The organism is Saccharothrix espanaensis DSM 44229, assembly GCF_000328705.1.
Taxonomy (GTDB): Bacteria; Actinomycetota; Actinomycetes; order Mycobacteriales; family Pseudonocardiaceae; genus Actinosynnema; species Actinosynnema espanaense.
Window position 1 is genome coordinate 7,901,073 of sequence record NC_019673.1, and the last position, 56,736, is coordinate 7,957,808.

Sequence of the window (56,736 nt, forward strand, 5' to 3'; positions counted from 1 at the left end):
CCGGTGACCTCGCGGGCCTCGGCGAGCTCCTGCGCGACGACCTCGGCCCGCTCCGCCGCCTCGGCCAGCGCGACCGACATCCGCTCGATCTCCTCGGCGGTCGCGGAGGTCTTCGAGCGCAGCGCCTCCACCTGGCCGGACAACCGGGCCAGGCCCTCGCGCCGGTCGGCGATCGCGCGCACGGCCGCGACGTGCGCCTTCTCCGCGGCCTGCACCACGCGTTCCAGCTCGGCGCGGGTCTCGACGGCCTCGGCCAGCCCGATCCGGGCCTCCGTGACGGCGTCCTGGAGTTCCTGCTCCAGCTCCGCGGTCTGCTCGGCCTCGGCGTCCAGCTCGTCCGGGTCACGCCCGCCGCGCGGTGCCTCGACCGACGCCGACAGGTGCCGCTCGCGCTCCACGGCCAGCCGGACCGTGCCGCGCAGCCGTTCTTCCAGGGCGGAGAGCCGGTACCAGGTGTCCTGCGCCTGCTGGAGCTTCGGCGCGTCGGCGCTGACCTGGTCTTCGAGTTCGTTCTGCTGGAACTGCGCCTGCTGGAGGGACTGCTCGACCTCGGTGCGCCGGGCGCGCGCGGTGGCCTCGTCCTGCTCCTCGCGGGCCAGCGCGGCGCGCCGGGTCACCAGGTCGTCGGCCAGCAGGCGCATCCGGGCGTCGCGCAGCTCGGACTGCACGGCCTGGGCGCGGCGGGCGATCTCGGCCTGCTTGCCCAGCGGCTTGAGCTGGCGGCGCAGCTCGGCGGTGAGGTCGGTGAGGCGGGCCAGGTTCGCCTGCATCGCCTCCAGCTTCCGCAGCGCCTTCTCCTTGCGCTTGCGGTGCTTGAGGACGCCCGCGGCCTCCTCGACGAACGCGCGGCGCTCCTCGGGCTTGGACTCCAGGATCGCGGCGAGCTGGCCCTGACCGACGATGACGTGCATCTCGCGGCCGATGCCGGAGTCCGACAGCAGTTCCTGGATGTCCATCAGCCGGCACGAGCTGCCGTTGATCTCGTACTCGGTCGCGCCCTCGCGGAACATCCGGCGGGTGATCGAGACCTCGGTGTACTCGATCGGCAGCACGCCGTCGGAGTTGTCGATGGTCAGCGTCACCTCGGCGCGGCCCAGCGGGGCGCGGCCGGACGTGCCGGCGAAGATGACGTCCTCCATCTTGCCGCCGCGCAGGTCCTTCGCGCCCTGCGTGCCCATCACCCAGCGCAGCGCGTCCAGCACGTTGGACTTGCCGGACCCGTTCGGGCCGACGACGCACGTGATGCCCGGCTCGAAGCGCAGCGTGGTAGCCGAGGCGAAGGACTTGAAGCCCTTCAGCGTCAGGCTCTTGAGGTGCACCGGGGCAGCGTACCCAAGCACCACCGGATCCCGACGCCGGCGCGCCGCGCCCCAGTTCAGGCCCGGTTCGGGGGGCGTAGGACCTAGGGCCGCACCGAGACCAGCACGTCCATGTCCACCACGAGGTCGAGCCGCTCGATCTGGTCGAGCCGGAACGAGGTCGAGCCGGGGATCCGCTCGTCCTCGGCGTGGTCGCTGCTCCACCAGCCGCCGATCTCGGCCTTGCCCGCGCGGTCGTGCACCACGAGCTTGCACCGCCGGCCGGGCGGGACGTGCCGGATCGACAGCCACAGCTCGGTGCCCCAGGACTTGGCGACCAGGTCGGCCCGCGCCGCCACGCCGGTGCCGCCGTCGACCGCCGCCCAGGTCACCGGGTCGCCGCCGGCGGGCCGGAACACCAGCACGCCCACCGCGACCAGGACCGCCACCAGCACGCCGACCCCGGCGAACAGCGGCCACCGGCGACGGGCCGCAGCGGGTTCACCGGCCGGTTCGGGCTCGGGCAGCGGGTAGAGGTCCGGGTCGGGCGCGGGGTCCTCGAACGGGAGTTCCAGGTCCTCCAACCGGACCTGGCTCAGCAGCCCCGGCAGCGGGGCCAGCCGCAGCATCTCCCGGCGGCACGCGGCGCAGGTGCGCAGGTGGCGCTCGAACGCCGAGCGCTCCGCCGGGTCCAGCGAGCCGAGCAGGTACACGCCCAGGGCGACGGTCCGGTCGCAGCTCAAGACTCCGTCACCCCCCGCTCCTCCAAGGCGTCGCGCAGCGCGCGCAGGGCGTAGAAGCAGCGCGACTTGACCGTGCCGGGCGGGACGCCCAGGACCGCCGCCGCCTCGGTGACGGTACGGCGGCGGTAGTAGAGCTCGACCACCACGGCCCGGTGGTCGGGGCTGAGCGCACGCAGCGCTTCGGCCACCTGCCAGCTCTGCAGGACGTGCTCGACCTCGTCGGCGACCGGTGGCAGGTCTTTCGGCTCGATGGGCACCTCGCTGTTGCGCCCGCCGCGCCGCCGGAAGCCGGAGATGACCAGGTTCCGCGCCACTGTGTAGAGCCACGGCCCGGCGTCGTCCGGGGTCAGTTCGTCAACGTGCTTCCACGCACGTAACAACGTCTCTTGGACGACGTCCTCCGCGTACTGGTGGTCGCCGCCGACCAGGCGCAGCACGTAGCCGTGCAGCGGACCGCGCCAGCGGCCGTAGAGCTGCCTGACCACTTCTTCGCCACGGTCCACACCGGTTTACTACGCCACCGGACCCTTACGCGTTCAACGCTCCACGAAACCCGTGCGGCCGCCGCGGGCGTCCGACCAGCGCTCCACGACCGAGTCCACCCGACCGGGTGTACCGCCGGAGCGCAAAGCGTCCAACAAAGTACGACAAGCGGCCTCGGGACCTTCCGCGTCGACCTCGACCCGGCCGTCGTCCAGGTTCGACGCGCTGCCGACCAGCCCCAGCTCAAGGGCCCTGGCGCGGGTCCACCACCGGAAGCCGACCCCTTGGACTTGCCCCCGCACCCAGGCGGTGAGGCGCACGGTCCGCTCTGCTCCAGTCACAACTGCCATCCTGACATTTCACCCGTTAGTGGTACGGTGCGCGACCGTGACTGCGCGGCGCGGTAACCGATCCGTGATGGGCGTTCTGGTCGGGCTGCTGCTCGGGGCCGCCGGTGCGACCGGTGTGGCCGTGGCCGGCCCGGAGCGACTCGCCCCGTTCGTCGCCGCGCCCACCACAACACAGGACGACCAGGGCGACAACACGGGCGTCGGCGGAGTGGGCGGTATCGGCCTGCCCGCCCGCACCACCCAGCCCACCGCTCCCGCGCCGACCACCACCGAGTCGTCGACCACCACCGCTCCCACCACGACGACCACCACCACCACCGAGCAGACGACGACCACCACAACCGTCGCGCCCACGACCGCGCCTCCGACCACCACCACGGTCCCCGCACCCGTGTCGGAGCCGCAGCGGGTCGTGGACCTGGTCAACGAGGCGCGCTCCGCCGCCGGGTGCGGCCCGGTGAAGGTGGACGACCGCGCGGTGAAGTCGGCCCAGGGCCACAGCGACGACATGTCGGCGCGCGACTACTTCTCGCACGACACCCCGGAGGGCGTCGACTTCGCGCAGCGGATGCGCGCGGCCGGCTACCCGAGCCCCGGCGGCGAGAACATCGCGAAGGGCCAGCGCACGCCGGAATCGGTGATGAAGGCGTGGATGAACTCCGACGGCCACCGGCGCAACATCCTGAACTGCGGGTTCACCGCGATCGGGGTGGGCCTGGCCGTCGACGGCTGGTACTGGACCCAGAATTTCGGCTGGTGACGAGGAGTGCGAGTGACCGACGGGCTGTACGAGACCCCGGAACCCGACCGCCGCCGGCCGCGCGTGTCGCCCAACGTCCTGCTGGCCGCGGCCGGCGTGCTGGTGGCGACGATCTTCGCGTCCGTCGCCTCGATCGCGGGCGCGGCGCAGGAGGCGGGCCCCGCCAAGCCGACGCCGCGCGAGGACGTCGTGCTGCGCAGCACGCTGGTCACCGCACCGACCACGACGGCGTCGTCCGCGCCGATCGCCACGACCACCGAGACGACGACCGCGCCCAGCGAGACGACGACCACCACCACCACGACGGCCAAGCGCACCCGCGTGACCACGGTGACCAACCCGGACGGCACCACCACGACCACCACGGTCGAGGACACCCCGACGGACAACCCGAACCCCACGACCACTTCCGACCCGACGCCTCCCACGTCGGACCCGGCGACATCGGACACCACCACCACGACGACGACCACGACGACCACCACCGCGCCGTCGTCCGGGAGATAGCCCCGCCAAACGAGGGTGTTGTCCGAGGGTGACGGTCCGCCACACGAAGGTGTGGAGGACCGCCCGAACGATTCGCCCGCCGGCCCGATCCGCCGATAACCCGGACACCTGACCATCCGACCGGGTTCCCCACAGGGAGATGGCGTGTTCGAGCAAGATCCTCAGCCGGCACCGAAGAGGAAGGCCTCCTCGGTGGCGCTGCTGGCGGGCGGCGGCGCGGTCGTCGCCACCGTGATGGCCACCCTCGCGTCCATGCTGGCCCTGGGCGGCGAGCCGGATCCGGCGCCGCCCGAGCCGCGCGCCGACGTGCAGCCGACGGTCGAGACGTCGGTGCGGGTCGCCGCCGACGGCAGCACGTCCACCGTGGTGGTCACCGTGTCCGCGCGGGCCCCGAAGTCGTCGACGGCGTCCGCGGAGCCGGCGAAGAAGGAGCCGGAGGCGGCCGGGCCACGACCGGAGGAGCCGAAGGTCGAGCAGACCACGACCACCGCGCCGGTGGTGCCGACGTCGCAGTCGCAGAGCAACCCGCCGACGTCCTACAGCCCGACGTCGGCCTCCTCGTCCAGCGCGACGACGACGCCGACCCTCACGACGACCTCCGCGCCGTAGCGGGAAAACCGCGGGCGACCGGCGGGCGCGGTCACTAGGGTCCGGTCGAATGAGCGACTTCACCGCACCGCCGGTCGACCCGTCGAACACCGGCCAGCTCGACGCCTGGGACGGCGACCAGGGCGACCTGTGGATCGACCAGGCAGACCGCCTCGAACGGGGACTCGCCCGCTACCACCCGGGCTTCCTGGCCGCCGCCGCGCCCACCCCGGTCTCGGACGTGCTCGACGTCGGCTGCGGCGGCGGCCGGACCACGCTGGACGCGGCCCGCCGGGCGCGCTCGGCGCTGGGCGTCGACCTGTCGTCGCGGATGATCGACCGGGCCCGCGCGCAGGCGGCCCGGGAGGGGCTGGCGAACGCGGCGTTCGAGCAGGCCGACGCGCAGATCCACCCGTTCCCGGACGCCGCGTTCGACGTGGTGATCAGCCGGTTCGGCGCGATGTTCTTCGGCGACCCGGTGGCCGCGTTCGGCAACCTCGCCCGCGCGCTGCGGCCCGGCGGCCGGGTGGTGCTGCTGACCTGGCAGGACTTCCGGCGCAACGAGTTCTTCGACGGGTTCCGCACGCTGCTGGCCGGCGGCCGGGACCTGCCCGACCCGCCGACCGACACGCCGAGCCCGTTCGCGCTCAGCGAGCCGGACCGGGTCCGCCGGGTGCTGACCGAGGCCGGTCTGGCGGACGTGCGGCTCACCTCGCTGACCGAGCAGATGTACCTCGGCCGGGACGTCGAGGACGCCTTCGGGTACGTCACGCTGCGCCACGAGTCGCAGATCCGGGACCTCCCGCCGGAGGCCGTGCCGGGCGCGCTGGAGGCGGTGCGGGCGAGCCTGGCGGAGCACGTGACCCCGGAGGGCGTCCGCTACGGCTCGGCGGTCTGGCTGGTCGAGGCGCGCAAGCCCTGACCTACCAGACGTCGCCCTCGCGCCAGTCGCAGGCCAGCGGCCCGTCCACGTCCGGCACGACCTCGACGGGCAGCACGAAGATGCCGCCGTCGTCGTCCTCGGTGCGCTGCGGCCCGGCCGGGCCCAGCACCGAGGTCGGCCCGCGCCACAACCGCCAGCCGCGCCCCGCGTAGAAGTCCAGCGCGGTCTCGGCCGACGCCAGCGCGCCCGCCTGGTAGGCCCGCCGCACCACGTCCTCCAGCGCGCCCATCACCGCCGCGCCGTGCCCGCGCCCCCGCCGGTCCGCCCGGACGGCGACGGCCTCGACGTACCCGGTCCGCCACGCGCGCCCGTCGTGCAGCAGCCGGCGCTGCACGACGGCCCCGTGGCCGACGAGTTCGTCGTCCTCCCAGACGAACGCGTGCACGCCGCCCAGCGCGTGCTCCCAGTCCTCGTCGCTGAAACCGCCGTCGAACGCGTCGTCGCACAACGCGCGTGCCGCCGCGAGGACCGCCGGGTCCACTTCGGACGTGTGGGCCGTGGTCACTACCGTCATCGAGCCGCCAATCCGTTGTCCACCAACGACACCACGGCCTCCGGCGAGCACAGGCCGCGCAGTGCGCACGTACTGCCAACGATCATCTCGGCCGCGAAGTGCCCGAACCGCCGCGAACCGGCCACGACGTCCGGTGACACGAGTCACAGCGGGCCGCTGTCACGAACCGCCGCCCCGTCCCGCTCCACTGCCGACGAGAGGACGGGGACAATGACAGAGCACATCGTGGTCGTCGGCGCGGGCTACACGGGGTTGGCGGCGGCCAAGCTGGCGGCGAAGTGGACCGATGCCGAGGTCACCCTGGTCAACGACCGCGACCGGTTCGTGGAGCGGGTCCGACTGCACCAGCTCGCCGCCGGGCAGACCTTGCGCGACCTGCCGCTGGCCGACCTGCTGCGAGGAACCCGGGTCCGGCTCGTCGTCGACCGGGTCACCGCGATCGACTCGCAGATCCGCGAGGTCCAGCTCACCGACGGCACTCTCGCCTACGACAGGCTGATCTACGCGCTGGGCAGCCACGCCGACCTGGACTCGGTGCCCGGCGTCCGCGAGCACGCGCACACCGTGGCCACCCCGGGCGAGGCCGAGCGGCTGCGCGCCGACCTGGCCCACGCGCGGGTCGTGGCGGTGGTCGGCGGAGGACTGACCGGGATCGAGGCGGCGGCCGAACTCGCCGAGAGCCTGCCGCACCTCAAGGTCGTGCTGGTCGCCGCCGGCGGGCTCGGCGAGGCGCTGTCGGCCAAGGCCCGGCGGTACCTGCGCACCACGTTCGACCGACTGGGCGTCGAGGTGCGCGAGCACAGCCGCGTCACGGCCGTGGACGCCGACGGCCTGACTCTCGCCGACGGCACCCGGGCAGCCGCCGACACGGTCGTGTGGACGGCCGGCTTCCGCGTGCCGGACCTCGCCCGCGACGCCGGGTTCGCCGTGGACGGCAACGGCCGGATGGTCGTGGACCAGGCGCTCGCGTCGGTCTCGCACCCGGAGGTGCTCGGGGTCGGCGACGCCGCCGCCCTCCGCCGCCCCGACGGGCTGGAGCTGCGCATGGCGTGCGCGACCGGTCTGCCGACCACCCAGCGGGCCGTGCGGGCGCTGGCGGACCGGCTGAGGGGCAAGGAGCCCAAGCCCTTCCGGTTCGCCTACCTCAACCAGTGCGTGAGCCTCGGGCGCAAGCACGGCCTGGTCCAGTTCGTGCGCGGCGACGACAGCCCGCGCGAGGCCGTGCTCACCGGACGCCTCGCGGCCCGCTACAAGGAGGCCATCGTGCGCGGCACGGTCCTGTTCGAGCGCCACCCGACGATGCCCGCCGGCTGAGGCGTCCCCGCGGCTCGCGCCTCAGAGCTCGAAGCGGTACCCCATCCCCGGTTCGGTCACCAGGTGCCGGGGGTGGGACGGCTCGGGCTCCAGCTTGCGCCGCAGCTGCGCCAGGTACACCCGCAGGTAGTGGGTCTCCTTCGCGTACTGCGGCCCCCACACCTCCTGGAGCAGCTGCTTCTGCGCGACCAGCCGGCCCCGGTTGCGGGCCAGGATCTCCAGCAGGCCCCACTCGGTGGGCGTCAGGTGCACCTCCTCGCCCTCCCGGAGCACCTTCTTCGCGGCCAGGTCGACGGTGAACGACGCCGTCTCCACCACCGCGTCCTCGCCCTCGGCCACCGCCGACCGGCGCACCGCGGCGCGCAGCCGGGCCAGCAGCTCGTCCATGCCGAACGGCTTGGTCACGTAGTCGTCCGCGCCGGCGTCGAGCGCCTCGACCTTGTCCGACGAGTCGGTGCGCGCGGACAGCACGATGATCGGCACGGACGTCCAGCCGCGCAGGCCCGCGATCACCTCCGTGCCGTCGACGTCGGGCAGCCCGAGGTCGAGCACGACGACGTCCGGCTTGCCCTCGGCGGCGGCCTTGAGCGCGGTGGTGCCGTCGTGGGCGGTGAGGACCGAGTAGCCCCGCGCGGACAGGTTGATCCGCAGCGCGCGCACGATCTGCGGTTCGTCGTCGACCACGAGCACCTTCGTCACGGTCCGACACTACGTCGTGCCCGGTCCGGCGTGCCGCCCCCGCCTCGGGTTTACCGCTTTTCTGATGACGTCTTGATGCCCGTCACCACGGCTTTTATGCCGTTTTAACGGCGGGGGAACCGCACCGGTGCGGAAACAGTGAGTACATCCGGGTGCGAATGAATCGGTTCGCTGGACAGCGGTACACCAATAGTGCGAATGTCCTGTCCGAATTCGGACACTTGCTCACGGTCGGTGAGCCACGAGGAGGTCCTCGATGACCACCAGTGTGACCAACCAGGATGCGTTACAGCTCGTGGTCGCCGTACACCGGCTGATCCGGAGCCTGCGCCAGTCGGCACCCGTCCGACGGCTGCAGCCCACGCAGCTGCTCGTGCTCGCCGAACTCGCCGCGCAGGGACCCATGCGCATCGGCGAGATCGCGGTGCGCGCGCTGTGCTCCCAGCCCACGGCGACCACGGTGGTGACAGGCCTGGAATCCGGCGGGCTGGTGCGCCGGGAAGCGGACCCGGCGGACGGCCGCGCCACGATCGTGGAGCTGACCGGCGCGGGCCGCGAGACGATCCTCTCGCTGGCGCACGGCGAAGCCGAACTGCTCTCCGAGCGGATCTCGCGACTGTCCGAAGAGGAGCGCGGCCACCTCCGGTCGGCCACCCCGCTGCTGCGCCGGCTCGCCGAGCCGAAAGCACGCTGACGCGCATTCCACGCCGGCCGGCCCGGTGCCGTCACACCCCGCGCGGCCTCGGCTGGCAGCGCGGGCAGGAGAACGAAGAGCGGTTCATGAACGGCTCTCGCACAATCGCCGTTCCGCACCGCGCGCACGGGCGGTCTTCCTGCCCGTAAACGTTCAGGGAACGGTCGAAGTAGCCGGACTGGCCGTTCACGTTGACGTAGAGCGCGTCGAACGACGTGCCGCCTTCGCCCAACGCTTCGCGCATCACGTCGGTGGCGTGGCCGAGCAGTTCGGCGGCTTTGGCGCGGGTCAGCTTCTCGGTGGGCCGCAGGCCGTGCAGGCGGGTGCGCCACAGCGCCTCGTCGGCGTAGATGTTGCCCACACCGGACACCAGCGTCTGGTCCAGCAGCGCGCGCTTGACCTCCGTGCGCCGCCTGCGCAACGCGGTCACCGCGGCGTCCGGGTCGAACACGGGGTCCATCGGGTCACGCGCGATGTGCGCCACCGGCACCGGCAGCGGCGTGCCGTCGACCTCGACGATCTCGGCCAGCGCCAGCCCGCCGAACGTGCGCTGGTCGACGAACCGGAGCTCCGGGCCCTCGTCGGCGAACCGCACGCGGACCCGCAGGTGCTTCTCGTCCGGCGCGTCGAGCGGCTGCACCAGCATCTGGCCGCTCATCCCGAGGTGGGCGAGCAGGGCGTCCCCGTCGGAGAGGTCCACCCACAGGTACTTGCCCCGCCGGCGCGCGCCGACCATGGTGCGACCGGCCAACCGGGACGCGAAATCCGCCGCACCGGGCAGGTGGCGGCGGATCGCACGGGCGTGCAGCACTTCGACCGCTGCGACGGTCCGACCGGCGACGTGCTCGTGCAGACCTCGGCGGACTACTTCTACCTCGGGCAACTCGGGCACGTGACGGGGTCAGTCCTCGTTGTCGGTCTCCGCGGCGGCTTCCAGCTCCTCCAGGAGCTCGTACGCGGCGGCCTGCGGCTTGGTGGGCTTGAGCATCCAGCCGCCCGCCTGGGCGGTGTCGCGGACCAGGACGAGGCCCTGGATACCACCGCTGCGGGAGGCGTTCAACGGTCGGGAGTGGCGGTGGTGGTCGCGCACGCGCCGGTTGGTCCGGACGTTCGTGGCATACATCGGCGTCAGTCTTCCTCGGTGGGTGGAGTCTGCGGTGGAGCCGATCCCGGTGCGTGCCCGTTCCCGGATGCGGCTTCCTGCTCCGCGCGAACCCGTTCCGACAGCACCCGGTAGGCGGCCTCGGCCGCCTTCTGCTCGGCTTCCTTCTTCGTGCTGCCATCGCCGGCGCCGTGGGACTTGCCACCGACGAGCACCGTTGCGGTGAACTCCTTGCGGTGGTCGGGTCCCTGGTCGTCCACCCGGTACTCGGGCACGCCCAGCCCCGCCGATGCGGTCAACTCCTGCAAACTGGTCTTCCAGTCCAACCCCGCGCCGCGCAACGGCGCTTCCGCCAGCAGCGGATCGAAGAGGTGGTGGACGAGTTGACGCGCGGTGTCGATGCCGAACTGGAGGTACACCGCGCCGATGACGGCTTCCAAGCCGTCCGCGAGGATGCTCGCCTTGTCCCTGCCGCCGGTCAGCTCCTCGCCGCGACCGAGCAGCAGGTGCCCGCCCAGACCGTCCTCGCCCAGCCCCCTGGCCACACCCGCCAGCGCGTGCATGTTCACCACACTGGCACGGAGCTTCGCGAGCTGCCCCTCGGGCAGGTCGGGATGGGTCCGGTACAGGTGATCGGTGACCACCAGGCCGAGCACGGCGTCACCGAGGAACTCCAGCCGCTCGTTCGGCGGGAGTCCACCGTTCTCGTACGCGTACGACCGGTGTGTCAGGGAAAGCGTCAGCAGCTCGGCGTCCACCGGGACGCCGAGCGCTTCGAGCAACGGGGCGCGGTCGGCGGACCGACCGCGCGACGACCTACCCCCCACAGTGCGACGCTACCTTCGCCTTGATGAGGATCAGGCCGGCTGGACGACCTGGCGGCCGTCGTACTGGCCACAAGCCGGGCAGGCGACGTGCTGCGGCTTCGGCTGGCGGCAGGCCCGGTTCGAGCAGGCCACCAGGTGCACGGCAGCGGTCTTCCACTGAGCGCGGCGCGAGCGCGTGTTCGAGCGCGACATCTTCCGCTTCGGGACGGCCACGACTAGTTCTCCTCTGGATTGTCACGATTCCCGTCGAACCGCTCCTGAAGGGCGGCCCACCGGGGGTCAATCGTCTCATGCCCGTGATCGGGGCCGAGATCGGCCAGCCTGCCACCGCAGTCGACGCACAGCCCGAGGCAGTCCGGCGAGCACAGCGGCACCTGCGGCAGCGCGAGGACGAGGGCGTCCCGCACCACCGGTTCGAGGTCGACCAGGTCGTCGTGCAACCGACTGACCTCGCCTTCCTCGGTGGTCTCGTCGGTGGCGCTGTCCGGGTAGGCGTACAACTCGGTCAACTCCACCTCGACCTCGGCCGACAGCGGTTCCAGGCAGCGCGAGCACTCCCCTTCGACCACCGTCGCGGCCGTGCCGGTCACCAGCACGCCCTCGACCACCGACTCCAGCAGGAGGTCGAGTTCGACGACACCACCCGGGGGCACCGCGATCACGCCGAGCAGGCCGAGACCTTCCGCGGGCACCGAGCGCTTGTAGGCGCGGGATGAACCCGCGCGACGACCGAGGTCCCTGGTGTCGATGACCCAGGGCCCGGTGGCTGTGGAACGCGTGGACGCGTGACGGTGCTCAGGCATGATGTTTGGTGTTTGCCGACGGGTGACTTACCACGGCCAGCCGGTCAAGGGTACGGGACAACCGGCGCTGACGTGAAATCGGCAGGTCCGGACTGGTCCGATCGGGTGTCCGGGCCGGCCGCGGGCGGCCGGCCGGGCGGTCAGGAGCGGGCGGTCTCGTGGTAGTCGAACGGGGCGGCGGCACCGGCCACCCCCGGACCGCGCAGGTGCGAGCGGCCCTTGCCGACCGAGCGGAGCGTGTGGGCCAGCAGGTCCTCGAAGTCGGCCAGCTTGCCGTCCACGTAGGCGTCGCACTCGCTGCGCAGCCGGATGGCCTCGGACTGCGCGCCGTCGAGCACCCGGGCCGACTCGGCGTGCGCGGCCTGCACGACCTCGGTCTGGTCGACCAGGCGGGCCTGCTCGGCCCGGCCCTCCTCGATCGCCCGCTCGTAGTTGGCGCGGCCGGCCTGCACCATCCGGTCGGCCTCGGCGTGCGCGCGACCCACCAGGTCCTCGTACTCCTGGCGGCCCGCGGAGATCGTCCGCTCGGCCTGGTCCTGCGCCTCGGCCACCATCCGCTCGGCCCGCGACCGGGCCTCGGACAGCATCCGCTCGGCCTCGTGCTGCGCCTCGGCGACCATCCGCTCGGCGTCGGACCGGGCCTTGCTGGTGCTCGCCTCCAGCTCGTGCTGGGCCTTGCCGACCAGCTCGTCGCGGTGGTCGAGCACGTCCTGGGCGTCGTCCAGCTCCGCCGGGATCGCGTCGCGCACGTCGTCGAGCAGTTCGAGCACGTCACCACGCGGCACGACGCACCCGGAGGTCATCGGCACGCCACGCGCTTCCTCGACGATCGTGACCAGCTCGTCGAGGGCCTCGAACACCCGGTACACGGCACACTCCCCACGCCCACACAGCGGTACCCGTCCCAGTGTGCCCTGCCGATCACCCGGCCGCGGGTAGATCGGCAGGGCGTGTCCCCACCCCTCCGGGTGACACCCCGGCGGAGGTCGGTCGCGGCGGCGGCCCGGCGGCTCAGCGGGAGACGTCGACCAGCACGAAGCTCGCGTAGTGGTCGGCGGTGTAGAAGTAGAGCTTCGGCGACGCGTTGCCGGTCACGATCCGCCGCGCGCCGCGCGTGGAGCTGCCGGGCGTCTTCACCGTGTACTCGCGGTAGTAGCCGGAAGCGCACGCCGGCAGGATCCGCTCCCGGTTCTGGAAGGTCTGGTTGTCCTGCGGGTACGGGTAGGGACCGCCGCGCTGGATCAGCCGGACGGTGTCGGTGGCCTGGGCGGGCAGCCCGGACAGGGCGACCCGGCGGAACCCGGAGGTGTCACCGCACGCCGCCTGGAGCGCGGCGAGCCCGGCGGACGCCGGCGCGGCGACGGCCGGGGCCTGCGAGACGGGGGTGAAGGTGCCGACGAGGACCAGCAGCAGGGAGAGCAGCGCCTTGGCGCCACGCGATGTGATCTCGCTCATGCCTCGAACGGTAATCACGTCGAGTGAGGAATCGACCACGATGGGGTGAACCCGCCGTGACCGGTCAGCGGCGTTCGGCGAGCCGCTGGGTGAGCCGGGCCAGGATCGACGGCGGCAGCAGCGTCGACACGTCGCCGCCGTAGGTCGCCACGTCCTTGACCAGCGAGCTGGCCAGGAAGCTGTAGACCGGGTTGGTCGGCATGAACAGCGTCTCCACCCCGGTGAGCTGGTGGTTCATCTGGGCCATCTGGAGCTCGTAGTCGTAGTCGCTGACCGCGCGCAGACCCTTGACGATGGCCTGGATGTCGTTCTCCAGGCAGTAGTCGACCAGCAGGCCGTGCCACGAGTCGACCCGCACGTTGGGCCACTGCGCGGTGACCTCGCGGAGCATCTCGGTGCGCTCCTCGACGGAGAACAGGGTCTTCTTGTTCTTGTTGATGAGCACGGCGACGACGACCTCGTCGAAGAGCTTCGCCGCTCTGCCGATGATGTCCAGGTGTCCGTTGGTGGCCGGGTCGTAGGAGCCGGGGCACACGGCACGCGTCATGGTTTCGGACGGTAGCACCCGATCGGACGCGCCCACTCCGGCGCGTGGTCGGCATCACCCGAGGGCACCACGGTACTCCGCCCAGTACAGCGCTGTGTCGCCGTATCGCTTGCTGCGCAAGGATTCCAGCGCACCAGGCCAGATCGGTTCAGGGCTGCGCGCCGCGCGCTCCACGATGGCCAGCGCGCCGTCGGCGAACCAGCCGTGCCGGACCAGCCCGTCGAGCACCAGCCCGAGCTGTTCGTCGGTCACCGCGTAGGGCGGGTCGGCGAAGACCACGTCGCACGGCTGGTCGGCCGGGTCGGCCACGGCGGACTCGGCGGACCGGTTGACCACGGTCGCACCCGGCAGGCCGAGCGCCCGCGCGTTGGCCCGCAGCACGTCGGCCGCCCGCTTGTCCGACTCGACGAACACCGCCGAGACCGCACCCCGCGACAGCGCCTCGAAACCCAGCGCGCCGGACCCGGCGTACAGGTCGAGCACCCGGGCCCCGTCGAGGTCGATCAGGGCTTCCAGCGAGCTGAACAACGCCTCGCGCACCCGGTCCGAGGTGGGTCGGGTGCCCCGCGGCGGCACTTGCAGCCGACGCCCACCGGCGACGCCCGCGACGATCCTGGTCACCCGCCCATGGTCGCAGGCCGCCCCGCCCCGACCACCGGCGGCAACGCCGGACACCCACCACCCGACCCCCGCGCGACGCGGACGCCCGCCGCCCGACGACCCGGGGCGGCGGCACTGGGTTCGGTTCACCGAACCCCGCCCCCGGTGCCGGCGACTCCCTTCAGTGGCACGCCCCACCGGGCAGCCGGGCGTGGGCAGCCGGCGCGGGCTTTCCGGGCGGGCTTTCCGGGCGGGGCGACCGGCGAGGGCTTCGCGGGTCGTGCCGTCAGCGTGGGCTTCGCGGGTCGGCTAGCAGAGGTTTCGGTAGGACAACTCCGGGAAGTAGGTGTTCCACTCGGCCGGGGTCAGGCTCACCGACGGCGCCGCGCAGGCCACCGCGACGGCCTGATCGGCTTCGAGGTTCCAGCGGATCGCGCTGATCAACGACGTGTGCTTGAGCGCGTGGACGCTGCGCCCGTCCGGGGCGAACCGCAGCCCGGTGACCCCGGAGCCGACCCGCACCGCGTCGGACTTGCGGCGCAGCTCCTGGGGTTTCGGGAACGTCCACTGCACGAGGTCCCCGGTCGACCCCACGGTCACCACCGCCCGCTGGTCCGGGCTCACCGCCACGGCGTTCACCCCGCCCTGGTGGGCGGCGTTGAGGACGACCATGCGCGGGGCCGCCGGGTCGGCGAGGTTCCAGAAGGTGACCCCGCCGGTCAGGTCACCCACGACCAGTCCCCGGTAGCCGGCGAACGCCACCGCGCTGATCGAGCCGACCGCCTCGCTGTCCACTCGGCCGACCACCCTCGGCGACTCGGGTGCGGAGACGTCCCAGATCTCCAGGTCCTGGTCGTAAGGCGTGCCGGCGGCACCCTCCAGGTCGAGCGTGACGAGCAGCCGGCCGTCCCCGCTGAACTCGAACAGCGAGTTGGCGCCGGTCAGCGCACCGAGTTGACGCGGTTCACGCGGGTCGCGCACGTCCCACAGCCGACCCAGCCGGCCGGGCACCCAGCGCGTCTCGCCGCCCCTGGTCACCGGCGTCACGTCGACGGTGACCAGCAGCCCGCTGTCCGGGCTGAACCGCACGGCCCGCTGCCGGCCCGGGATGGTGCCCAGCTCGACCGGCCGCGCGGGGTCGCCGATGCCCGACAGCCGGATCCCGTCGCGGTCCCCGGTGGCGACCATCCGGGAGTCCGCGCTGAAGACCGGCTCCGCCTGGCCGCCGGGGATCGACCCGACCGGTGTGGCGCTGTCCCCGGACAGGCCGACCAGGATGGTGACGTCCGCCGCCCGCCGCGACACCGCGGCGAGCCGGCCGTTCCCGGCGGTCGTCACCAGGGAACCCGTCGCCTCGGCCAGACCGGTCCCGCTGACCAGCCCCGACGCGCTCACCAGCGCGTTCGTCGTCTGCTCGGACGGGTTCAGGCGGTAGGCGGCGAGCAGCAGCCCGGCGGCCAGCTCCGGGTCCGAGTCGGTCAGCCGGGCGGCGGTCTCGATGGCGTCGTCGGCGAGCGCGATGGTGTGCTGCCGGGTCGCGGCGCGCTGGGTGTTCGTGGCGTAGATCGCGGTCAGCGCGGCGAAGACGGCGAACACCACGACCAGCGCGGCCAGCGCCCGCACGACCCGCGCGTCCCGGCGTCGCCGGGACCGCTCGCTGCGGTCGGCGGACATGCCCGCGTCGAGGAACTCCCGCTCCACCCGGTTGAGGCCGCCACGGGTCCGCGCCCACTCCGCCGCCTGCGCCAGCGGGCTGCCGCGTAACAACAGGTCCGGATCGCGCTGGTGGTGCCGCCACAGGGTCGCGGCGACGGTGAGGCTGCGGTGGGCGCGCCGCCCGTCGCGGTCTTCGTCCAGCCAGTCCCGCAGTCGGGGCCACGCGTCGATCAGTGCCTCGTGGGTGATCTCGGCCCGGTCGCCGGACAGCACCACGAGCCGCGCCGCGGCGAGCTCGCCCAGGACCGCGTCGACGTCCCCGCCGGCGTCCAGCTCGGCGCGGTCCACCCGCCGCCGGGTGTCCTCGCCCTCGTCGCCCGAGGCCACCATCCGCAGCAGGAGGTCCTTCGCCACCGCGCGCCGGGGTTCGTCGAGCGCGGAGTAGACCGCTTCGGCGGACTTGGCCAATGCGCCGTCGATGCCGCCGGTCCGCTGGAACCCCGCGAGCGTGAGCGTGTTGCCCTTGCGCCGCACCCACGTCTCCCGCAGGGCGTGCGACAGCAGCGGCAGGACGCCGATCCGGCCGTGGACCTCGGCGACCAGGGCCGCGACCAGCGCACCCTCCACCACGCAGCCGGCGAGCTTGGCCGGTTCGACGATCGCGCACCGCAACTGCTCGACCGTCATCGGCCCGATGTCGACCTGACCGCCGGTGAGGACCGCGGCCAGCTCGCCCTCGCGCAGGCAGCGGCCGCGGAAGTCGGCGCGGACACCGAGCACGACCCGGCAGCGACCGTCGTCCGCCCGGGAGGCCCGGACCAGCGCGGCGACGAACGCCGACCGGGTCGGCTGGTCGCCGCACAGCGTGAACAGCTCTTCGAACTGGTCGACCACCAGCACGACCTGCCGGTCCGGCGGCCCGGCCACCAACGCCTGGCGGACGAGCCGGTGCAGGTTGCCCGGATCGGCCACCAGTTCCGCCCGGACCACACCGGCCGTCGTGCCCAACCACCGCGCCAGGTGCGCCGCGCACTCGCCGAACGGATCCGCGCCGGGCGTGAACAGCGCGATCCGCGCCCCGGCCGCGGCCAGCCGGGGCACCAGCCCCGCGCGCAGCAGCGACGACTTGCCCGCGCCGGACGCCCCGAACACGGCAGTGAACCGCCGCTCGGCGACCTTGGCGACCACCTCCCCGACCAGGCTGTGCCTGCCGTGGAACCATGCCGCGTCATCGGCCTCGTAGGGTGCCAGGCCCGGGTACGGCGCGGTGTCACCGTCGCCCGGGGTGGGCGTTTCGGCCAGTTCGGTGCTCAGTTCGCGCCACCGGCGGGCCCACTCGGCTTCGTCGCCGCCGCACGCGCGCACGAAAGCGGTCGTGACCGCCAGGCTCGGCAGCTTCTTGCCGCCGGCCGCGTCGGACAGCGTGGTGGGCGAGTAGAGCGCCCATCGGGCGAGTTGCCGGTAGCTCGGCGTTCCGGCCCGCGTGCGCAGCCGACGCAGGTCCAGCGCGAAGTCGGTCAACGCCGACCCGTCGGGTTCCAGCGGACTTTCTCCTCGTGGCACAGCCGTCGGCCCCCTCCGGTTGTGGTGACCGGATTGTGCTCCGACGACAGCGCCCGGTGCCCAGCTCGTCGCCCGTATTACTCGTTCGGACCAATGACTGTCGCTCGATCGGGTACATAGGTGCGATCACCGGTCCACCGTGCGCGACCGACCACCGCCATCGAAGCCCTGATAACCCGAGGAGCGTTCACACCAGCAGACCGCCGCGCGCTGTCGACGGACCGCGGGCCCGCCGGGTCAACGGCCCAGAGCGGCACCTCCGTTCACCGCGATCACCTGGCCGGTGATGTGGCCGGCCTCCGGCGAGGTCAGGAACGCGACCGCCGCGGCCACGTCCGCCGGCGTCCCCGGACGGCCGTTCGCCGTCTGCGAGACCAGGGTCTCCCGGCGTTGCGCCGTCATCCGGTCGCCGAAGAACTCGGTGTCCTCCACGTACCCCGGCGACACCACGTTCGCCGTGATGCCGCGCCCGCCCAGGGTGAACGCCAACTCCGCCGTCCACGCCTCCACCGCCGCCTTCGCCGCGCCGTAGGCCCCGCCGCCGCGCCGCCCGGCGATCGAGCCGATCGTCACCACCCGGGCCTGGTCGGCGAACCTCGGCTCCAGCGCCGTCGTCACCAGGACGGCCGTCACCACGTTCGCCTCGTAGTTGGCCAGCCACCGGTCGCGCAGGTCCTCGCCGTCGACCGCGCCACCGGCGTTGTTCACCAGCACGTCCACTGTGGACGGCAGCTCGGCCAGCGCCGCCTCGACCGCCCGGGGGTCGGCCGCGTCGAAGGCCACCGCCCGCGCGCCGACCTCCTCGGCCGCCGACGCCAGCACCTCCGCCCGCCGCCCGGTGATCACCACCTCCAGGCCGCGCGCCACCAACTCGGCCGCGATCGCCTTGCCGATCCCGGTGCCGCCACCGGTCACCACCGCTGTCCTCACCGCTGTCGTCATGCGAGCGCCTGCCACCATCCGTCGACCGCCGGGGGATCCGCCACGTCGATCCTCTCGCCCGGCCGCGGCACCGCCAACGGGATCTCCCAGGCCTTCGCCTCCCGCCAGACCCGGTCGACCGGCTCGGCCCAGTCGTGGAACGCCAGGTTGAACGTCGCCCAGTGCACCGGGATCAACAGCCCGCCCCGGACGTCGCGGTGCGCCGCCACACCTTCCTCGGGCGTCATGTGGATGTCCGGCCAGTCCGGCCCGTACGCGCCGATCTGGATCAGCGAGGCGTCGAACGGCCCGTACTCCGCCCCGACCTTCCGATAGCCGTCGAAGTAGCCCGTGTCACCGCTGTAGTACACGCGGTGCCGCGGACCCACGATCGCCCACGAGGCCCACAGCGTGGTGTCGCGCCGCAGCCCCCGGCCGGAGAAGTGCTGCGCCGGCGAGGCGACCAGTCGGATGCCGGCCACCTCGTGCGACTCGTCCCAGTCCAGCTCGACGATCCGCTCCTCGGGCACCCGCCACCGGCGCAGGTGCGCGCCGATGCCCAGCGGCACCACGAAGACCGCGTCGCCCGCGCGGGTCAGCTCCCGCACGGTCGGCAGGTCGAGGTGGTCGTAGTGGTCGTGCGAGATGACCACCGCGTCCACCGGGCCGACCTCGGACAGGGCGTGCGGCACCGGGTGCAGCCGCTTGGGCCCGACCGCCCGCGACGGCGAGCAGCGCTCGCTCCACACCGGGTCGAGCAGGATCCGCGCGCCGTCGATCTCGATCAGCGTGGAGGCGTGCCCGTACCAGGTGATGTGCAGCCCGTCGGCGGTGCCGGCCGGCACCGCGGGCACCAGCGGGACCGGCCCGACCGGGTGCCGCCGCTGGCCACCGAACAGCAGCTCCCGCGCCATGTCCCGGGCACCGCCCGGCGGCAGGGTCCGGGTCGGCGCGGCGTTGCGGAACCTGCCGTCGCGGAACTGCGGGGAGCGCCGGACGCGTTCCCCGCGCGGTGAGCCGCCCAGCGCGACGGGCAGGTCGCGCAACGCCCACGCGACCGCTCCCGCCGCCACGCCGAGCAGCGCTGCGGTGACCTTCTTCATGGCTCCTCCAACGGCCGTCCCGGCCCGGGGGTTCCCGAGGTCGGGAAGATCAACCGGTCGAGTGACGTTGGCCGGGGACGGCGACCGCGCGGCCGTCGCCTGCCCCGCGGATCGTCCCGGTCATCCTCACCGGAGCCGCCCGAACCGGCCACCGGACCGTCCACCTGGGACTCTTCCGACGGCACACCTCCCAAGCCGGACTTCGCGCCCACGTGGAATACCGGGACCGGAAGCCCTCACGACGCACGCGGGCCGGACACCCCAGTGGGATGCCCGGCCCGCGTGCACGAGAGCGCTATTCGAGCACGATCAGCAGGTCGCCGCCTTCCACCTGCTGCACACCGCGCACGGCGAGGCGCTTGATCCGACCGGCCCTCGGCGCGGTGATCGCGGCCTCCATCTTCATCGCCTCGATGGTCGCCACCGTCTGGCCGGCGTCGACCTCGTCACCCTCCTCGACGTTCGGCGTGACGACACCCGCGAACGGCGCGGCCACGTGCCCGGCGTTCGTCCGGTCGGCCTTCTCCGCCACCGGGATCTCGGCCGCGATCGAGCGGTCGCGCACCTGGATCGGGCGCAACTGGCCGTTGAGCGTCGCCATGACGGTGCGCATGCCGCGCTCGTCGGCCTCGCCGATCGCTTCCAAGCCGATCAGCAGCCGCACGCCGGGCTCCAAGTCGACCGAGTACTCCTCCCCCGGCCGCAGGCCGTAGAAGAAGTCCTTGCTGCGCAGCACGCTGGTGTCGCCGTACGCGTCCCGGTGCGCCTCGAACTCCTTGGTCGGCGCGGGGAACAGCAGGCGGTTCAACGTGGCGCGGCGGTTCTCCGCCAGACCCGCGCGGTCCTCGTCGGTCAGCTCCGCCACGCCCTTCGGCGCGGCCCGGCCCTGCAACGCCTTGCTGCGGAACGGCTCCGGCCAGCCGCCGGGCGGGTCACCCAGCTCGCCGGACAGGAACCCGACCACCGACGCCGGGATGTCGAACTTGTTCGGCTCCGCCTCGAAGTCCTTGGGCGACACGCCCGCGCCCACCAGGTGCAGCGCCAGGTCGCCGACGACCTTGGACGACGGGGTCACCTTCACCAGCCGGCCCAGCATCCGGTCGGCCGCGGCGTACATGGCCTCGATCTCCTCGAACTTCTGGCCGAGGCCGAGCGCCACCGCCTGGGTGCGCAGGTTCGAGAGCTGACCACCGGGGATCTCGTGGTTGTAGACGCGACCGGTCGGACCGGGGATGCCGGACTCGAACGGCGCGTACACCTTGCGCACGGCCTCCCAGTACGGCTCGATGTCGCACACCGCCTGGAGGTCCAAGCCGGTCTCGTTCTCGGTGTAGTCCGTGGCCGCCACGATCGCCGACAGCGGCGGCTGCGACGTCGTGCCCGCCATCGACGCCGCAGCGCCGTCCACGGCGTCCACACCGGCCTGGATGGCCGCCAGGTACGTCGCCAGCTGACCGCCCGCCGTGTCGTGCGTGTGCAGGTGCACGGGGAGGTCGAACTCCTTGCGCAACGCGGTGACCAGCCGTGCGGCGGCCGGCGGGCGCAGCAGACCCGCCATGTCCTTCACGGCCAGCACGTGCGCACCCGCGCCGACGATCTGCTCCGCCAGCTTCAGGTAGTAGTCCAGCGTGTACAGGCGCTCGTCCGGGTTCGACAGGTCGGCCGTGTAGCACAGCGCCACCTCGGCGACGGCCGTCCCGGTCTCCCGCACGGCCTCGATCGCCGGACGCATCTGCTCCACGTCGTTGAGGGCGTCGAAGATGCGGAAGATGTCGATGCCGGTCTTGGTCGCCTCTTCGACGAACGCGTTGGTCACGGCTTCCGGGTACGGCGTGTAGCCCACCGTGTTACGGCCGCGCAGCAGCATCTGGAGCGTGATGTTGGGTACGGCCTCCCGCAGCGCGGCGAGACGCTCCCACGGGTCTTCGGCGAGGAACCGCAACGCCACGTCGTAGGTCGCACCGCCCCACGCCTCAAGGGACAGCAGCTGCGGCGTAAGGCGCGCCACGTACGGCGCTACGGCGAGCAGGTCCTTGGTGCGTACTCGTGTCGCCAACAGCGACTGGTGCGCGTCACGGAACGTCGTGTCGGTGACGCCGAGCACCTTCGACTCGCGCAGCCAGCGCGCGAAACCCTCCGGACCCAGCTCGGTGAGCTTCTGCTTGGAACCCGCCGGCGGCTCGACCGACAGGTCGACCGGAGGCAGCTTGTCCTTGGGGTCCACGGCGGCCGGGCGCGCGCCGTTGGGCAGGTTCACCGTGACGTCCGCGAGGTAGGTCAGCAGCCGCGTGCCGCGGTCGGCGGAGTGCCGTGCGGTCAACAGGTGCGGGCGCTTCTCGATGAACGACGTGGTGACGCGGCCCTCGTAGAAGTCCTCGTCGTCCAGGACCGCCTGGAGGAACGGGATGTTCGTGGACACGCCGCGGATGCGGAACTCGGCGACCGCGCGACGGGCCCGTGCCACGGCGGCGGAGAACGTGCGGCCGCGGCAGGTGAGCTTCACCAGCATGGAGTCGAAGTGCGCGCCGATCGCGGTGCCCGCGCCGGTCGTGCCGCCGTCGAGCCGGATGCCCGAGCCGCCCGGCGAGCGGTAGGCGCTGATCATGCCGGTGTCGGGGCGGAAGCCGTTGGCCGGGTCCTCGGTGGTGATGCGGCACTGGAGGGCCGCGCCGCGCAGGTGCACGGTGTCCTGGCTCAGGCCCAGGTCGTCGAGGGACTCGCCGGAGGCGATGCGCATCTGCGACTGCACCAGGTCGACGTCGGTGACCTCTTCGGTGACCGTGTGCTCCACCTGGATGCGCGGGTTCATCTCGATGAAAACGTAGTTGCCGCGCGGGTCTAGCAGGAACTCGACGGTGCCCGCGTTGCGGTAGCCGATGTGCCGGGCGAACTTCACCGCGTCGGCGCACATGCGGTCCCGCAGCGCGGGGTCGAGGTTCGGGGCGGGCGCGATCTCGATGACCTTCTGGTGCCGGCGCTGCACCGAGCAGTCCCGCTCGAACAGGTGGATGACGTTGCCCTCGCCGTCGGCGAGGATCTGCACCTCGATGTGGCGGGGCTCCACCACGGCCTGCTCCAGGAACACGGTCGGGTCGCCGAACGCCGACTCGGCCTCGCGGGAGGCCGCCTCCAGCGCCTCGCGCAGCCCGGCGGGCTCGTCGACCTTGCGCATGCCGCGACCACCGCCACCGGCGACGGCCTTCACGAACACCGGGAAGTCGATGTCCTTGGCGGCTTCGAGCAGGTCTCCGACGTCGCTGGACGGCGCGCTGGACCGGAGCACCGGCAGCCCGGCCTCGCGGGCGGCGGCGATGGCGCGCGCCTTGTTGCCGGTCAGCTCCAGCACGTCCGAGGGCGGGCCGACGAACGTGATCCCGGCCTCGGCGCAGGCCTTGGCCAGTTCGGGGTTCTCCGACAGGAAACCGTAGCCGGGGTAGACCGCGTCCGCGCCGGCTTTGAGGGCCGCCTGCACGATGCCGTCCACGGAGAGGTACGCGCGCACGGGGTGACCGGCCTCGCCGATCTCGTAGGACTCGTCGGCCTTCAGCCGGTGCAGTGAATTGCGGTCCTCGTGGGGGAAGACGGCAACCGTACCGGCGCCCAGCTCGTAGGCAGCGCGAAAAGCCCGGATCGCGATCTCGCCGCGGTTGGCGACAAGAACCTTGCGGAACATTCGGCGTTCCCTCCCAGGTCACTCGGCGGTCAATCAAGGCACGTTACCGTGCGTGTCCCGCCCCTCGGGAGTTCCATCTCACGTGACGGACGTCATCGTGATCGTTCACTCACCCGGTCAAGGGCGGTCCGACCTGGGGCGCGGCCCGTGGATTGTCCCCTGCGCGCCGGCTCGGCGCAGCCCCCTGACGGCGGGCTCACATTTCCGGCGGGGGCGGCCGGGAGTCGGCACCGGCGTTCACCCGAAAGTGATCTTGCGGGCGATCGAACGCGTGTTCGATACTTGACGGGCACGACCCACTGCCGCCAACCACCCGAACCGACCGAGAGGAGATGTGCATGACAGAGAGAGCCGGCGCGGCGGAATCGCCCTCGAACGCCCCGAGGTCCGATCCCAGCCGACAGAGCCACCCATCGGGCCAGGTGCCCGAACCCCACGGCGAGTGGGCGCGCCGTCGCGCTTCCGACCGGTCAGGGCGTACCGACCGGAGGCGCGGCGCAACACCCCGCACACCGATCACCCGACTCCGCACCGACCACCTCACCGTTTCCCGGTTCTCCGGACTCCGGACCCCAGGTTCACCGGTGGCGGACCTGGGTTCCGTCCGGCACCGCCGGAGTCCGCTCCACCGATTCCCGCTCGGCCACTCCGCCAACCGTTAGCTCGGCCACTGCACGGATGGCGAACGGGCGTCGGCGGGCGATCGATCCCGGCTGACGAGGCGGCCGACCGGACCATCGCCGACGGGCACAACACCGCAGGTCCGAGGACTCCTCACAATCGGGTGGCCATATCGTCGCCGTGAGCGGACAATCACCGAGCCGTTACAGTGCGTTCGCTGCATCGGGTGACGGACCGTGTCGACTTCTCGGTAGGGTTGGACATATGGCCGGGGCTGAAGGGACAGGGCAGCCTGCTGCCCGTACCCACTTCGATGTTGTTCTGCGCGGGTACAACCAAAAACAGGTCAACGAGCGCGTGACCCGTCTCCAGTTCGACCTCAACAACTCCAACAGATCACGCGACGCCGCGGCAGCCCAGGTCGCCGAACTCTCCAAGCTCCTCAGCACCACCCGGGCCGAGCTCGACAAGGTCAAGGCCCAGCTCGGCAACCTGGCCTCCAGCCCGGTCAGCGCGTCGAACGTCACCGAGCGGGTGCGCGTGATGATGACGTTGGCCGAGGAGGAGATCGCCGACATCCGCAAGGGCGCGGTCGACCAGGCCAACGCGACCCGTGCGGAGGCCGAGCGGTTCGCCGCCGAGGGCCGGGCGATGCACCAGCGGGCCATGAGCGACCTCGAAGAGCGCCGCAAGCAGCTCGAGGCGGGCTTCCAGAAGCGGGCGGCCGACCTGGAGAAGCAGTACCAGGACCGCCGGGCCGAGCTGGAGCGCTCGCACGAGGAGCTCCGGACCAAGCTGACCGCCGAGCACGAGACGCTGCTCGCCGAGACGCGGGCCGACCGCGAGCGGGTGACGGCCGAGTTCGAGGCCAAGAGCACGGCGCTGGACGAGCGCCGGGTCGAACTGGACGCCAAGTACAAGGGCTACCACGACGAGCTCGACAAGGAGTACGACGAGCTGCGCACCACGCTCCGCAAGGAGCACGAGGGGCACGTCGTGGAGGCCAAAGCCGAGGCCGCCCGGCTGCTGGAGGTGGCGCGGGCCGAGGTCGGCGCGCTGCGCGCCGAGTCGGACAAGCAGATCGCCGAACTGGAGTCGGAGGCGCTGGCCAAGGCCGAGAAGGCCGTCGCCGACGCCAACGGCTACGCGGAGAAGACCACGTCCGACGCCGACGCCCAGGCCGCGAAGACCCTCGCCGAGGCCACAGCCCAGGCCGACCGGACGGTCACCGAGGCGAACGCGCACGCCGAGAAGACGATCGCCGACGCGAACAGCCAGGCGGAGAAGTCCGTCACCGAGGCCACCAGCCTGGCCGAGAAGACGGTCGCGGACGCCAACGCGCTCGCCGAGAAGACGGTCAGCGAGGCGGCGGCCAAGGCGGAGAAGACGATCACCGATGCCGACACGCACGCCGACCGCCGCATCACGGCCGCCGACCAGAAGCTGACGGAGCTGCACACCGTGCACAAGGCGCTGGCCGAGCAGTTCGCGGCTGCCCAGGACGCGGTCTCCAAGGCTGTGGCGACCCTGCTGCCGTTGGACGCCGAGAACGACGCCGACGAGTCGTCGGCGCAGTCGTCCGAGGCCGGCTCCCGCTCCGGCGCGGACAGCGAAGAACCCACCACCCAGCTACCGGTCCCCCGCACTGACTGACCGCTTCACCGACCGACCCTGCGCCGGGCGCACCTGAGCCCGACCGACCCCTGTCCCGGCGGTAGGTGGCCGGTCTGCGTTCGTGGGCGTGACAGCCGGCGTCGCCGTGGCGCGGGGCGGTGGACAGCGCCTCGCCGGTGGGTGCCGGCGTACGGCGGTCCGGCGCGCCGGGCGTGAACTTGGTTGGCGGGGGTGCGGGTTGCCGGTGCCGGTTGCCGGTGCCGGTTGTCTGGGTTACTTCGGGAGTTGGTCGGCGGGGACGACCTCGGCGGGGGCGGGGGTCGGGAAGTCGAACGGTTGGCCCCACTCGGTGAAGCGGGTGGTCGACTGCTTGACGACCTTGCCGTCCAGTTCGAAGCGGTACTCCGCCTTCTGGGGTGCGCCGGTGTCGTCCACCCACACCACGGCCCGGATGGTGATGCCGAACTCGGCCAGCTGGGTGTGCTGGAGCTGAATGTCCGGGTTCTCGATGACCTTCGCCATCTTCATCGGGTCGACCACGAGGTCGTAGCGGGTGGTCGGGGTGCCGTCGAGCTGCTCGGCGGCGCGGTTGACGATCAGGGCCGCGCGGGGCTGCACGTAGTCGAGTTCCGCGCCGACCGTCGCGCCCGGTCCGAAGCCGCGCAGGAGGGCGTCGACGTCGCCGCTGTTCTGGCGGGTGTAGAAGCCCCACTTCTTGCCCTCGGGCATGGGGGCGCCGTCGACGTGCACGTAGAGGCCGTCGCGGGTCATGACCATGTCCATCTTGCGGTTCTGGCCGCCGGTGGCCATCTGCATGGCCATCGAGCCGGTGATGCCGTCCGGGTCTTGGCGGAGGGTGCCGTCGATGGTGTTGCGCACCTCGGTGGCGTTGCCGTCGGTGGCGAAGCCCTCGGTGTGGAAGCGGGCGGTCTTGAGTTCGGTGCGGCGTTGGTCGAGGCGTTCCGCCAAGACGGCCACATCGCCCTTGGGCGGTGAGCTCGGCGGCGGGGTCGTCGTGCTCTCGCCGGGCCCGGACGAGCAGGCGGCCGGCGCGGACAGGACCAGTGCGGTCGAGGTCAGGGCGAGCAGCAGGCGGCGCACAGTTCGGCGACGATACCCCAGCCGGTCGGCCCGGCCGCCGGTCAGCCCGGCCGGAGGACGAGTCCGGCGGGGCGTCAGCCCAGCAGGACTTGCCAGTCCTCGCGCACCGGCGGCAGGGTGAGGCGTTCCTGGATGAGGAAGTCCTGCCGCCACCGGCCCACCTCGCGCGCGGCGAGCAGGTAGTACACCGTCGCGGCCACCACGCAGCCGATCGCGGCGATGGCGGCGAGGCCGCCCAGCCAGTCGCCGGCCGACCAGGCGCGCACGGCCACCAGCACCGGCAGGGCCAGCACCGCCAGGTCGAACAGCCGGCCCAGCAGGTTGCGCCACCACGGCCTGGTGGCGACGCGCACGCCCGCGTCTTCGAGCGTGTCGTACTCGTCCGGGCCGTGTTCGCGCAGCCTGGTCGCCTCGACCCGCCGGGTGCGGATCTCGATCAGGACGCCCCACAGCGTCGCCAGGCCCAGGACCAACAGCAGGACGTCGACCGCGTGGTAGTACCAGGGGGCGTCGAGGTTGGCGGCGTATGACGCGAGGCCGGCCGCCACCATGACCGCGCCCGCCCGCTTGAGCGAGGACAGGTACTGCTTGGTCAGCCAGGTGGGCAGCAGCGACTTGACGACCTTGTCCCGGACGTCGGGGCGGGCGGCGCGCAGGGCGCGCGCTTGCTCGCGGGCCCGTTCCAGTTCCGGGGCACGGCTGCGGGTGGGCGACAGGACGCGCATCTAGGCCTTCTCCAGGTATTCCGCCCGTTCCTCGTCGAGCAGGCCGGCCACCAGCGACGCCAGCCCCGGGTGGGCGGCCAGCTCCGGGTCGGCGTCCACGACCTGGGTCGCGACGATCCGGGCTTCGGCGATCACGTCCTCGTCGCGCAGCAGCGACAACATCTTCAGGCCCGACCGGGTGCCGGACTGGGCGGCGCCCAGGATGTCGCCCTCGCGGCGCAGCTCCAGGTCGAGCTGGGCGAGTTCGAACCCGTCCAGGGTGGATTCCACGGCGCGCAGCCGGGCCATCGTGGCGGTCCCATCGGGCATCTCGGTGACCAGCAGGCACAGGCCGGGCGCGCTGCCCCGGCCGACCCGGCCGCGCAGCTGGTGCAGCTGGCTGACGCCGAAGCGGTCGGCGTCCATGATCACCATGACGGTGGCGTTCGGGACGTTCACGCCGACCTCGACCACCGTGGTGGCGACCAGGACCTGCACCTCGTTGCCCGCGAAGGCCCGCATCACGGCGTCCTTCTCGTCCGGTGGCATCCGGCCGTGCAGGATGTCGACGCGCAGCCCCTGCAACGGGCCTTCGGCCAGGCGTTGGGCCACGTCCACGACGGCCAGCGGCGGTCGGCGGTCGGACGTGTCGTCCTTGGGCGGCTCGTCGCCGGACGAGCCCTCGGACTCGCCGTCGCCGATGCGCGGGCAGACCACGTACACCTGGTGGCCGTTGCCGACCTCTTCGCGGATGCGCTGCCAGGCCCGGTCCAGCCACGCCGGCTTCTCCGCCATCGGCACCACGGAGGTGCTGATCGGCGAGCGGCCTTGCGGCAGCTCGCGCAGCGCGGAGACCTCCAAGTCGCCGTAGACCGTCATCGCGACCGTGCGCGGGATCGGGGTCGCGGTCATCACCAGCACGTGCGGTGTGGAGCCGCCGGCGCGGCCGCTGAGGGCCGCCCGCTGCTCGACGCCGAACCGGTGCTGCTCGTCCACCACGACCAGGCCCAGGTCGTGGAACTCGACCTTGTCCTGGATGAGGGCGTGCGTCCCGACGACCACGCCGGCCTCGCCGGTGACGATCTCCAGCAGGGCCTTCTTGCGCTGCGCGGTCGGCATCGAGCCGGTCAGCAGGGTGACCCGGGTGGCGTGCTCGGCCCCGCCCAGCTCGCCCGCCTGGCCCAGGTCGCCGAGCAGGTCGCGCAGCGACCGGGCGTGCTGCGCGGCCAGCACCTCGGTGGGCGCGAGCATGGCGGCCTGCCGGCCCGCGTCCACGACCTGGAGCATCGCGCGCAGGGCGACCATCGTGTTGTGGGTGACGACGAAGTGGTCCGTCACGTAGAGCCGGGACGGGTGGGCGACGGAGATGCACTGGACCGGCTTCACGCCGACGAACTCGACCCGTTCGACGTACCGCACGGGCGGCGCGGTGCGGTCCAGCGCGTCCCGGAACGGCGGGAACTCCTCAGGCAGCCGCACGACGACCTCGTGCTGCTCGTAGCCGTAGCCCACCACGCCGGTGCCGCCCAGCGACTCGGCCAGCTCGCTGACGTAGTCGGCGAGGTTCTCGGACTCGGTGCGGAACACCACGTCCACCCCGTCGCACGCACCGCCGGTGCTGAGCAGCCCCTGCAGCAGCTCGTGCCGCTCCTTGACCGGGGCCAGCTCGACGCAGTCGACGTCCGGCGCGACGACCATCGGCAGCCGCCAGCGGGGCGCGCCGCCGTGGTTGCGCGGGTCGTCGCGCAGCAGGTCGTCGCGGATCTCGCGCAGGGTCCGCACCTCGCCGTCGTGGGTGGCCCACAGGTGTTCCAGGTCGCACTCGACGGACTTGCCGTCGGAGAGCACCACCCGGAACACCTCGCGCTCGCCCTGCGGGAAGACGCCGGTCACCTCGGTAGGGCTGCCGTCCTGGGTGATCACCTGGTCGCCGACCTGAAGGTCGCCCATGGCCACGAAGCCCTCGGGGGTGAGCACCAGGGCGTCCAGCGGCTGGGCCTTGCCGGAGCCGACCTCGCCCTGGAGCAGCCGGTTCATCGGCTGCTCGGCGGACAGGTCGGCGGAGATCCGCTCGCCGACCTCGCGCTGGCCGGCGGTGAGCTCGAAGGGCAGCCGCTCGTCGAAGGCGTCGGCGACCAGGCCCGGTCTGGGCGGACAGGCGGGGGCGGGGCGGGCGGTGGCGGAGCGGCGGCGCTGGGCCAGGGCGAGCTGCACGGCCATCGCCTCGTCCCACTTGAGCCGCTGCTGCGCGACGGTGATCGCGGCCCACCCGTCGGGCCGGTGGATGTCGCGCAGCGCCTTCTCCAGCGACACCAGGCCGCGCTCCTCGCGCAGGTCGGCGGGCAGCGGGTCCTCGGCCACGCCGTCCCACAGCGCGAGCACCTGCTCGACGCAGTTGGACACGTTCCACGACTGGATGCCCTGCGCCGCCGGGTAGACCGGGATGAACGCGCCCGCGAACTTGGCGGCGCTCCCGTCGGTCTCGGCGTCGAGCACCTGGTAGTCGGGGTGGGCGAGCTGGAGCTTGCCGTTGAACATGCCGACCTTGCCGGCGAACATCGCCTCGCGGCCGGGCAGCAGCTCACGCTCGACGGCGCGCGACCCGCGCCCGAAGAACACCAGGTGCAGGTCGGACGAGCCGTCCGTGATCACCGCCTCCAGCAGTTCGCCGCTGCGGCTCTTCATCCGGCGCTGCCGGGCGCTCTTCACCCTGGCCTGGACCGTGGCGTGCTCGCCCAGCTCCAGGCCCTTGATCTCGGTGAGCTTGCCGCGTTCGTCGTAGCGGCGCGGGTAGTGCCGCAGCAGCTCGCCGACCGTGGTCAGTCCGAGACCGCTCTCCAGCGCGTCGGCGCTCTTCTTGCCGAGCACCGACACCAGCTTTTCGTCGAAGGTCGTCATCCCGGCCTATTCAACTACTCCACGCCGACAATGAGGACGGCGCCGGGCTGTCCACCTTGATACGCCGCCAGATCAACCTCCGGATGGGCGATGCGCAGGTGCTCCTCCAGCACCTGGGCGAGGCCCTCCGGCGCGTCCTCGCCGAGCAGCGCGGTGACCAGCTCGCCGCCGCCGGCCAGCATCCGGTCGACCAGCCGGCGGGCCAGCGCGCCGACGTCGGCCGGGCCGGGTTCGACCGCGACGACCTCGCCGTCGAGCATCCCGAGCAGGTCGCCGGGGCGGCAGCGGCCGACCCAGGTGATCGCCTCGCGTTCGGAGACCCGCAGCTCGCCGCGCCGGGTCGCGGCGGCGGCCTCGGCCATCGCCACCACGTCGTCGCCGGGCCGGCGGGACGCGTCGTGCACGGCCAGCGCGGCCAACGCCTGCACCGGCGAGGAGGTCGGCACGACGACCACGTCCTGGCCCGCGTCGGCGGCCTGCGCGACCACTACGTCCAGCGGCGCGCGCAGGTCCGGGTCGCCGGGCAGCACGGTGACGTGCCGGGCGCGGGTGCTCACCACGACGGCGAGCAGGTCGGCCGGGTCGGCGGTGGGCGCGGCTACCACCGCGCCCTCGGAGCGGAACAGCTCCACCGCCCCCGCGCCCTCGACCAGCACGATGACCGCGCGGTCGCGGACGAACCGGGGGGCCTGCGCGGCGAACTGGTCGGCGAACCGGGCGACCGTGATCCGGTGCGGCCGGCCCTGTTCGACACCGGCCTCGATGGCCGCGCCGATGTCGTTGCAGTGCACGTGGACGGTCCACAGGTCGGCGCCGTCGCCGACCACCGAGACGCAGTCGCCCAGGGTGGCGAGCCGCTGCTTGAGGGCGTCGGCGTCGGGCGAGCCGTCGAGCAGGTACATGACCTCGTACTCGTACTCGGCCGACCCGGACTCGCGGGCGGTGGTGAGGGCTTCGGCGGTGCGCGCCGGGCTCGGCCGGGCGGCGGGCTCCACCGGCCGGCCGGTGATCACCGCGGCGAGGCTGTCCAGCAGCACGACCAGGCCCCGCCCGCCCGCGTCGACGACGCCCGCGCGGGCCAGCACGGCCAGTTGGCGCGGGGTCTCGGCGAGCGCCTCGGCGCCGGCTCTCGCGGCGGCGGTGACCACGTCGTCCAAGGCGTCGGACGGGCAGTCGCGGGCGGCTTCCGCGGCGGCGTGCAGGACGGTGAGCACGGTGCCGGGCACGGGCCGGGAGACCGCGGCGGTGGCGAGTTCGTCGGCGCGGCGCAGGGCGTTGCGCATCGCCTGGCCGCCGGCCGTGGACGCGCCCTGGGCGGCTTCGGCGAGCCCGCGCAGCACCTGGGACAGGATCACCCCGGAGTTGCCGCGGGCACCGGCCAACGCGCCCCGGGCGAGTGCGGCGAGGGCCTGGCCGACCGAGTCCGCCGGGGCCCTGAGCAGCGAGTCCTGCGCGGACCGCATGGTCTGCGACAGGTTGGTGCCGGTGTCGCCGTCGGGCACCGGGAAGACGTTGATGCGGTCGATCTCGTCGCGGTTGGCGTCCAGGGATCGGACGCAGGCGTCCGCCCACTGGCGCACCGCGACCGCGTCGAGTACCTGCATGGCGGGGAGGGTATTCGACCCGGTTTGGTGGCGTCGCGGCCCACCGGCTACCCTGACGTGGTTGCCATGCCCGGCTGAGGCTTGTGCACGCTTGCGCGCCCGCCGGGGCGTGAGTACCGAAGGACAAACCTTAAGGAGTGGCTGACGTGGCTGCCGTGTGCGACGTCTGTGGCAAGGGGCCGGGCTTCGGCAAGTCGGTCTCGCACTCCCACCGGAAGACCAATCGCCGGTGGAACCCGAACATCCAGACCGTGCGCGCGAAGGTTTCCGCTTCGCAGCGGCAGCGGCTGAACGTCTGCACCTCGTGCCTGAAGGCGGGCAAGGTGGTTCGCGGCTGAGACCGCGTTCGGTTGAGCGTTGCGGAAGGCCCCGGGAACCCGTTCCCGGGGCCTTCCGTCGTTCTGGGGTGCTGTCGTTCCGGGTTGCCGTCGTCCGGGTTTCCATCGTTCTGGGGTTGCCGTCGTTCTGGGGTTTCCGCCGTTCCGGGGTTCCCGCGAAGGGGCTTGTTCGGCAGGCTTCCGGTGCCGGACGTCCAGCCGAACTGGGCACGGTGCCACGAACAGGGCTCGGTGCCGCCTGCGGACGCCTTACGGGTGCCGTGCGCGGTCAGCCGCGGGTGTTCACGGGAACGGCGGGCAGCGTGTCGCGAATGGTGGTGGAGATGTCCTGCAACGGGCCTGTGCCCGCGTCGGACGGCACGGTGAGCGCCACGTACGCCGGGCGGTCCACGACGTACCAGGTGGAGTTGCCGCCCTCGGTGAGCACCAGCCACTGGACGTCGGAGATGATGCGCAGCTCCGAGGTCTGGTTGAGCTCGCCGGGCCGGTCGAGGCCGCAGCGCAGCACGATCGGCTCGTGCTTCGCGTCACCCCACGCCACCGCGCCGACCGGCGCCGGGGCGGCCAAGTCGCGCCGGGGCAGCGTCGCCCCGTGGGACACCAGCTGCATCGGCAGCTTGCTCAGCAGCGCCTTGCAGTCCTCGCCCGCCGCGGCGGGCGCGGGCACCGGGACGAGCGCGAGCGGACCGGAGCGGTCCGACGTGGGGTCGGCGGGCTCGGCCTGGCCGCCGGTGCCCAGCAACAGCCCGACGGCCGCCACGCCCGCCGCGAGCAGCGCCGGCAGGCCGATGGCCACGGCGAGCAGCGGTCGGGGCAGCAGCGACGTGGGTTCGGATTCCTGTGCCACCCGGCTATGACAACACGGACCTACAGGTGGACCACCGGGCAGGTCAGTGTTCGGGTGATGCCCTCGACGTTCTGGATGCGGGCGACCACCAGCTGGCCCAACTGGTCGACGGTGTCGGCCTCGGCGCGGACGATCACGTCGTACGGGCCGGTGACGTCCTCCGCGGTGGCCACGCCGGGGATCCCGGAGATCTCGGCCGCGACGGCGGCTGCCTTTCCGACCTCGGTCTGGATGAGGATGTATGCGTGCACCACGGCGTGCCCCTTCGTCGCGACAGGTTAGGTCGGGGTAGGAACGTGGTCAGCAACGTACCCCAGTCGGGGTTCCGAATGCTCAGAACGGGAGGCAATCTTGCGTCCGGAGCCGCCGCGGAACGCGGACACGGTCGCTGAAGTGGGTGAGTTCGGTCTCATCCGCCGGGTGACGGCAGGTCGGACGCAGCCGCCCACCACCCTGCTCGGGCCCGGTGACGACGCGGCCGTGGTGGCCGCGCCGGACGGGCGCGTGGTGGTGTCCACCGACGTGCTCGTGGAGGGTGTCCACTTCAGACTCGACTGGTCGTCGCCCGAGCAGGTGGGCCGCAAGGCGGCGGCCGTGAACCTGGCCGACGTGGCGGCCATGGGGGCGCTGCCCACGGCCCTGCTGATCGGTCTGGCGTGCCCGCCGGACACGCCGTCCGCCGTGGTCGAGGGCATCACCGCCGGGCTGTGGCAGGAGGCCGCCGTCGCCGGTGCCGGCGTGGTGGGCGGCGACATGGTGTCCTCCGCGACACTGGTGATCTCCGTTACGGCGCTGGGCGACATGAACGGCTACGAGCCGATCACCCGGTCGGGCGCCCAGGTGGGTGATGTCGTCGCGGTGTGCGGACGGCTGGGCTGGGCGGCCGGCGGGCTCGCCGTGCTGGGGCGCGGGTTCCGCTCGCCGGTGGCGGTCGTCGGGGCGCAGCGGAACCCCGAACCGCCTTACGCCGCCGGGCCGCAGGCGGCCGCGGCGGGTGCGACGGCGATGATCGACGTGTCGGACGGGCTGCTGGCCGACCTGGGGCACATCGCGGAGGAGTCGGGCATCGGCATCGACATCCGCACCGAACTGCTGGAGGTCCACCCGCGACTGCTGGACGTGGCGTCCGCGCTGGGGGCCGACGCGCGGCACTGGGTGCTCACCGGTGGCGAGGACCACGCGCTGGCCGCGACCTTCCCGGAGCCGGCGGCGGTGCCCGACGGGTGGCGCACGATCGGCACGGTGCGGCACGGCGGCGGGGTCACCGTGGACGGTCGCGGGTACGAGAAACCCCCTGGCTGGGAGCATTGGCGCTAGGTAGCCTGACCGGTGTGGAACTATTCACGCGAGCGTATGACCATCCAGATTCGGTCAAGCTGATCGCCGAGCTCCAGCAGGTCTTCGTCGTGCGCTACGGCGGCGAGGACCACACGCCGGTCGACCCGGCGCAGTTCGCCGCCCCGCTGGGCCACTTCGTCGTCGGCTACCTCGACGACGCGCCGGTCGCGTGCGGCGGGTGGCGTGCCCACGACGAGGCACGCGACTCGCTGCGCCCCGGCGACGCCGAGATCAAACGGATGTACACGACCGATTCGGCGCGCGGCAGGGGTTTGTCGCGGGTGGTCCTGGCCGGGCTGGAGTCGTCGGCGCGCGCCGCGGGCCGCACCCGCATGGTGCTGGAGACCGGGCGGCCGCAGCCGGAGGCGATCGGGCTGTACCAGTCCAGCGGGTACCGGCGGATCGACAACTTCGGCTACTACCGGGAAAATCCCGACAGCCTGTGCTTCGCGAAAGAACTCTAGGAGGGCCTCGGTGGCGATCTACGCGCTGGGCGAGCACGAACCGGTGATCCACCCGGACGCGTACGTGCACCCCGACGCGACCGTGATCGGCGACGTGCGGATCCACGCGCACGCGTCCGTGTGGCCGCAGGCGGTGTTGCGCGGCGACTACGGCCGCATCGAGGTCGGCGCGCGCACGTCCATCCAGGACGGCACGGTCGTGCACTGCACCGAGGTGCACCCGGCGCTGATCGGCGAGGAGTGCGTCATCGGGCACAACGTGCACATCGAGGGCGCGACCGTCGCCGACCGCTGCCTGATCGCCTCGGGATCGGTGGTGCTCAACGGTTCGGTGGTGGAGACGGGCGCGATCGTCGGCGCGGGGGCCGTGGTGTCGTTCAACGGCCACGTGCCCGCCCGGTCGATGGCGCTGGGCGTGCCGGCGAAGGTCCGCGAGGGGTACGTGGTGCCCGACGGCGCGTGGCAGTTCGCCGTCGACAAGTACGTGGCCAACATCTTGACGTACCGCAAAGATCTGCGCCGCGTCGACTGAGCTAAAGTGCCCGATCGTGGGACGTCCGCTTGAGGAAGTCATGGAAGCCGGCTGGGCGCAGGCACTCGCGCCGGTCGCCGATCAGATCGCGAAGATGGGCGAGTTCCTCCGCGAGGAGGTCGCCGCGGGTCGCACCTACCTGCCGGCCGGCGAGAACGTGCTGCGCGCGTTCCAGCAGCCGTTCCACGGTGTGCGCGTGCTGATCGTCGGTCAGGACCCGTACCCGACACCGGGGCACGCGGTGGGCCTGAGCTTCTCGGTGTCGCCGGAGACCCGGCCGATCCCGAAGAGCCTGATCAACATCTACCGCGAGTACGTGGAGGACCTGGGGTACCCCAAGCCCACCAACGGCGACCTGACCCCGTGGACCGAGCAGGGGGTCCTGCTGCTCAACAGGGCGCTCACCGTGCAGCCGGGGAAGTCCAACTCCCACCAGGGCAAGGGCTGGGAGGCCGTGACCGAGCAGGCGATCAAGGCACTGGCGGCGCGCGAGGAACCCCTCGTGGCCATCCTGTGGGGCCGCAACGCCCGCAACCTCAAGCCGCTGCTGGAGCCGTTCCCGTGCGTGGAGTCGGCGCACCCGTCCCCGCTCTCGGCGGCGGCCGGCTTCTTCGGCTCCAAGCCGTTCAGCCGGGCCAACGAACTCCTGGTCCAGCAGGGCGCCGAGCCGGTCGACTGGAAGCTCCCGTAAGACGCCCGCGGCGCGTGCCGTCGTGGCACGCGCCGCCTGTTCCCCCGGTACCGGGGGAGCTCAGCGCAGGCCGGTTCCCCGGGCGAGCGCGGTGTCGACCAGGGTGGTCAGCAGGGTCGGGTAGTCGATGCCGGTCTCGGCCCACATCCGCGGGTACATCGAGATCGGGGTGAAGCCCGGCATCGTGTTGACCTCGTTGACGACCAGCTCGTCGTAGTCGGTGACGAAGAAGTCGACGCGGGCCAGGCCCTGGCAGTCCAGCGCCCGGAAGGCCGTCACGGCCAGCTCGCGCAGGCCCGCCGCGACCCGGTCGTCGAGCTTGGCCGGGAGGTCGAACTCGCACACGTCGTCGAGGTACTTGGCGTCGAAGTCGTACCAGTCGACCGCACCGCCGACGACCCGGAGCTCGGCCACCAGCGACGCCTCGACCCGGCCGTCGGGGAACTCCAGGACGCCGCACTCGACCTCGCGCCCGGACACCGCGGCCTCGATGATGACCTTCGGGTCGGTCTTGCGCGCCAACGCGATCGCGCTGTCCAGGTGGGACCAGTCGACCACCTTCGAGATGCCGACCGACGACCCGGCGCGGGCCGGCTTCACGAACACCGGCAGGCCCAGGCGCTCGCGGTCCTGGGTCGACAGCGTCTCCTGGTCGCGGCGCAGGATCGCGAACTCGCCCACCGGCAGGCCCGCGTCGCGCAGCAGCTTCTTGGTGAACTCCTTGTCCATGGCGACCGCGGAGGCCAGCACGCCCGGCCCCACGTACGGGATCGCCGCGAGTTCCAGCAGGCCCTGCACGGTGCCGTCCTCGCCCCACGCGCCGTGCAGCACGGGGAACACCACGTCCACGTCGCCGAGCACCTGGTCGGGCGACACCGGGACCAGCTCGCCGCCGGAGACCGGGACCAGGGAGTCGACCGTCGGCAGCCGGCGGTCGTGCACCTCCAGCGCCTTGGTGTCGTCGGCACCGATCACCCAGCGGCCCTCGTCGTGCGTGATACCCACGGGCACCACCTCGAACCGGTCCCGGTCCAGGTGCGGGAGGATGCTGCCGGCCGACAGGCAGGAGACCATGTGCTCGCTGCTGCGCCCGCCGAACACCACGGCGACCTTGGTCTTGCGTCGTGTCATGGTTTCCGACCCTACCCGGATGGCTCAACGGTCGAACTCAGGAGTTCGGCCAGCACCGGCAGGGCGGCGGTGAGCTGCTCGCGCGAGCACGCCCCGTACCCGATGGCGACGCCGAACACCTTGGGCCGCGCGGCGTGGTGCCGGCCGAGCCCGTCCAGCCGCAGGCCGCGCGCCTCGGCGGCGGCCAGCAGGTCGCGTTCGGCCTGGGCGTCGTCGAGCAGCACGACCACGTGCGCGCCCGCGTCGTCGCCCAGCACCGACACCCCGGCCGCCGCCAGCGTGGACGCCACCAGGGCCCGCCGCTCGGACAGCTCGCGCCGGAGCCTGCGCAGGTGGCGGCCCAGGTCGCCGGTCCGGGCGAGTTCGACCAGCACGCGCTGCCCGGCGGCCGACGGGGAGGTGCCGGTGTCGTCGCGGTGGGCCAGGATCGCGGCGGCGATCGGTTCCGGCGCGACCATCCAGCCCGCGCCCAGCGTCGGCGTGAGGATCTTGCTGGTGGTGCCCAGGTGCACCACGACGTCCGGGGCCAGCGCGGCGAGCAGCGGCAGCGGGGCGACGTCGTAGCGCAGTTCGCCGTCGTAGTCGTCCTCCACGACCAGCCAGCCTTCGCGCCGGGCCCGCTCCACGAGGGCGACCCGGCGCGCGGCGGACATCCGGCCGCCCATCGGGTACTGGTGCGCGGGCGAGCAGTAGACCCCGCGCACGCCCTCGGGGACGCCGTCGACCAAGAGGCCCTCGGCGTCCACGGGGGCTTGGACGACCTTGATCCGCGCGGACCGCAGCGCGCCCACGGCCCGTTGGTAGCCGGGTTCCTCCACGGCTACGACGTCACCGGGCCGCAGCACGGCGGCGGCGATCTCCACCAGCGCGGCGGTGGTGCCGCCGGTGGCCAGCACGAGTTCTTCGCGCAGCCCGCCGCGCACGGCCAGCCCCCGGTGCCGCAGCAGGTGTTCGGCGACCACCGCGCGGTACTCGGGCAGCCCGCCGCGCTGGGGCCGGAACAGCGGCAGCGAGTCGGCCGCCGCGCGCCACGCCCGCCGCCACGCGGCCCGGTCGAGCCCTTCGGCCCACGGCGCGCCGGGCGCGAAGTCGATCACGTCCTCGGCGGGTTCGGGGGTGGCGGCCCGGCGCGGGCGGCCCTTGAGCGAGCCGGGCGGGGTGGTCGTCACGTAGGTGCCCGACCCGTGCCGGCCCGCGATCCAGCCCTCGGCGTGCAACTGCTCGTAGGCTGCCGCCGTCACGGTCCGGCTGACGCCGAGCCGGTCGGCCAGGGCCCGCGTGGACGGCAGCCGGTCGCCGCTGCGCAGCCGCCCGTCCGCCGCCGCCGCGCGCAGCGCCTCGGCCAACTGGACGGCCAGCGGCTCGGCCGACTCGCGGTCCAGCGTCACGGGCAGCGCGGTCTCGGACAAAATGGCTCCCTCTGATAGCCCTGAATTGGCTCTTGAGGAAGGCCACTTTACCCCGGACGCTGGTCGCATGACGCTGTCACCGACGCCCCGCAGCACGATCAAGCGCGGGAGCAAGCGCGCCGTGACCGAACGCGAAGCCCTGCACACCGTGCTCGACGCCGGCCTGGTCTGCCACCTCGCGGTGGTGGTGGACGGCGCGCCGCTGGTCCTGCCGACCGGGTACGGCCGCGACGGCGACACCCTCTACCTGCACGGGTCCACCGGCGCGCGCAGCCTGCGCGAGGCGGCGACCGGCGTGCCGGTGTGCGTGGCGGTGACCTTGCTCGACGGTGTCGTCTACGCGCGCTCGGTGTTCTCCCACTCCATGAACTACCGGGCGGCGGTCGTCCACGGCACCGCCGTACCGGTGACCAACCCGGACGCCAAGACCCACGCGCTCAAGGTGCTCACCGAGCACCTCTCGCCCGGCTCGTGGGACTACGCCCGGCTGCCCACCCCGAAGGAGCTGGCCGCCACCTCGGTGCTCGCGCTGGACCTCGGCGAGGCGTCGGTGAAGATCCGCACCGGCCCGCCCGGCGACGAGGACGCGGACGTCGCCGCCGACGAGCGGTGGGCGGGCGTCCTGCCGCTGCGCACGGCGTGGGGCACGCCGGAGCCCGACCCGCTGCTGGTCGCCGACCGGGACGTCCCGCCGCACGTCAGCGCGCGGCGGTAGCCCCGTCGACCGGGTCGAACCGGTACGGCCGCATGGTGCGCCCGCCGCCGCGGTAGACGTGGATGGTCACCGCCGGGTCCGGCCCGTCGTTGCGCACCTGGTGCACGTAGTCGGGGCCGAACACCCGCGACTGGCCGGCCACCAGGTGGTGCAGGTACTGGGTCCGGCCGGGCGCCACGATCTCCGTCAGCGAGCCGCTGACCAGCGTGAACGCCCCGGTGCTCGGGCCGTGGTCGTGCAGGTCGGTGTGCTGGCCGGGCAACCACCCCATCAGCCACACCTCCTGCTCCCCGGTCCGCTCGACCAGCGCGGAGTAGCGGCTGTCGGGGTCGTAGCGCAGCAGGTGGGCCCAGCGCTCCCGCCGTGCCGCCATGTCGAGCGCGATCCGCACGGGGTGCAGCGCGGCGTGCGACTGGGGCAGGGCGATCGTGTTCTCCGGAACGGCGAACATGGTTCCTTCTCGGGAGGAGGTGTGCGGTTGTGCAGGCGTCACGGGCCTGCGGGGCGCAGGTCGATCACCGAGAAGGACAGAGCGCGCTGGCGGCCAGGCCGAGGTCGATGTGACCCCGACCGGCGGTGACAGCACGGAAGGACATGCCGGAAAGACTGGCAGGGCCGCCCCGGCGGAGCAACCGCGTCCCACGAATTGGAACGGCCTCCACCCGTCAGAGTGAACCCAGGACGTCAGAGCGAAGCCAGGACGTCGGCGACGAGATCGGCGGTGTCCTCGCAGCCGGCGGACAGCCGCACCAGGCCCTCCGGCACCGGGTCGCCCCACTGCGCGCGCCGGTCCAGCGTGGTGTGCAGCCCGCCGAAGCTGGTCGACGCCGCCACCAGCCGGGACCGCTCCAGGAACGCCGCCACGGCGGCCGCGTCGCGCAGCACGAAGGTCAGCACCCCGCCGAACCGCCGCATCTGCTTCGCCGCCACGGCGTGCGCCGGGTCCTCCGGCGCGCCCGGCCAACGCAGCCCGGTCACCTCCGGGCGGCCCGTGAGCGCCGCGTGCAGCGCCGCCGCGTTCTCCGCCTGCCGGGTCAGCCGCAGGTCCAGCGTGCCCAGGCCGCGGTGCGCCAGCCACGCCTCGAACGGACCGGGGATCGCGCCGCCGACCGTGCGCGCCGCCCGGACCTCCTCCGCCAACGCGTGATCCACTGTGGACACGTGCCCGAGCAGCACGTCGCTGTGCCCGGCCACGGCCTTGGTGTCGCTGCTCACCACGGCGTCCGCGCCGAGTTCCAGCGGCCGCTGCCCCAACGGCGTCGCGGTCGTGTTGTCCACCGCCAGCAGCGCGCCCGCCTCGTGCGCGGCGGCGGCCAGCGCGGCGATGTCGCACACGTCCAGACCGGGGTTCGACGGCGACTCCAGCAGCACCAACCGCACACCGTCGAACGACGGGTACGGCCCCGTCGTGGGCGCTTCGACCACCGTCACCGGCAGCTCGGCGACCAGGTCGCGAGTCAGGTAGTAGCCGTCCGACGGCAGCACCACGGTGTCACCGGGCCGCAGCACGACCCGCAGGAACGTCGAGATCGCCGCCATCCCGGACGGGAACAGCACCGCCTCGCCACCGTCCAACGAGCCCAACGCGGCTTCGAGCGCGCGCCACGTCGGGTTGTGCGAACGCCCGTAGGTGTTCTCGCCGCCCAAGTGGTACGCCGACGCGAACACCGGCCCCGCCAGGAACGGCTCCCCCGCGCCCGCCGACACCGTGTGCACGACCCGCGTGCCGTCCCCGTACTCCGGACCCACTCCAGAACCCACGCTCACTGCCGTTCCGCCTTACGTTCCCGCCCCAACAACGCCGTCGTGAGCGCACGCGGGTCCAGCCCGTCGTGGCACACCCGGTGCACGCCGTCCGTGATCGGCATGTCCACACCGATCCGCGCGGCCAGCTCCCGGATCGACGAGCACGACTTCACGCCCTCCGCGACCTGCCCGTGCGCGGCCTCCTGCGCCTGCGCCACGGTGTCGCCTCGGCCGAGCCGCTCGCCGAACGACCGGTTGCGCGACAGCGGCGACGCGCAGGTCGCGACCAGGTCGCCCAACCCGGCCAAACCCGCGAACGTCAGCGGGTCCGCGCCCAGCGCCGCGCCCATCCGGGCGGTCTCGGCCAGGCCGCGGGTGATGATGGAGGCCATGGTGTTGTCGCCGAACCCGAGCCCGGCGGCCATCCCGCAGGCCAGCGCGATCACGTTCTTGCACGCCCCGCCGAGCTCGCAGCCCACCACGTCCACGTTGGTGTAGGGCCGGAAGTAGGAGTTCGAGCACGCGTGCTGGAGGTCCACCGCCCGGTCGTGGTCGGTGCACGCGATCACCGTGGCGGTGGGCTGCTCGGCCGCGATCTCCTTGGCCAGGTTCGGCCCGGACACCACCGCGACCTGGTCCTCCGGCACGCCCGCGACCTCGCGGACCACCTCGCTCATCCGCTTGAGCGTGCCCAGCTCCACGCCCTTGGCGAGACTGACCAGAGTGGCCCCGGCGGGCAGCGCCGAGCGCCACTGGGCGAGGTTGGCCCGCAGCGTCTGGCTCGGCACGCCCAGCACGACGGCCTCCGCGCCGGCCAACGCCTTCGCCGGGTCGTGGGTCGCCGCCAGGTTCGCCGGCAGGACCGTGTCGGGCAGGTAGCCGGGGTTGACCCGGGACCGGGTGATCTCGTCGGCGACCTCCGCCCGCCGCGCCCACAGCACGACGTCGGTGCCCGAGTCGGCCAGCACCTTCGCGAAGGCCGTGCCCCACGACCCCGCACCCATCACCGCGACGCGCTTCACGTCAGACCTTCTTCGAGTAGAAGCCGTCGGGCGCGGTCTCCTGCCGGATGTCCGCCAGGAGGTCCTTCACCTCGCCCATGAGCACGTCGGTCACCTCGCGCAGCACCGCGATGGACTGCGGCCTGGCGCGGTGCGCGGCCAGGTCGACCGGCGGGCCGACCCTGGTCACCACGGTCTTGCGCGGGAACGGCCGGAACTTCTTGCGGTAGTGGTCGTAGAGGTCGCGGGTGCCCCAGCGGGCGGCCGGGATGATCGGCACGTCGTGCGCCAGCGCGAGCCGGGCCACGCCGGTGCGCGAGGCCATCGGCCAGCCGTCCGGGTCGCGGGTGATCGTGCCCTCCGGGTAGATCACCACGACGAGCCCCTGCTCCAGGGCCTCGTGGGCGGCGCGCAGGCTCTGCTGGGCGTCGGCGGTGCCGCGGTAGACCGGGATCTGCTTCGCGCCCCTGATGATCGAGCCGAGCACCGGGACCTTCCACAGGCTGTGCTTGGCCAGGAAGTGCGGCACCCGGCCCTGCCGGTGGGTGAACACTGCGTCGTAGACCGGGTCGAGGTGGGACACGTGGTTCATCACGACCAGCGCGCCGCCCGTCTTCGGGATGTGCTCCACGCCCTCGTCGCGCCGCCGCGCCATCAGCGCGGTCGACGGGTAGAACACCGCCGCGGCGAGCCCCACCCAGAATCCGCCCTTCTCCCTGCCCACGTGTTCTCCCTCTCGTCACCCGCGGCCCGCCTGGAGTCTTCCCCGCCGCGGGCGGCGGGGTCCAGTCGACATCGGGGAGTATGGCCGGGTGCGTGCCGATGTGGACCTGGTGGTGCCGGTCAAGACCCTGCAACGGGCGAAGACGCGGCTGGTGGGGGTGACCGACGACCGGCCGGCGCTGGCCCTGGCGTTCGCCCTGGACACCATCGCCGCGGCGCTGCCGGTGGTGCGCCGCGTGCTGGCCATCACCGAGGACCGGGCGGTCGCGGCGCAGCTGCGGGCGCTGGGCGTCGGGTCGATCCCGGGGCCGGAAGGGCTCAACGAGGCCCTGCGGTTCGGCGCGGCGGTGCTGCGCGGGCGTGACCCGCGGTCGGTGGTGGGCGCGTTGCAGGCCGACCTGCCCGCGTTGCGGACCGACGAGCTGGCGCTGGCGCTGGACGCGGCGGAGGGGCGGGCGTTCTGCCCGGACCGGCAGGGCACCGGGACGACGCTGCTGCTGTCCGCGCCCGGCGGCGATCTCGACCCGAGGTTCGGCGTCGGGTCGGCGGAGGCGCACGCGCGGGACGCGCAGGTGTTGCTCGGGCCGTGGCCGACGCTGCGCAACGACGTGGACACGGCGGCGGACCTGGAACTCGCGGCCGGCCTCGGGCTCGGACCGCGCTCGGCGGCCGTGCTGTGCCCGGTGGGCGGCTGAGGACCGCCCACCGGACGTCACCTCAGCAGCAGGCTGAGCCTTCCCCGCAGCCACCGCCGCGCAGCATCGGGCACCCGTACCCGTAGTCCGGGTCCGGTGCCAGCGGCAAGCGCTTGCGCGGGCTGTCGGCGTTGCGGACGGCTTCCCTCACGGGCTCCGTCCTCAACTGCACGTTGGTGTGCGTCTCCTGCGCGTCGTACGCGCCCTTGGTGAGCTTCAACACCTCCACGCCGCGGCCGAAGTCGGCCACGTACACCCGGTCGCGGTGGAAGTACGGGGCCCACGACACCGCGCCCTCGGGCCGCCAGTACGCCACCTGGATCGGCTTGGTCGGGTCGGAGATGTCGAGGAACCGGGTGCCCTGCTCGTACCAGGAGTAGGCCACGATCCGCTTCTGCACGTCGAAGTAGTGCGCCGAGCAGAACACGTCCGGGCCGGGCAGGGTGCCCTCCTGGTCGTCCGGGCTCCAGATGCCCACGGTCTTGAGCGTGAACGGCTTGTCCGGCGTGGCCCGCCACGACTCGCCGTGCGTCGAGCCCTGGAGCGAGGAGATCACGAACCGGCCCTGGTCCTTGCACGTCGGGGAGTCGAACGCCTCCTCGGTGTGCAGCAGCAGGCTGCCCGCCGGGTTCTCCCGGGTCGGCTTGGGACCGTCCTTGACCGTGTCGCCGACCGGCCGGAACGAGTTGTGCGAGAACGAGGTGGGCATGTCCAGCTTCGGCGCCGCACCGCCCGCGTAAGGCACCGGGTTGTACGGCGTCGCCTCACGCGCACGGCCCGTCAACGGGTCCCTGTGCCGGCCACGCGTGTAGTAGCCACGCGTACCGCCCGTGCCCGCCACCCACGCGACACCGTCGGCGTCCACTTGGACGTCGTGGGTCATGTGGGTCTCACCCTGGTTCCGGTTGAGGTCCACGTAGGTGGTGAGGGTCTTCGGGTTGCGCGGGTCGCGCAGGTCGGTCACGAACACCTTGCCCGAACGCCGGTACGTGTCCGGGTCGTTGGACGGCGTGCCGTCGTACCCGGTCGTCCACAGGTACTGGCAGTCGTTGATGCACGTGGTGATGTGGCCCGTGCCCATCGAGGCGAAGTTCAGCAGCTCCAGCTTGCCCGGGTCGGCGGCCGAGATGATGTAGACGCCGGTCGGGCGCTCGTTGCCGGGCTGGCGGCCGAACGCGCTGCGCTCGCGGGCCAGGAACACCAGCTTGCGCTTCGGGTCGACGGTGACGTCCTCGTTCTCCCAGAACCGCTGCGCCGGGTCGTCGCCGGGCAGCGCCAGCTCCTGCTTGGTCAGGTGGTCGAGCAGCTTCGGCTCGTCCTGCCGGGTGACGTCGTAGGTCTTGAGGCCGAACGTGCCGCTGACGAACATCACGTCGCGGTGCCGGTACTGCACGAAGTTGACGGAGATCGCGCCCACGGTGTCCGGGACGGTCTTGCGCAGCTCGACGTTGCGCGCCGCCGCGGCGAGACCGCCGCCCTGGGTCGACTCCTGCCGGACGGGTGCGTCGGGGACCGGTGCCGCCGTCGCGCTGCCCAGGCCCGAGAAGGCCAGCACCGCTCCGGTGACCACCCCTGCCAGAACCCTCATGCCCGCCACTCCTTTCCGTGATGAGGCTGTCGCGGAGCGTCGCAGGTGCGCGTCCGGAGCCACCACCCCCGATCGGCTAGCGTTGCCCGCCGTGCCCGATGAGCAGGCGACCGAACAGGCGACGGTGAGCGCCCACCACGACGACGGCTCGGCCACCGCGCTGCGTGACGACGGTCTCCTCGTCGACCTGCCCGCGCCGGCCGTGGCGGCGGGCGGCTGGCGGACCCTGCGGCCCGGCCAGCGCGTGACGATCGCCCGGGATCCGGACGGAACGGTCACCGCGGTGCGCCGTCCCGTCTGACGCGGCACCCGGTGTGTGACGGAGCGCTCGCCGTTACGTGCTCGGGTGTGACGGGGAGTTCATCTCATCGTCGGCCGCGATCAGCGCGGCAGGGCGCGATGTGAGGAACAATGCCTTCGTGAGCACGGACAACACCCCCGAGCAGCCCGCGCCGAAGCGCCGCACCCGGACGCCTCGGACCCAGCCGACCGCGAGCGCGCCACGCCGTCGCCCACGTCCGGCGGTGCGCCGCGACAACACCACCCCCGAGGCCGCCGAACCGGTCGCCGACACGCCGGCGCGCGCGTTCCCCAGTTCCCCGCCCGCCGTCACGGCGAGCGCCGAGGAGCGGGCCGACCTGCCCGACGACCGGTACTTCAACCGCGAGCTGTCGTGGCTGGACTTCAACGCCCGGGTGCTCGCCCTCGCCGAGGACTCCTCGCAGCCGCTGCTGGAGCGCGCGAAGTTCCTGGCGATCTTCGCCTCGAACCTCGACGAGTTCTACATGGTGCGGGTCGCCGGCCTCAAGCGCCGCGACGACACCGGCCTGTCGGTGCGCAGCGCGGACGGGCTCACGCCGCGCGAGCAGCTCGCCGCGATCGTCAAGCGCACCCGGGAACTGGTCGAGCAGCACGCCCGCGCGTTCCTCGACCACGTCCAGCCGGAGCTGGAGAAGCACGCGATCAGCATCGTGAACTGGGCGCAGCTGACCGACTTCGAGAAGCTGCGGCTGGCCAACTACTTCAGCGACCAGGTCTTCCCGGTGCTGACCCCGCTCGCCGTGGACGCCGCGCACCCGTTCCCCTACATCTCCGGCCTGGGCCTGAACCTGGCCGTGACGGTGCGCGACCCCGAGGGCGGCGCGGAGCGGTTCGCCCGCGTGAAGGTGCCCGACAACGTGCCCCGGCTGGTCCGGGTGGAGCACGACCGGACCAGTACCAGCGCGACGTTCCTGCCGCTGGAGGAGCTCATCGCCGCGCACCTGGGCGAGCTGTTCGCGGGCATGGAGGTCATCGAGTGCCACGCCTTCCGGGTGACCCGCAACGCGGACCTGGAGGTCGAGGAGGACCAGGACGAGGACCTGCTCAAGTCGCTGGAGCGGGAACTGGTGCGCCGGCGGTTCGGTCCCCCGGTGCGGCTGGAGATCGCCGACGACATGACCGAGCACATGCTGGAGCGGCTGCTGCGGGAGCTGGAGGTCGACCCGCACGACGTCGTCCAGGTGCCGGGCCTGCTCGACCTGTCGTGCCTGTGGCAGCTCTACAGCGTGGACCGCAAGCAGCTCAAGGACGCGCCGTTCGTGCCGGCCACGCACCCGGCGTTCGGCGAGCGGGAGACCCCCAAGAGCATCTTCGCCACCCTCCGCGAGGGTGACGTGCTGGTGCACCACCCGTACGACTCGTTCTCCACGTCGGTGCAGCGGTTCATCGAGCAGGCCGCCGCGGACCCGCGCGTGCTGGCCATCAAGCAGACGCTCTACCGCACCTCGGGCGACTCCCCCATCGTGGACGCGCTGATCGACGCCGCCGAGGCGGGCAAGCAGGTCGTGGCGCTGGTGGAGATCAAGGCCCGGTTCGACGAGCAGGCCAACATCAAGTGGGCGCGGGCGCTGGAGAAGGCGGGCGTCCACGTGGTCTACGGCCTGATGGGCCTCAAGACGCACTGCAAGACCTCGCTGGTGGTGCGCCAGGAGGGCTCGCGGATCCAGCGCTACTGCCACATCGGCACCGGCAACTACAACCCGAAGACCGCCCGGCTGTACGAGGACATCGGCATCCTGACCGCCGAGCCGACCATCGGCGCGGACCTCACCGACCTGTTCAACGTGTTGACCGGCTACGCCCGCCAGGACCACTACCGCAGCCTGCTGGTCGCGCCCTACGGCGTGCGGCGCGGCATCGTGGAGCGGATCGAGCGGGAGATCGAGCTGGCCCGCGCGGGCGAGCCCGCGGGCGTCCGGATCAAGGTGAACTCCCTGGTGGACGAGCAGGTCATCGACTCGCTCTACCGGGCGTCGCAGGCGGGCGTGAAGGTGGAGGTCGTGGTGCGCGGGGTGTGCGCGCTCAAGCCGGGCATCAGGGGCCTGTCGGAGAACATCCACGTGCGGTCGATCCTGGGCCGGTTCCTGGAGCACTCCCGGGTGGTGCACTTCGTCGGCTGCGCGGAGTACTGGATCGGCAGCGCCGACATGATGCACCGCAACCTGGACCGCCGGGTCGAGGTGCAGGTGCGGGTCACCGACCCGAAGCTCACCGCGCAGCTCGGCGACATCCTGGACTCCGCGCTGGAGCCCACGACCCGGTGCTGGGTGCTGCAACCCGACGGCGAGTGGGAGGCGTCCCCGGCCGACGGCAGCCGGGTGCGCGACCACCAGACCGAGTTGCTGCGCGCACACCGAGCACTCGGGTGATCCGGGCGGCCGGCGCGGTCCTGTGGCGCGCGGACGGTCTCGTGGCCGTCGTGCACCGACCGCGGTACGACGACTGGTCGCTGCCCAAGGGCAAGCTCGACCCCGGTGAGACGGTGCCCGCGGCGGCGGTGCGCGAGGTGCGCGAGGAGACCGGCTTCGACGCCGTCCTCGGGCGGTACCTGGCCACCGTCCGGTACACCGCGTTCGGCAAGCCGAAGACCGTCGACTTCTTCGCCGCCCGCGCGGCCGGGGGTTCGTTCGCCCCCAACGACGAGGTGGACGAGCTGCGCTGGGTGCCCGTCGCCGAGGCGGCGGAACTGGTCACCAAGGACACCGACCGCGACGTCCTGGCGGCCTACGCGGCCGAGCCGACCGACCTGGCCACCGTCCTGCTGGTGCGGCACGCGAAGGCCGGCAAGCGGGACAACTGGCCGGGCGAGGACGACCTGCGCCCGTTGAGCCAGGCGGGCCGCAGGCAGGCCGAGGGGCTGCGCGCCCTGCTGCCGCTGTGGGGCCCGACCCGGGTGCACTCCGCGCCGCGCACGCGGTGCGTGGACACCGTGCTGGGCGTGGCCCGGGACCTGGGCTCGCAGGTGCTGGTCGAGCCCCGGCTGTCCGAGGAGGGCTACTGGCCCGACCGCGAGGCGGGCCTGGTCCGGCTGCTGGAGATCGCCGACGGCGCGGGCGTGCCCGTGGTGTCCAGCCAGGGCGGCGTGATCCCGGACGTGGTGGCCACGCTGGCGTCGCTGGCGGGCCTGCCACTCACCGAGGTGCCGTGCAAGAAGGGCAGCGTGTGGCTGCTGGCGTTCCGCCGGCCGGAGCCCGGCTGGTCCACATCGGACAGCAGCGCCAGTTGGCCCAGGCTGGTCTCGGCGCACTACCTCCCCAGCCCATTGGCCGCTCCCGTCCCGTAGCGGTGCGCGCATTTCCCCGCCGACCGGACGGGGACGTTCGTGGGAATCGCTGGGCCGAACGAGTGGGCGGCCCTTTCCGCCCGCGCCCGCCGGCTTCTCGGGCGAGGCCGCGAATGCGCGGTCTCGCCCGCGTCACAACGACTCCGGGAATCCGCACGGCCGCCGCTGCCGCCAAGGCGCTGAAAACCCGCCGCGGGCACTCCGGGCCACTCGACCGGACAACGGCCGTCACAGGCGTGCGGAGGGCGCGAAAAGGCCACTACCCACCCGCGTGCACCGGGTCCGGACACACGAAAACCCGGCACGCGTCCGCGCCGGGCATCGGTCACGCCTAGGGCCCGGTGCGCGTCCGCACCAGGCCCTGAGCGTGGTTAGAGCTGTCCCCGCCGGGTATTCACCCGGCCGGGACTCACTTCTTGGCAGCCGGCTTCTTGGCTGCCGGCTTCTTCGCCGCGGGCGCCTTCGCCGTGGTCGCCTTGGCGGCGGCCGGAGCCTTGGCGGCAGCCGGCTTCTTCGCCGCAGCCGCCTTCGGAGCGGCGGCCTTCGCCGTCGTCGCCTTGGTCGCGGTCGCCTTGGCGGCGGCCGGGGCCTTGGTGGCGGTGGCAGCCGGCTTGGCGGCGGCCGTGGTCCGGCGGGTCGCCGGAGCCTTGGTCGCCGCGGCGGCCGTGCGCGCGGTGGTGCTGCGCGCGGTGCGCGTGGTGGTGGTGCGCGCGGTGGTGCTGCGGGTCGCCGGAGCCTTGGTCGACGCGGCGGGCTTCGCGGCGGCGGCCGGCTTGGCGGCGGCCGCGGCGGGCTTGGCGGCGGTGGCCTTCGGCAGCTTCTTGGTGCCGCTGATGACGTCCTTGAACGTCGAACCCGCGCGGAACGCGGGAACGTTGGTCTTCTTGACCTTCACGGTCTCACCGGTGCGCGGGTTGCGAGCGGTGCGAGCCGCACGGGCACGCTTCTCGAAGACACCGAAGCCGGTGATGTTGACCTTCTCGCCCTTGTGGACGCTGCGGACGATGACGTCCACGAGCCCGTCGACGGCGGCGGCTGCGTTCTTCTTGTCGCCAAGGCGCTCGGCGAGCGCCTCGATGAGCTGGGCCTTGTTCACCTTCAGTCCCTCCCAGGACGCTCACGGCCCTAGTCGGGCCGACTGATGGCCACGGTAAGCCCATATGCAAGGAAATACCAATCGCCACGCCAGATTTTTCGTTGTGGCGTGGGCAATTACGACCTGTCGAGGGACGCCGGAAGGGCCCTTCGGACCCCGCTCGGGACCGGATTCCCGCTGGCAGAGGGGGAATCCGGCCCCTTCCGGACTAGCTCGCGGGCACCTGTTCGGTGGTGGGCAACCAACCCGGCCGGTTCCGCTCGAACGTGGTGATGTCATCGGCGTGCCGCAGGGTCAGCGCGATGTCGTCCAAACCCTCCAGCAGCCGCCAGCGGGTGTACTCGTCCACGAAGAAGGGCGCGGTGAAGTCCTTCGCCACAACAGTGTTCGCGGACAGGTCCACGGTCACCTCGGTGCCGGGCTCGTTCTCCAGCAGCTTCCACAGCAATTCGACATCGGACTGCGCGCACTCGGCGGCCACGAGGCCCTGCTTGCCCGCGTTGCCCCGGAAGATGTCGGCGAACCGGGAGGAGACGACCACCCGGAAGCCGTAGTCCATCAACGCCCAGACGGCGTGCTCCCGGGAGGAGCCGGTGCCGAAGTCGGGCCCGGCGACCAGCACGCTGCCCGCCCTGAAGTGCTCCTGGTTGAGCACGAACTGCTCGTCACCGCGCCAGGCGGCGAACAGGCCGTCCTCGAAACCCGAGCGGGTCACGCGCTTGAGGTAGACCGCCGGGATGATCTGGTCGGTGTCCACGTTGGACCGGCGCAGGGGCACGCCGACGCCGGTGTGGGTGGTGAACGCTTCCATCGGGGATCAGCTCCTGGAGGCCAGGTCGGCGGGGGAGGACAGGGTGCCGCGCACGGCGGTCGCGGCGGCCACGAGTGGCGAGACCAGGTGGGTGCGGCCACCCTTGCCCTGCCTGCCCTCGAAGTTGCGGTTGGAGGTGGACGCGCTGCGCTCGCCGGGCTTGAGCTGATCGGGGTTCATGCCCAGGCACATCGAGCAGCCGGCCTGCCGCCACTCGGCCCCGGCCGCCAGGAACACCTCGTGCAGCCCCTCGGATTCGGCCTGCGCGCGCACCCGCATCGAGCCGGGGACCACGAGCATCCGCACGCCGTCCGCCACCCGGTGTCCGCGCAGGACGTCCGCGGCGGCCCTCAGGTCCTCGATGCGGCCGTTCGTGCACGAGCCGAGGAAGACGGTGTCGACGTGGATGTCGCGCAGCGGGGTGCCGGGCGCCAGCCCCATGTACGCCAGGGCCTTCTCGGCGGCCACCCGCTCGTTGTCGTCCGGGATCGCCTCGGGGTCGGGCACCCGGTCGCCCAGCGGCAGCCCCTGGCCGGGGTTGGTGCCCCAGGTGACGAACGGGGTCAGCTCGTCGGCGTCGAGCACCACCTCGGCGTCGAACTCCGCGCCCTCGTCGGTGCGCAGCGACTTCCAGTACTCCACCGCGGCGTCCCACTCGGCCCCGGTCGACGCGTGCGGCCGACCCGCCAGGTAGTCGAACGTGGTCTGGTCCGGCGCGATCATCCCGGCGCGCGCGCCGGCTTCGATCGACATGTTGCACACCGTCATCCGGGCTTCCATGGACAGCGCCTCGATCGCGCTGCCCCGGTACTCCAGGACGTAGCCCTGGCCGCCGCCGGTGCCGATCTTCGCGATCACCGCGAGGATGACGTCCTTGGCCGTGACGCCGGGCCTCAGCGAGCCCTCGACGGTGATGGCCATGGTCTTGAACGGCTTGAGCGGCAGCGTCTGGGTCGCCATCACGTGCTCGACCTCGGAGGTGCCGATGCCGAAGGCCAGTGCGCCGAACGCGCCGTGCGTGGAGGTGTGGCTGTCACCGCAGACGACGGTCATGCCGGGCTGGGTCAGGCCCAGCTGCGGGCCCACCACGTGCACGATGCCCTGCTCGGCGTCGCCCATGGGGTGCAGCCGGACGCCGAACTCGGCGCAGTTCTTGCGGAGCGTCTCGACCTGGGTGCGCGACACCGGGTCGGCGATCGGCAGTTCGATGTCGACCGTGGGGACGTTGTGGTCCTCGGTCGCGATGGTCAGGTCGGGCCGGCGCAGCGGCCGGCCCGCCAGGCGCAGGCCGTCGAACGCCTGCGGGCTCGTCACTTCGTGCAGCAGGTGGAGATCGATGTAGAGCAAGTCGGGCTCCGCGCCACTGCCGTGGCGCACCACGTGCGCTTCCCACACCTTCTCCGCGAGCGTGCGGCTCATCGCTTCTCCCAGGATCTGGACAGTCGATAGATCTGGACTTCCCAGACAGTGGGAAGTTAGTATCGTCTTGTGGGACAGCATAGCGGGATCGGCGTGCTGGACAAGGCAGTGGCTGTCTTGAACGCCGTCGCAAAGGATCCGTGTGGGCTCGCCGAGTTGTGCAACCGGACGGGCTTGCCTCGCGCAACCGCGCACCGGTTGGCAGTGGGGCTCGAGGTGCACCGGTTGCTGCGACGGGGTTCCGACGGCCGGTGGCGTCCGGGCGCGGCTTTGGCGGAATTGGCGGGCGGGGCCACGGACCCGTTGCTGGACGCGGCGTCCTCGGTGCTGCCGAGGCTGCGGGACATCACCGGGGAGAGCGTGCAGCTCTACCGGCGGGACGGGATGCAGCGCATCTGCGTGTCCTCCGCCGAGCCGCCCAGCGGCCTGCGCGACACCGTCCCGGTGGGAGCGCGGCTGCCGATGACGGCCGGCTCCGGCGCGAAGGTCCTGGCGGCGTGGTCCGACCCGGGCACCCAGCGCGCGGTCCTGGCGGACGCGGTCTACGGCGAGCGCACCCTCCTGGAGGTCCGCCGCCGGGGCTGGGCGCAGAGCGTCGCCGAACGCGAGCCAGGCGTCGCCAGCGTCTCGGCCCCAGTCCGGGACAGCACAGGCGCCGTAGTAGCCGCAGTCTCCGTCTCAGGCCCCATCGACCGCATGGGCCGCCGCCCAGGCGCCAGATGGGCAGCCGACCTGCTGGCAGCCGCAGAAGCCCTACAGTCCCGCCTCTGACCAAACGCCCCAACAACCCCGTTCCAACACACCCCCCGCACCCAGGGCCCGGCCACCAGGCCGGCCCTCGGGGGTTTCAGCGGCTAGGCCGCCGGCCCGCCCTGGGTCAAGGGCCAGGACACCAAGCCGCTGGAGGTTCAGGGGCGAGGCCGCCAGGCCAGCCCCGGGGGTCTCGGGGGCGAGCCCCCGAGCCGGGGCCCGGGGGCCGGGCCCCCGGTGTAAATGCGAAAGATCCCCGTGACAGCAGTACCGTCACAGGGATCTTCTGATCTGTAGCCCCGATGGGATTCGAACCCACGCTACCGCCTTGAGAGGGCGGCGTCCTAGGCCGCTAGACGACGGGGCCCTAGGTTTCGCTCGACCGATCTTGCCCGCCGAGCTATTCACTTGTCGTTCTTGGTGCTGCGGTAGCTTACCACATCTATTTCTACCGCTTACCGCTGGGGTACCAGGACTCGAACCTAGACTAACTGAACCAGAATCAGTCGTGCTGCCAATTACACCATACCCCAATGGCTTTCCCGATCAACCAACCCTTCGCCTCGACCGACTTCGTCTGGGCCTCGGGGGCTGTCCGTTCCGCCGGGAGGAATAGTAGACCAAGAGCCCGGCGGAACGGAAATCGGGGGTCAGGCAGAGGCCGCCGACAGCTCGCAGACGAGGAGTTCCGGCAGCTCAGACAGGCTGCTGATGGACGCGATGCCGGTCGGCAGGGCGCCTTCGCGCGGGCCCTGCCGGTTGAGCCAGACACCCTTCATGCCGGCGTCCCGGGCACCTATGGCGTCGGCGTGCAGGCGGTCCCCGATGTGCACCGTGTCGTGCAACGGGACACCCAGGTCCGCGCACGCGGTGTCGAAGATCACCCGGTCCGGTTTGGCCGCGCCGACCTCGCCGGCGATCAGCACCGTGTCGAAGTACTGGGCGAGCCCGAGCGCGGCGATCTTCACGCGCTGGTGCCTGCCGGAGGCGTTGCTGACCGCGGCGAGCGGCAGGCCGGTGGCGCGCAGCCATTCCAGGCACGGCACGACGTCGGGGAACAGCCGCCAGCCGGACGCGAGCACCCCCTGCCGGTACAACTCGCGCCGGGTGGCCTCGGCGAGGTCGATCTCCTCGCCCAGGGCGGCGAAGAACGCACGAGTGCGGATGTTGCGCATCGACTCGTACTCCAGCTCGCCCGAGAGCAGCCGGGCGCAGTGCTCGTCGGTGATGCGCTGCCACAACGACCAGTTGTCGGCGTTGCCGACCATCGCGGCCAGCGCGGCGCGCGACGAGCTGCTGTAGTCGACGAGCGTGTCGTCCACATCGAGGCTCACCGCGCGGATCTCGCCGGTTCTCCGGGGGGTGAAAGTCGGGGCTGCGGTTGTCACCCAGTGAGGCTAGGTGCGCGCGCCCCCCGTCCGACTCGACCAGAGAGGTGATATCTCGCGGTTCTTGCACGGTCAAGCACCGCTGAACCGCCCGAACGAACCAGTCAGATTGATCCGAGCGCCTTGCGCAATCGCCCGATCGAGCGATCCCGACCGACCAACTCCAGCGATTCGTACAGAGGTGGCGAGACGGTACGACCCGTCACGGCAACCCGCACCGGGGCGTACGCCTTGCGCGGCTTGAGGCCGAGTTCGTCCACAAGGGACACCTTCAGCGCCTCCTCGATCGAGGCCGCCGTCCACTCCGCCACGGCCTCCAGGGCGGTGATACTCGCGGTCAGCACGGGCTTGGCGTCCTCGCCCAGCGCCTTGGCCGCCGACTCCGCCTCCGGGACGAACGACTCGTCGTCCGTGAAGAGGAAGCGCACCATGCCAGACGCCTCGGACAGCACGACCAGACGCTCCTGCACGAGCGGGGCCACTCCGCGCAACGTGGTCAACTGCTCCTCGGTCGGGTCGACCAGGAGGCCGTCGGCCGCGAGGTAGGGCAGCACCCGGGCGACGAAGTCCTCGACCGGCAGCGCGCGCAGGTGCGTGGCGTTGATCGCCTCGGCCTTCTTCAGGTCGAACCGGGCCGGGTTCGCGCTCACCTTCTCCAGCGTGAACGCCTCGACCAGCTCCGCCGGCGAGAAGATGTCCCGGTCGTCCGCGATGGACCAGCCGAGCAGCGCGAGGTAGTTCAGCAGACCCTCCGGGAGGAATCCCCGGTCCCGGTAGAGGAAAAGGTTCGACTGGGGGTCCCGCTTGGACAGCTTCTTGTTGCCCTCGCCCATCACGTACGGCATGTGGCCGAAGCTCGGGGTGAAATCAGTCACGCCGATTCGCCGCAGTGCGGCATAAAGCGCCAACTGTCGCGGAGTGGACGGCAGGAGGTCTTCACCGCGCAGCACGTGCGTCACGCGCATCAACGCGTCGTCCACCGGGTTGGTGAACGTGTACAGCGGATCGCCGTTCGCGCGCACCAGCACCGGGTCCGGCGTCGCGCCGGCCTTGAACGTGATCACGCCGCGGATCAGGTCGTCCCAGCTGAAGTCCTCGTCGGGCATCCGCAGGCGCAGCACCGGTTCGCGGCCGGCGGCGCGCAGCTCGGCCTTGCGTTCGTCGGTCAGGTCGCGGTCGAAGCCGTCGTAGCCCAGCTTCGGGTCCTGGCCGGCGGCCTTGCGGCGGGCCTCGATCTCCTCGGCGGTGGAGAAGGACTCGTAGAGCTCCCCCGCGTCGAGCAGGCGCTTGGCCACCCCGGCGTAGACGTCGCGGCGCTCGCTCTGCCGGTACGGGCCGTGCGGGCCGCCGACCTCGGGGCCCTCGTCCCAGTCCAGGCCCAGCCAGCGCATGGCCTCCAGCAGCTGCTCGTAGGACTCCTGGGAGTCCCGGGCCGCGTCGGTGTCCTCGATCCGGAAGACCATCGAGCCACCGGTGTGGCGGGCGTAGGCCCAGTTGAACAGGGCGGTGCGGATCAAGCCCACGTGCGGCGTGCCGGTCGGCGACGGGCAGAAGCGGACGCGGACCTCTGGGGTGACTGCGGATGCGCTCATGACCCGATCAGCGTATCCGGCTTGACCGGCGTCGCCGACAGGAGCATCCTGAACTTATTCAACCCCTGTTGAAAAGAGGTGGGGATCATGGCGAGGACCACGGTCGCGGTCGTCGGCGGAGGTCCGGCGGGCATGGTGTTCGCGCTGCTCATGGCGCGGGCCGGCGTCGAGGTCACGGTGCTGGAGAAGCACGGCGACTTCCTGCGCGACTTCCGCGGCGACACCGTCCACGCGTCGACCCTGACGCTGCTCGACGAACTGGGGCTGGGCCCGTCGTTCGCCGAGGTGCCGCACCAACTGGTGGAGAAGGGCCAGGTGATGACCGACGCGGGCCTGGTCACCATGGCCGACCTGCGCCGGCTGCCCGGCCCGCACAAGCACATCGCGTTCGTGCCGCAGTGGGACTTCCTCGACCTGCTGGCCGACGCGGGCAAGCGCGAGCCGTCGTTCCACCTGCGGATGAACGCCGAGTTCACCGGCGTCACGCGGTCGGGCGGCAAGGTCACCGGCGTGCGCTACCGCACCCCCGACGGCGAAGCCGAACTGGCCGCGGACGTGGTCGTGGCGGCGGACGGCCGCAGTTCATCGGTGCGCGCGGAAGCCGGGCTGCCGGTGCACGAGTTCGGCGCGCCGATGGACGTCTGGTGGTTCCGCCTGCCCCGCAACGAAGGCGAGTCGGGCAGCGGCATGGGCCGCTTCGCCCAGGGCGAGGCGCTGGTGCTGATCCCGCGCGGGGACTACTACCAGTGCGCCTACCTGATCCGGAAGGGCACCGACGAGCGGATGCGCGCCGAGGGCGTCGAGGCGTTCCGGGCCCGCGTGGTCAAGCTCGTGCCGTGGCTGGAGGACCGCACGGAGGCCATCGGGTCGTTGGACGACGTGAAGCTGCTGGACGTGAAGCTGGACCGGTTGCGCCGCTGGCACGCCGACGGCGTGCTGTGCATCGGGGACGCCGCGCACGCCATGTCGCCGATCGGCGGAGTAGGCATCAACCTGGCCGTGCAGGACGCCGTGGCCGCCGCGCGGATCCTGGCCGCACCCGCCAGGCGCGGCCGGATCACCCCGGCCGTGCTGGCCAAGGTCCGCCGCCGGCGCTGGTTCCCGACCGTGGTGACGCAGGCGTTCCAACGCCGCATCCAGGACTCGTTCCTCAAGCCCACGCTGGACGGCGAC

Annotated in this window: 56 protein-coding genes and 2 tRNA genes (2 of these 58 running past the window's edge); 19 read left to right on the forward strand and 39 right to left on the reverse strand. The window is 72.4% G+C overall.

The genetic code is table 11. The features are described 5' to 3' along the window. From smc to BN6_RS34460, 4 genes are all read right to left on the reverse strand, one after another. Positions 1-1,319, reverse strand: the beginning of a protein-coding gene (smc, locus tag BN6_RS34445; protein ID WP_084672828.1) for a chromosome segregation protein SMC. Its footprint begins 2,407 nt before the window's first position; the window shows 1,319 of its 3,726 coding nt (coding positions 1-1,319); its start codon is at positions 1,317-1,319; the stop codon falls past the left edge of the window. Between the two features lie 83 nt (positions 1,320-1,402). Further along, positions 1,403-2,041 carry an anti-sigma factor family protein gene (locus tag BN6_RS34450; protein ID WP_015104487.1) on the reverse strand — a complete coding sequence of 213 codons (639 nt, stop codon included), beginning with the start codon at positions 2,039-2,041 and terminating at the stop codon, positions 1,403-1,405. Further along, positions 2,038-2,544, reverse strand: coding sequence for a sigma-70 family RNA polymerase sigma factor (locus BN6_RS34455; protein ID WP_015104488.1), 507 nt, complete (start codon positions 2,542-2,544; stop codon positions 2,038-2,040). Before BN6_RS34455 ends, BN6_RS34450 begins: the two co-directional genes overlap by 4 nt. A 33-nt stretch (positions 2,545-2,577) precedes the next feature. Beyond that, entirely contained in the window at positions 2,578-2,874 is a 297-nt protein-coding gene (locus BN6_RS34460) for an acylphosphatase (protein WP_015104489.1), read from the reverse strand. Between the two features lie 67 nt (positions 2,875-2,941). On the opposite strand from BN6_RS34460, the gene BN6_RS34465 reads away from it, so the two are divergent. The 4 genes from BN6_RS34465 (at position 2,942) to BN6_RS34480 (ending at position 5,651) form a co-directional block, all read left to right on the forward strand. Continuing rightward, positions 2,942-3,634, forward strand: coding sequence for a CAP domain-containing protein (locus tag BN6_RS34465; protein ID WP_084672829.1), 693 nt, complete (start codon positions 2,942-2,944; stop codon positions 3,632-3,634). 12 nt (positions 3,635-3,646) lie between these two features. Further along, the gene (locus tag BN6_RS47135) at positions 3,647-4,141 is read left to right on the forward strand and encodes a hypothetical protein (protein WP_041315105.1); all 495 of its coding nucleotides are present in this window, start codon (positions 3,647-3,649) and stop codon (positions 4,139-4,141) included. 144 nt (positions 4,142-4,285) lie between these two features. Then, positions 4,286-4,750 carry a hypothetical protein gene (locus BN6_RS34475; RefSeq protein WP_148303137.1) on the forward strand — a complete coding sequence of 155 codons (465 nt, stop codon included), beginning with the start codon at positions 4,286-4,288 and terminating at the stop codon, positions 4,748-4,750. Positions 4,751-4,799: 49 nt separating this feature from the next. After that, complete coding sequence (locus BN6_RS34480; RefSeq protein ID WP_015104492.1) at positions 4,800-5,651, forward strand: class I SAM-dependent methyltransferase; 852 nt, start codon at positions 4,800-4,802, stop codon at positions 5,649-5,651. 1 nt (position 5,652) lies between these two features. On the opposite strand, the gene BN6_RS34485 is transcribed toward BN6_RS34480, so the two are convergent. After that, on the reverse strand, positions 5,653-6,186 hold the full coding sequence (locus BN6_RS34485; protein ID WP_041315110.1) for a GNAT family N-acetyltransferase: 534 nt from the start codon (positions 6,184-6,186) through the stop codon (positions 5,653-5,655). A 210-nt stretch (positions 6,187-6,396) separates the two neighbouring features. Between BN6_RS34485 and BN6_RS34490 the strand changes: the two genes are divergently transcribed. Next, positions 6,397-7,500 carry an NAD(P)/FAD-dependent oxidoreductase gene (locus BN6_RS34490; protein ID WP_015104494.1) on the forward strand — a complete coding sequence of 368 codons (1,104 nt, stop codon included), beginning with the start codon at positions 6,397-6,399 and terminating at the stop codon, positions 7,498-7,500. Positions 7,501-7,521: 21 nt separating this feature from the next. On the opposite strand, the gene BN6_RS34495 is transcribed toward BN6_RS34490, so the two are convergent. Further along, positions 7,522-8,199 carry a response regulator gene (locus BN6_RS34495; protein WP_041315112.1) on the reverse strand — a complete coding sequence of 226 codons (678 nt, stop codon included), beginning with the start codon at positions 8,197-8,199 and terminating at the stop codon, positions 7,522-7,524. Positions 8,200-8,455: 256 nt separating this feature from the next. On the opposite strand from BN6_RS34495, the gene BN6_RS34500 reads away from it, so the two are divergent. Then, on the forward strand, positions 8,456-8,893 hold the full coding sequence (locus BN6_RS34500) for a MarR family winged helix-turn-helix transcriptional regulator (RefSeq protein ID WP_015104496.1): 438 nt from the start codon (positions 8,456-8,458) through the stop codon (positions 8,891-8,893). A gap of 31 nt (positions 8,894-8,924) precedes the next feature. Here BN6_RS34500 and mutM read toward each other — a convergent pair whose 3' ends face one another. The 13 genes from mutM to BN6_RS34565 form a co-directional block, all read right to left on the reverse strand. Continuing rightward, positions 8,925-9,785 carry a bifunctional DNA-formamidopyrimidine glycosylase/DNA-(apurinic or apyrimidinic site) lyase gene (gene mutM, locus BN6_RS34505; protein WP_015104497.1) on the reverse strand — a complete coding sequence of 287 codons (861 nt, stop codon included), beginning with the start codon at positions 9,783-9,785 and terminating at the stop codon, positions 8,925-8,927. A gap of 9 nt (positions 9,786-9,794) precedes the next feature. Next, positions 9,795-10,016 carry a hypothetical protein gene (locus tag BN6_RS34510; protein WP_015104498.1) on the reverse strand — a complete coding sequence of 74 codons (222 nt, stop codon included), beginning with the start codon at positions 10,014-10,016 and terminating at the stop codon, positions 9,795-9,797. Positions 10,017-10,021: 5 nt separating this feature from the next. After that, positions 10,022-10,822, reverse strand: a complete 801-nt coding sequence (rnc, locus tag BN6_RS34515) for a ribonuclease III (RefSeq protein WP_015104499.1) — start codon at positions 10,820-10,822, stop codon at positions 10,022-10,024. 30 nt (positions 10,823-10,852) lie between these two features. Continuing rightward, positions 10,853-11,035 carry a 50S ribosomal protein L32 gene (gene rpmF / locus BN6_RS34520; protein WP_015104500.1) on the reverse strand — a complete coding sequence of 61 codons (183 nt, stop codon included), beginning with the start codon at positions 11,033-11,035 and terminating at the stop codon, positions 10,853-10,855. 2 nt (positions 11,036-11,037) lie between these two features. Further along, on the reverse strand, positions 11,038-11,625 hold the full coding sequence (locus tag BN6_RS34525) for a YceD family protein (RefSeq protein WP_015104501.1): 588 nt from the start codon (positions 11,623-11,625) through the stop codon (positions 11,038-11,040). A gap of 140 nt (positions 11,626-11,765) precedes the next feature. After that, entirely contained in the window at positions 11,766-12,494 is a 729-nt protein-coding gene (locus BN6_RS34530; protein WP_015104502.1) for an ATP synthase subunit B family protein, read from the reverse strand. 142 nt (positions 12,495-12,636) lie between these two features. Continuing rightward, complete coding sequence (locus BN6_RS34535) at positions 12,637-13,080, reverse strand: ribonuclease domain-containing protein (protein ID WP_041315115.1); 444 nt, start codon at positions 13,078-13,080, stop codon at positions 12,637-12,639. A gap of 64 nt (positions 13,081-13,144) precedes the next feature. Continuing rightward, a complete protein-coding gene (coaD, locus tag BN6_RS34540; protein ID WP_015104504.1) occupies positions 13,145-13,627 on the reverse strand; it encodes a pantetheine-phosphate adenylyltransferase in 483 nt (160 codons plus the stop codon). 54 nt (positions 13,628-13,681) lie between these two features. Next, the gene (rsmD, locus tag BN6_RS34545; protein ID WP_041315117.1) at positions 13,682-14,248 is read right to left on the reverse strand and encodes a 16S rRNA (guanine(966)-N(2))-methyltransferase RsmD; all 567 of its coding nucleotides are present in this window, start codon (positions 14,246-14,248) and stop codon (positions 13,682-13,684) included. 288 nt (positions 14,249-14,536) lie between these two features. Then, complete coding sequence (locus BN6_RS34550; protein WP_015104506.1) at positions 14,537-17,446, reverse strand: nSTAND1 domain-containing NTPase; 2,910 nt, start codon at positions 17,444-17,446, stop codon at positions 14,537-14,539. Between the two features lie 237 nt (positions 17,447-17,683). Beyond that, entirely contained in the window at positions 17,684-18,388 is a 705-nt protein-coding gene (locus tag BN6_RS34555) for an SDR family NAD(P)-dependent oxidoreductase (protein ID WP_015104507.1), read from the reverse strand. Then, on the reverse strand, positions 18,385-19,470 hold the full coding sequence (locus tag BN6_RS34560) for an MBL fold metallo-hydrolase (protein ID WP_015104508.1): 1,086 nt from the start codon (positions 19,468-19,470) through the stop codon (positions 18,385-18,387). Before BN6_RS34560 ends, BN6_RS34555 begins: the two co-directional genes overlap by 4 nt. A gap of 295 nt (positions 19,471-19,765) precedes the next feature. Continuing rightward, positions 19,766-23,143, reverse strand: a complete 3,378-nt coding sequence (locus tag BN6_RS34565) for a pyruvate carboxylase (RefSeq protein WP_015104509.1) — start codon at positions 23,141-23,143, stop codon at positions 19,766-19,768. Between the two features lie 978 nt (positions 23,144-24,121). Here BN6_RS34565 and BN6_RS34570 point away from each other — a divergent pair. Continuing rightward, on the forward strand, positions 24,122-25,417 hold the full coding sequence (locus tag BN6_RS34570; RefSeq protein WP_197540217.1) for a hypothetical protein: 1,296 nt from the start codon (positions 24,122-24,124) through the stop codon (positions 25,415-25,417). A 234-nt stretch (positions 25,418-25,651) separates the two neighbouring features. Here BN6_RS34570 and BN6_RS34575 read toward each other — a convergent pair whose 3' ends face one another. The 4 genes from BN6_RS34575 to BN6_RS34590 form a co-directional block, all read right to left on the reverse strand. Beyond that, a complete protein-coding gene (locus BN6_RS34575) occupies positions 25,652-26,479 on the reverse strand; it encodes a hypothetical protein (RefSeq protein WP_015104511.1) in 828 nt (275 codons plus the stop codon). 74 nt (positions 26,480-26,553) lie between these two features. Then, complete coding sequence (locus BN6_RS34580) at positions 26,554-27,204, reverse strand: hypothetical protein (RefSeq protein WP_015104512.1); 651 nt, start codon at positions 27,202-27,204, stop codon at positions 26,554-26,556. Further along, positions 27,205-30,081: a helicase-related protein gene (locus BN6_RS49325; RefSeq protein ID WP_015104513.1), complete on the reverse strand. Its 2,877-nt coding sequence runs from the start codon at positions 30,079-30,081 to the stop codon at positions 27,205-27,207. Between the two features lie 14 nt (positions 30,082-30,095). Beyond that, a complete protein-coding gene (locus BN6_RS34590) occupies positions 30,096-31,685 on the reverse strand; it encodes a DAK2 domain-containing protein (protein ID WP_015104514.1) in 1,590 nt (529 codons plus the stop codon). Positions 31,686-31,831: 146 nt separating this feature from the next. On the opposite strand from BN6_RS34590, the gene rpmB reads away from it, so the two are divergent. Further along, on the forward strand, positions 31,832-32,023 hold the full coding sequence (gene rpmB / locus BN6_RS34595; protein WP_015104515.1) for a 50S ribosomal protein L28: 192 nt from the start codon (positions 31,832-31,834) through the stop codon (positions 32,021-32,023). 268 nt (positions 32,024-32,291) lie between these two features. On the opposite strand, the gene BN6_RS34600 is transcribed toward rpmB, so the two are convergent. Both BN6_RS34600 and BN6_RS34605 read right to left on the reverse strand, forming a co-directional pair. Continuing rightward, the gene (locus tag BN6_RS34600; RefSeq protein WP_015104516.1) at positions 32,292-32,870 is read right to left on the reverse strand and encodes a DUF3515 domain-containing protein; all 579 of its coding nucleotides are present in this window, start codon (positions 32,868-32,870) and stop codon (positions 32,292-32,294) included. Between the two features lie 20 nt (positions 32,871-32,890). After that, positions 32,891-33,124 carry an Lrp/AsnC family transcriptional regulator gene (locus BN6_RS34605; protein WP_015104517.1) on the reverse strand — a complete coding sequence of 78 codons (234 nt, stop codon included), beginning with the start codon at positions 33,122-33,124 and terminating at the stop codon, positions 32,891-32,893. A gap of 97 nt (positions 33,125-33,221) precedes the next feature. On the opposite strand from BN6_RS34605, the gene BN6_RS34610 reads away from it, so the two are divergent. The 4 genes from BN6_RS34610 to BN6_RS34625 are packed head-to-tail and all read left to right on the forward strand — an operon-like array spanning position 33,222 to position 35,895. Then, positions 33,222-34,187, forward strand: coding sequence for a thiamine-phosphate kinase (locus BN6_RS34610; protein WP_015104518.1), 966 nt, complete (start codon positions 33,222-33,224; stop codon positions 34,185-34,187). Between the two features lie 14 nt (positions 34,188-34,201). Then, on the forward strand, positions 34,202-34,672 hold the full coding sequence (locus BN6_RS34615) for a GNAT family N-acetyltransferase (protein WP_041315123.1): 471 nt from the start codon (positions 34,202-34,204) through the stop codon (positions 34,670-34,672). 10 nt (positions 34,673-34,682) lie between these two features. Next, entirely contained in the window at positions 34,683-35,204 is a 522-nt protein-coding gene (locus BN6_RS34620; protein ID WP_015104520.1) for a gamma carbonic anhydrase family protein, read from the forward strand. A 13-nt stretch (positions 35,205-35,217) separates the two neighbouring features. Further along, positions 35,218-35,895, forward strand: coding sequence for a uracil-DNA glycosylase (locus BN6_RS34625; protein ID WP_085983550.1), 678 nt, complete (start codon positions 35,218-35,220; stop codon positions 35,893-35,895). Between the two features lie 60 nt (positions 35,896-35,955). On the opposite strand, the gene BN6_RS34630 is transcribed toward BN6_RS34625, so the two are convergent. Continuing rightward, the gene (locus tag BN6_RS34630; protein ID WP_015104522.1) at positions 35,956-37,026 is read right to left on the reverse strand and encodes a D-alanine--D-alanine ligase family protein; all 1,071 of its coding nucleotides are present in this window, start codon (positions 37,024-37,026) and stop codon (positions 35,956-35,958) included. Positions 37,027-37,037: 11 nt separating this feature from the next. Beyond that, complete coding sequence (pdxR, locus tag BN6_RS34635) at positions 37,038-38,435, reverse strand: MocR-like pyridoxine biosynthesis transcription factor PdxR (RefSeq protein ID WP_041315126.1); 1,398 nt, start codon at positions 38,433-38,435, stop codon at positions 37,038-37,040. Positions 38,436-38,502: 67 nt separating this feature from the next. Here pdxR and BN6_RS34640 point away from each other — a divergent pair, with 67 nt between their 5' ends. Continuing rightward, positions 38,503-39,150, forward strand: coding sequence for a pyridoxamine 5'-phosphate oxidase family protein (locus BN6_RS34640; protein ID WP_015104524.1), 648 nt, complete (start codon positions 38,503-38,505; stop codon positions 39,148-39,150). Here BN6_RS34640 and BN6_RS34645 read toward each other — a convergent pair. The 4 genes from BN6_RS34645 to BN6_RS34660 all read right to left on the reverse strand — a co-directional run bounded on the left by BN6_RS34645 (position 39,134) and on the right by BN6_RS34660 (position 42,621). Next, entirely contained in the window at positions 39,134-39,601 is a 468-nt protein-coding gene (locus tag BN6_RS34645; RefSeq protein ID WP_015104525.1) for a cysteine dioxygenase, read from the reverse strand. The genes BN6_RS34640 and BN6_RS34645 overlap by 17 nt on opposite strands. 233 nt (positions 39,602-39,834) lie before the next feature. Then, positions 39,835-40,911 carry a cystathionine gamma-lyase gene (locus tag BN6_RS34650; protein ID WP_148303138.1) on the reverse strand — a complete coding sequence of 359 codons (1,077 nt, stop codon included), beginning with the start codon at positions 40,909-40,911 and terminating at the stop codon, positions 39,835-39,837. A 2-nt stretch (positions 40,912-40,913) separates the two neighbouring features. Next, positions 40,914-41,900 carry an NAD(P)H-dependent glycerol-3-phosphate dehydrogenase gene (locus BN6_RS34655; RefSeq protein WP_041319074.1) on the reverse strand — a complete coding sequence of 329 codons (987 nt, stop codon included), beginning with the start codon at positions 41,898-41,900 and terminating at the stop codon, positions 40,914-40,916. 19 nt (positions 41,901-41,919) lie between these two features. Beyond that, a complete protein-coding gene (locus tag BN6_RS34660) occupies positions 41,920-42,621 on the reverse strand; it encodes a lysophospholipid acyltransferase family protein (RefSeq protein ID WP_015104528.1) in 702 nt (233 codons plus the stop codon). A gap of 88 nt (positions 42,622-42,709) precedes the next feature. On the opposite strand from BN6_RS34660, the gene cofC reads away from it, so the two are divergent. Further along, positions 42,710-43,315, forward strand: a complete 606-nt coding sequence (cofC, locus tag BN6_RS34665; protein WP_015104529.1) for a 2-phospho-L-lactate guanylyltransferase — start codon at positions 42,710-42,712, stop codon at positions 43,313-43,315. 22 nt (positions 43,316-43,337) lie between these two features. Here cofC and BN6_RS34670 read toward each other — a convergent pair whose 3' ends face one another. Further along, positions 43,338-44,903, reverse strand: coding sequence for an LVIVD repeat-containing protein (locus BN6_RS34670; RefSeq protein WP_015104530.1), 1,566 nt, complete (start codon positions 44,901-44,903; stop codon positions 43,338-43,340). Between the two features lie 91 nt (positions 44,904-44,994). On the opposite strand from BN6_RS34670, the gene BN6_RS34675 reads away from it, so the two are divergent. From BN6_RS34675 to BN6_RS34685, 3 genes are all read left to right on the forward strand, one after another. Continuing rightward, entirely contained in the window at positions 44,995-45,204 is a 210-nt protein-coding gene (locus BN6_RS34675) for a hypothetical protein (protein ID WP_148303139.1), read from the forward strand. Between the two features lie 118 nt (positions 45,205-45,322). After that, positions 45,323-47,593 (forward strand): RNA degradosome polyphosphate kinase, encoded by a 2,271-nt coding sequence (locus BN6_RS34680; RefSeq protein WP_148303140.1) that lies wholly within the window; start codon positions 45,323-45,325, stop codon positions 47,591-47,593. Further along, positions 47,593-48,507 carry an NUDIX hydrolase gene (locus tag BN6_RS34685; RefSeq protein ID WP_051076079.1) on the forward strand — a complete coding sequence of 305 codons (915 nt, stop codon included), beginning with the start codon at positions 47,593-47,595 and terminating at the stop codon, positions 48,505-48,507. Before BN6_RS34680 ends, BN6_RS34685 begins: the two co-directional genes overlap by 1 nt. A gap of 409 nt (positions 48,508-48,916) precedes the next feature. Here the strand turns inward: BN6_RS34685 and BN6_RS34690 are convergent, their stop codons facing one another. From BN6_RS34690 to leuC, 3 genes are all read right to left on the reverse strand, one after another. Further along, positions 48,917-49,603 (reverse strand): HU family DNA-binding protein, encoded by a 687-nt coding sequence (locus BN6_RS34690; protein WP_015104533.1) that lies wholly within the window; start codon positions 49,601-49,603, stop codon positions 48,917-48,919. 208 nt (positions 49,604-49,811) lie between these two features. Next, complete coding sequence (gene leuD, locus BN6_RS34695; RefSeq protein WP_015104534.1) at positions 49,812-50,414, reverse strand: 3-isopropylmalate dehydratase small subunit; 603 nt, start codon at positions 50,412-50,414, stop codon at positions 49,812-49,814. A gap of 6 nt (positions 50,415-50,420) precedes the next feature. After that, positions 50,421-51,833: a 3-isopropylmalate dehydratase large subunit gene (gene leuC, locus BN6_RS34700; protein ID WP_015104535.1), complete on the reverse strand. Its 1,413-nt coding sequence runs from the start codon at positions 51,831-51,833 to the stop codon at positions 50,421-50,423. 69 nt (positions 51,834-51,902) lie between these two features. Between leuC and BN6_RS34705 the strand changes: the two genes are divergently transcribed. After that, positions 51,903-52,604, forward strand: a complete 702-nt coding sequence (locus BN6_RS34705; RefSeq protein ID WP_015104536.1) for an IclR family transcriptional regulator — start codon at positions 51,903-51,905, stop codon at positions 52,602-52,604. Between the two features lie 273 nt (positions 52,605-52,877). On the opposite strand, the gene BN6_RS34710 is transcribed toward BN6_RS34705, so the two are convergent. From BN6_RS34710 to gltX, 4 genes are all read right to left on the reverse strand, one after another. Then, positions 52,878-52,950, reverse strand: a tRNA-Glu gene (locus BN6_RS34710). Positions 52,951-53,044: 94 nt separating this feature from the next. After that, positions 53,045-53,116: transfer RNA gene (locus BN6_RS34715), tRNA-Gln, on the reverse strand. Positions 53,117-53,233: 117 nt separating this feature from the next. Next, a complete protein-coding gene (locus tag BN6_RS34720; RefSeq protein WP_015104537.1) occupies positions 53,234-53,971 on the reverse strand; it encodes an HAD family hydrolase in 738 nt (245 codons plus the stop codon). Between the two features lie 104 nt (positions 53,972-54,075). Next, positions 54,076-55,563, reverse strand: a complete 1,488-nt coding sequence (gene gltX, locus BN6_RS34725; protein WP_015104538.1) for a glutamate--tRNA ligase — start codon at positions 55,561-55,563, stop codon at positions 54,076-54,078. An 87-nt stretch (positions 55,564-55,650) separates the two neighbouring features. On the opposite strand from gltX, the gene BN6_RS34730 reads away from it, so the two are divergent. Further along, positions 55,651-56,736, forward strand: partial view of an FAD-dependent oxidoreductase gene (locus BN6_RS34730; protein ID WP_015104539.1) — the 5' portion only. Its footprint extends 159 nt past the window's final position; 1,086 of the gene's 1,245 nt are visible here — the first part of the coding sequence; the start codon lies at positions 55,651-55,653; the stop codon falls past the right edge of the window.

Bases quoted from the DNA above. Each gene is read 5' to 3' on its own strand.
- BN6_RS34645 (WP_015104525.1), bottom strand. From the start codon at position 39,601: ATGTTCGCCGTTCCGGAGAACACGATCGCCCTGCCCCAGTCGCACGCC.
- BN6_RS34485 (WP_041315110.1), bottom strand. From the start codon at position 6,186: ATGACGGTAGTGACCACGGCCCACACGTCCGAAGTGGACCCGGCGGTC.
- leuD (WP_015104534.1), bottom strand. From the start codon at position 50,414: ATGGAAGCGTTCACCACCCACACCGGCGTCGGCGTGCCCCTGCGCCGG.
- BN6_RS34510 (WP_015104498.1), bottom strand. From the start codon at position 10,016: ATGTATGCCACGAACGTCCGGACCAACCGGCGCGTGCGCGACCACCAC.
- BN6_RS34630 (WP_015104522.1), bottom strand. From the start codon at position 37,026: ATGACACGACGCAAGACCAAGGTCGCCGTGGTGTTCGGCGGGCGCAGC.
- BN6_RS34535 (WP_041315115.1), bottom strand. From the start codon at position 13,080: ATGAGCGAGATCACATCGCGTGGCGCCAAGGCGCTGCTCTCCCTGCTG.
- leuC (WP_015104535.1), bottom strand. From the start codon at position 51,833: ATGAGCCGCACGCTCGCGGAGAAGGTGTGGGAAGCGCACGTGGTGCGC.
- BN6_RS34465 (WP_084672829.1), top strand. From the start codon at position 2,942: ATGGGCGTTCTGGTCGGGCTGCTGCTCGGGGCCGCCGGTGCGACCGGT.
- BN6_RS34640 (WP_015104524.1), top strand. From the start codon at position 38,503: ATGACGCTGTCACCGACGCCCCGCAGCACGATCAAGCGCGGGAGCAAG.
- BN6_RS34560 (WP_015104508.1), bottom strand. From the start codon at position 19,470: ATGAAGAAGGTCACCGCAGCGCTGCTCGGCGTGGCGGCGGGAGCGGTC.
- BN6_RS34460 (WP_015104489.1), bottom strand. From the start codon at position 2,874: ATGGCAGTTGTGACTGGAGCAGAGCGGACCGTGCGCCTCACCGCCTGG.
- BN6_RS34655 (WP_041319074.1), bottom strand. From the start codon at position 41,900: ATGGGTGCGGGGTCGTGGGGCACGGCCTTCGCGAAGGTGCTGGCCGAC.
- BN6_RS49325 (WP_015104513.1), bottom strand. From the start codon at position 30,081: ATGACGACCTTCGACGAAAAGCTGGTGTCGGTGCTCGGCAAGAAGAGC.
- gltX (WP_015104538.1), bottom strand. From the start codon at position 55,563: ATGAGCGCATCCGCAGTCACCCCAGAGGTCCGCGTCCGCTTCTGCCCG.
- BN6_RS34565 (WP_015104509.1), bottom strand. From the start codon at position 23,143: ATGTTCCGCAAGGTTCTTGTCGCCAACCGCGGCGAGATCGCGATCCGG.
- coaD (WP_015104504.1), bottom strand. From the start codon at position 13,627: ATGACGCGTGCCGTGTGCCCCGGCTCCTACGACCCGGCCACCAACGGA.
- BN6_RS34590 (WP_015104514.1), bottom strand. From the start codon at position 31,685: ATGCAGGTACTCGACGCGGTCGCGGTGCGCCAGTGGGCGGACGCCTGC.
- BN6_RS34480 (WP_015104492.1), top strand. From the start codon at position 4,800: ATGAGCGACTTCACCGCACCGCCGGTCGACCCGTCGAACACCGGCCAG.
- BN6_RS34490 (WP_015104494.1), top strand. From the start codon at position 6,397: ATGACAGAGCACATCGTGGTCGTCGGCGCGGGCTACACGGGGTTGGCG.
- BN6_RS34670 (WP_015104530.1), bottom strand. From the start codon at position 44,903: ATGAGGGTTCTGGCAGGGGTGGTCACCGGAGCGGTGCTGGCCTTCTCG.
- BN6_RS34580 (WP_015104512.1), bottom strand. From the start codon at position 27,204: ATGCGCGTCCTGTCGCCCACCCGCAGCCGTGCCCCGGAACTGGAACGG.
- BN6_RS34500 (WP_015104496.1), top strand. From the start codon at position 8,456: ATGACCACCAGTGTGACCAACCAGGATGCGTTACAGCTCGTGGTCGCC.
- BN6_RS34525 (WP_015104501.1), bottom strand. From the start codon at position 11,625: ATGCCTGAGCACCGTCACGCGTCCACGCGTTCCACAGCCACCGGGCCC.
- BN6_RS34555 (WP_015104507.1), bottom strand. From the start codon at position 18,388: ATGACGACAGCGGTGAGGACAGCGGTGGTGACCGGTGGCGGCACCGGG.